The following is a 57,103-nucleotide window of genomic DNA, read 5'->3' on the forward strand; positions in this document are numbered from 1 at the left end:
CGCCTTGGCCTTGCCGGTGCGCGAATCGGCGATGGATTCGGAGCTCAGCGACTCGTCCATGGTCTGGCGCAGCCAGAACACCACCAACGCACCGATGCCGCCCAGGCCGAATGCCACGCGCCAGCCCCACTCGGACACCTGCGGCGCATCGAAGAAATGCAGCATTACCAGCAAGGTGGTCTGCGCCAGCACGTGCCCGCCGACCAGCGTGACGTAATGGAACGAAGACAGGAACCCGCGCCGGCCGGGAATCGCCGCCTCGGACATGTAGGTGGCGCTGGTGCCGTACTCGCCACCGGTGGCAAAGCCCTGCAGCAGGCGCGCCAGCAACAGGATGATCGGCGCGGCGATGCCGATCGTGGCCACCGTCGGCGTCACCGCGATGACGAACGAGCACAGCGCCATCATCGACACCGAGATGGTCAACGCCAGGCGGCGGCCGTAGCGGTCGGCGAAGCGGCCGAAGTACCACGCACCGATCGGGCGCATCAAAAAGGTCATCGCAAAGATCGCCCACACGAACATCGTGGCGTTCTTGTCTTCCTTGGAGAAGAACTGCGATTCGAAGTAGGTGGCAAACACCGAGTAGACGTAGACGTCGTACCACTCGACCAGATTGCCGGCCGATCCCTTGAGCGTGTTGGACACCGAACGGCGAAGGCTACCGGGGGCTGCGCCAGAACCGGCGGCGATCGGAGACGTTGGGGGTGCGCTCATGCAGTCAGAACCTTGTGGGTGGGACACCCCGGAAGTATAGGTGCGCGCTTGTGTGACGCATGTAAGCATTTCGGCGCATATACAGGCCCGGCAACGGCCGGCAGCGGCGCGCGCTTCAGCCCGCTTCCGACGGTCGTCGGTGTGGTGCTTGCGGCCGCGGGCAACAGCGCAACTGCTGGTTTCTGCCAGTGACGCCCGGCACTCGCTACGGCAGCACTTGCCTGAGCGTCTCGATGAATGCACGCAGCCCGGGGAATCTGTCGATGCCCCGGGTCATACAGCACCAGTCCCGGCACTGCCGGGCACCACGGCTCGCGCACGCGCGTTGGCCACCTGGATGGGTCAACATTGCCGGCATCACTGGCCGCAAGGACGCTTCGGGCGCCGCCGCATGAGCAAGCACCATACCGACATCAGCAAGTTCCTCAGTTTCGTGCTGCGCCACGAGCCGCAGGCGATCGGACTCACGCTCGACCCGGAGGGCTGGGCCGAGCTGGACGCGTTGATTGCCGGCGCCCGGGCCCACGGCACCGCGCTCGATCCGGAGCTGATCCAGGCGGTGGTCGCCGGTAGCGACAAGAAACGCTTTGCGCTGTCTGCCGATGGGCAGCGGATCCGCGCGGTGCAGGGGCATTCCACCCCAACCGTGGCCTTGCAGCTCGAAGCCAGGGTGCCGCCCGAGGTGCTGTATCACGGCACCGCCACGCGCTTTCTCGAAGCGATCATGGCCGAGGGCTTGCGCCCCGGCCAGCGCCACCATGTGCATCTGTCCGACAACCCGCAGACCGCCGCATCGGTGGGGCAGCGCTACGGCGAGCCGGTGGTGTTGCAGGTCGACGCCGGGCGCATGCATCGCGACGGCCTGCCGTTCTTCCAGGCCGACAACGGCGTCTGGCTCACCGCGCAGGTTCCGGCAGCGTTCCTGACCCGCCCGCGCTGAGCTAAGGCACTGCAGGCCTGCCACCGGCTGCCGGCCACCGGCATCGGTGCGCGGTGCCGGCCAGCACCTGGGCCGGCAGGGACACGCGCAGACGCCGGACGCATCCCCCTTCACGGCCCCCATGCCGCCCGCCTTGCCAGAATGCCGGCCGCTTGGGGCTGTCGATGGCAGGGGAACCGGAGTTGGATGCATGACATGGATCATCGTGGCCACGGTCGTCACCACGCTGGTGGTGGGGCTGCTGCTGCTCAACTTCGCCACGCCCGAGAAAAAGCTCGAGCACATCCCCAGCCATTGCTACGACGTCGCCGACCCGCAGTTCAAACGCGAGATGTCGGTGTTGCTGGGTCCGGCGATCCTGCCCGGCAACAAGATCCAGGTGCTGCACAACGGCAGCGAGATCTTCCCGGCGATGCTGGCCGCCATCCGCAGCGCGCAGCGCACCATCACCTTCGAAACCTATATCTACTGGTCGGGCGAGATCGGCCGCGAGTTCAGCCAGGCGCTGTCCGAGCGCGCGCGTGCCGGGGTCAAGGTGCGCGTCACCATCGACTGGGGCGGCAGCCTGAAGATGGATGCCTCGCTGGTGCAGGACATGACCGACGCCGGGGTGGAGGTGCATCGCTACCGCCCGCTGACCTGGTACAACCTGCACCGCGTCAATAACCGCACCCATCGCAAGCTGCTGGTGATCGATGGCCGCATCGGCTTCACCGGCGGCGTTGGCGTGGCCGACCAGTGGATGGGCGATGCGCAGGACCCGGAGCACTGGCGCGACTCGCATTACCGCATCGAAGGCCCGGTGGTGGCGCAGGTGCAGGCCGCCTTCAACGACAACTGGATCAAGAGCACCGGCCGCGTGCTCAACGGCGCCGAGTACTACCCCGAGCTGGCACCGGCCGGCGACAGCGACGCGCAGCTGTTCGTGGCTTCGCCCGCCGGCGGCAGCGAGAGCATGCACCTGATGTATCTCATCGCCATCGCCGCGGCGCGCAGCTCCATCGACCTGGCCGCCGCCTACTTCGTGCCGGATGCGCTGATCACCCGCTCGCTGCTGGAAGCGCGTGCGCGCGGCGTGCGCATCCGCGTGCTGCTGCCGGGCAAGCATATCGATGCGGTCTCGGTGCGGCTGGCCTCCAAGGCCAGCTGGGAACCGCTGCTGCAGGCCGGCATCGCCATCCACGAATTCCTGCCCACCATGCTGCACACCAAGCTGCTGATCATCGACGGCCTGCTGGTCTCGGTGGGCTCGACCAACTTCGACATCCGCTCGTTCCGCCTCAACGACGAGGCCAGCCTGAATGTCTACGACCGTGACCTGGCCGCGCAGATGACCGAGGTGTTCGAGCGCGACCTGCAACGGGCCGAGCTGTACACGCTGGAGCGCTGGCGCACGCGGCCGCTGCGGCAGAAGCTGGGCGAGAAGCTGGTGGTCCCGTTCCGCTCGCAGGTGTAGGCAACGGCCTTCCCCCACCTGGCAGTGAGCGCACCCGCGCTCAGCGCTGCACACTCGAGCAGGCGCTCACGCCTGCAGCCGCAGCTGGCGCAGCCGCCACCACAGCCCGCCAACGTGCACCAGCGAGTACAGCACCAGCGCCGCGGCAATGCCCAGCGTCAACGGGCTGGCCTGCGAGCCGGCCGCCGCCGCGCCCGCGCTGAAGGCGCCATCGGCCCAGCGCCAGGCCAGGCGCCCGAGCAGCACCAGCGTCAGGCCGCCGCCGATCCACGGATTGGGCGTATACCAGCCGCGCCCTTCCACCCATTCGGCATGCGTGTAGCGCAGCGACAGCGCGCCCAGCCCGATGCCGACCAGCGTTCCCACGGCGATCCCTGGCCGAACCTGCGGCAGGCCATACACCGCAAACGCCAGCGCTGCCGCCGCAATGAGCAGCACCACCGCACGCACTGCAGTGCCGACCGGCTTCCACGGCTGGCGGCCGAAGCTGCGCCGGATGCGCCGGTAGTAGAGCAAGGCGATGGCCGCCATCGACAGATACGGCGTCAGCGGTGCGATGGCAGCAGCGGGCATGGCGATTCCTTTGCGGGGTGAGGTGACCAACGCAGAATGAAACCGGCCCCCGTAACGAACAAGGTGCCAAGTGTCACTTTCTGCGCGCACAGGCGGCTTGCCCGGGTGGCCACCGCCGCGCGCGGCAATCGCGACAAACGACCGACCTTCGCGCAGGACCGGCCTGCCCGCTACTGCCGGTGAACGCCCCAGCCGCGCGCCAGCCATTGCCACACGCGAAGCGGAGCCGCACGGGTAGACTTGCCGGCAGAGTTCCCCCACCGCAGTGCCATGTCCGCCATCAAGCAAGAAGCCCGCACGCTGATCGACACGCTGCCCGAGACGGCAGGATGGGACGACGTGGTTCGCGTCGTGGACGCCGCCAGCTTCGAGGCGGCCGTGCTGGACGGCATGGCCGCAGCGGATCAGGGCGCCTTTGCCGCGCCGGCACAGGTGAGCGCACTGTTCGCCAGATGGGGCGTTGATGTTGCGGCGTGATTGGACCGTCCCGGCCGCCAGGCAACTCGCACACGCCCAGGATCACTACCACGCGCTCAACCCGACCGCCGCCGCCGCGATGGCGCGGCAGGTGCTGGAAGCCACCCGCACCCTGGCCGAGCAACCCGGCCGCGGCCGAGCCGGCCGGGTCGCCGGCACCCGCGAATGGGTGGTCAAGCAAACGCCCTATGTGCTGGTCTACCGCGTGCGCGACGACGCGCTGCAGCTGCTGCACGTCCGCCTGCAGACGCAGGACTGGCTGCCGCGCACCGAGCCGCTGATCGAACGCATCGAGCCCTGGATCGCCGCGCTGATCAGCGCCCTGCTGCACGTGCTGATGCTGCTGATCCTGCTGTTGGCCTCCACGCCCACCATGACCCCGCCGCAGGGCTCGGCCAGCGGCGGCCGCACCAAGGTGGATTTTGTCGGCGACACCTCCACGCCCGAACAACCCACGCCCTCGCCGACCCCGACTCCGCCGTCGCAAACGCCCGCGCCCGTGCAACCGCCGCCGGCCGCTTCGCCGGTGCAGTCCACCCTGGTCAAGACCGCCAAGAACCCGATCCCGCCGGCAGGCAACACCCGCCGCGGCGGCCTGGTCGAGCAGCGCCAGACGCGACCGGTGCAGCGCCCCACCCCGCCGCAACCGCCGGCAGAACCCTCGTCGCCGCCGCAGCGCCGCCCCGAAACCTGGACCGGCCGCCCACCCGGCATGCTCGAAGAACAAGCCGATGCCGCCGAAGACGGCATGTCCAACACGCCCACCATCAGCGAAGGCCGCCGCCGCGACCGTAACAACGCCCAACCCAGCATGGATGTGGGCGGCTACCAGGTCTATTACGAAGTGCGCAGCGAGACCCAGCTGCGCAACTGGCGCGACCAGGGCATGAAGGAAGTGGCCATCATCCTGCCCGGCACCCAGTACCGCATGGTCTGCCCGCTGGAAGTCGCGCTCAAGCGCGGCTCCAGCAAATGCCGCCTGCTGCCACCGGACTCGCCGGAGCTCAAAGACATCGGCGATGCCCGCGAGGTCATCAACATGATGGAGGTCTACAAGCAAGGCGAGCCGGTATGGCGCGGGCCCGGACCGTATCGGTGAGTGGTGGGGCCAGGTTGGCCCCTGGTTTCACTTACTGCTTGTGCGGGGATGACTGCTTCGATACCGGTGACGTTGTGTGAGTGCCTGCACTTTCCTGAAGTGCAAGCAACCTGATTCCTGCGCGAGGGCGACATGCCTTCTTTCACCGTCCGCAATATCCCCGACGACGTGCATCGCGCGATCCGCGCGAGGGCTGCACTGCACGGCCGCAGCACCGAGGCGAACGAGCCGAAGCTGCCTTCGGCGCGTTCGTCGATTACCCGGCGGTTGCAGACATCAGCGCCCCTGGTCTTTGCCCAACTTGGTACCCAGTGCTCCCTTGAACGGCGCCGGATTGCTGGTCACCAGGCAGTTGTAGGTCTTGTCGCTGTTGAGAACCAGCACGGACGACTGCGGCCCCTTGAAGTCCAGCCCGACCGAGAACAGCACATAGGTGTTGGGCAGCGCGCTCGGCCGAAACGCACCGAAGGCATACTCCCCGGACAAGCCCAACGGTGACAGCGGTATCGTCACCGTCATCGGCTGCGTGCCCCCCGGGGATGGCAGCGACGAGGACGCAGACATCATCTTGGACTGCACGTCGATGGAGTACTTGGTGGTGACCGCCGAGCCCAGGTACTTGGAACCCGGTGCGGAAACCTGCTTGCGACAGGCCGCGATGTCTTCGGGCTTCTGATCCTGCTGGCCCGTCTGCAGCGTGGCAAAGACATAGCTCAGCGTGACCGTATCCGCCCCGGTCACCGGTGCGGCAACGGCAGCGTCCATGCACAACGCGGCCACGACGAGTGAGAGGCCACAGGCCGCAAGCGCACCGCGATAGCTGGTTTTACGTTTCATTTCGATCGTTCCCTGGTGTGTGATGCAAGGTGTCGGCAGCGACTGCCGCTTGCGCCTTGAATGGACATTCGCAACGGCACCTGTGCATAACGCCAAGCGGCAGATGATCGATTGCGTACGATGACGACATGCGTGTGTGTGGCAGCACCACACCTACGCCACCCAGCTGGCCACGCCGCTGGTGGGTTCATCGTTGAAGACCAAGGCCTCGCAAACCCGGCAAATCGTCTCAACGACGTCGTTGCGTGATGCAGTTTGGAATTCGGGAGCAAACGCCGCGCTCCGTTGCTCGCAACAGACGTCCGTCAAGATGGAACGGTTACCTGGAATGATTCGGACATCTGATCCATGTTCTCAGCTGCATCAGGAGATCGCCTTGCCACACGTCACGCCAAGCCGTTGGGCTGCAACCTTCGCACTCATAGGGATCGCAGTGCTCTCACTTTCGTCCTGCACCAATGCAGAGACGGCACGCACCGCTTCGAAGCAGGATGACATCCTGAAATCAGAAGCCAAACCCATGCTCGACGAAATTTATGCGTCCCAAAAACCCCTTCGACTCCAACAGATCGACGTGAGCAGCATCGTCAGCAAATACATACCGCTGGCTACAGCAAAAGCAAGGGTGCTGGAGATGTTCGGCAGTTCTCCAACGTCAAATGTTGTTGAAGAAACCGCAGGCAAGCTGGTCGTCAGGGACAACAAGGAGCAGGCGATACTGAACCCCGATGCACGCTCCATCGTGATGACTTTTTCTCTGGATTCCAGCGGCAAAGTGACGCACGTCGATGCTGTCTACATCAAAAATCAGTAAGCGAACCAAGCACGGCATGGACAAGAGCTGACGTAAGACCCGATGGCGACCGTCTTCAACGCAACGCTTCGACCGCTTTCAACGCGTCCGTCAATGGACCAAACACAATAGATTGGATGTCTGTCAGACATTTGCCGAATTGAAACTGACGCTGGCTTTCGTTTTTGGTTACTTGGGGCTGGCCCAGCTTCACGCTACCGCTCGCGATGCCGGCCAGAGTTTGTGTCGCGTCCGGTTGATGATGTGAGCGCTGGAGCGGGCAGATCGGATACGGTGACCGGACCTCGCGTTGGTGGCGCACGGCCGGCCGGGAACTGGCTACAGTCTGCACAGGGCCGTGTGCGCCCGCTCCATCCACCTGCGTTCCCAAGGATCTGCATGTCTCTGCATCGTCTTGTCCCCCGCCTGGGTCTGGCCGTTGGCCTGTTATGCGCCTGCTGCGCGCACGCCGCCGCACCGGCAGCGGCCCATCGCCTGCTGCGCGTCACGCTGGACGGGGCGAGCGACCAGCCCGTATCCGGCCGCCTGCTGGTCTTCGCCACCCTGGCCAAGGATGCCCAGGCCGCGGCCAAGGATGGCAAGGACGGCAAAGCCGGCAAGGTGGAGGAGGTGAGCGTGAACCCGTTCCGCCCGACCGCGGTGGCGGTGGCGGCGCAGGAGGTGACCGCGCTCGCCCCCGGTGCCAGCGTCGAGATCGACCTGGACAACATCGCCTTCCCCAGCGGTTTTTCCGCACTGCCGGCCGGCGAGTACCTGTTCCAGGCCGTGCTGGATCCGGACCACAGTTACAGCTATGCCGGCCGCGATGGCGGCGACCTGTTGAGCGAGGTCACCGCGGTGACGCAGGGCAAGGGCAAGCCGTTGCCCACGCTGACGCTCAGCAAGCAGGTGCCGGCGTCGGACGACCCGTGGCAGGTGTCGCCGCGGGCGCCGCAGGCGATCCGCGACGCCATCCCGGAGGCCAGGCTGCATAGCGCGGACGCCTCGCTGGTCAGCCCGTCGCTGAGCGCGTTCTGGGGCCGGCCGGTGTCGCTGCGCGCCCGCGTGCTCACCCCGCCCGGCTACGACGCCAAGGCCCGCACCCGCTACCCCACCGTGTATGTCACCCACGGCTTCGGCGGCAACTACAACCGCTTTGCCGGCAGCATCGCCGCCACCTGGAGCGCGATGGCGGCCAAGCAGATGCCGCCGATGATCTGGGTGTTCCTGGACCAGTCCACGCCCACCGGCACCCACGAGTTCGCCGACTCGGTCAACAACGGCCCCTGGGGCACCGCACTGACCGAGGAGCTGATCCCCGCGCTCGAACGGCAGTACAAGATGGACGGCAACGCCAAGGGCCGGTTCCTCAACGGGCATTCGTCCGGCGGCTGGGCCACGCTGTGGCTGCAGACGCGCTACCCCAAGCTGTTCGGCGGTACCTGGTCCACCTCGCCCGATTCAAGCGACTTCCACGACTTCACCGGGCCGGATCTGTACGCGCCCAATGCCAACGTCTACCGGCGCCCGGACGGCAGCCAGTTCCCGCTGATCCGCGACCAGGGCAAGGTGGTGGCCGACCTGGAAACCTTCGCCAAGCTCGAACGCGTGTTAGGCCCGTATGGCGGGCAGATGACCTCGTTCGATTGGGTGTTCTCGCCGCGCGGGCCCGACGGCCGCCCGGTGCCGATGTTCGACCGCGACACCGGCAAGGTGGACCCGGCCGTGGTGGCCTACTGGCGCACGCACTACGACATCGCCGCGCGCGTGGCCGCGCAGTGGCCCACGCTCAAGCCGGATCTGGACGGCAAGATCCACCTGATCGTCGGCACCGCCGACACGTTCTACCTGGATGGGGCGGCGCGCAAGTTCCAGGCGGTGCTGGACGGCCTGGGCGCCAGGAGCGACTTCCGCTACCTGGAAGGCCGCACCCACTTCGACCTGTACAAGGAGGGCGAGGACAGCAACGCCTTGATGAAGAAGATTGCCTGGGAGATGTACGCCGTGGCGCGGCCCAAACAGTAAGCGCGCCGGCGCTGCCGATCGGCGTGCCGGCCACCGGCACGCCAGGGCGAGGCGTCACCGGCCCACTGCTCAGGCCGAGCGCTTGGGCAATTCCCACTCCAGCTGCTGCCTGAGCACCAGCAGCAACACCTTCAGGCTGCCGCTGCGGACCAGCGCGGCCGGCGTCTGCCCGTCCAGCGCGTTCATGGGCTTGCGGAACCAGCCAATCAGCGCCTCGTTGTTGCCGCCGTTCAAGGCCCAGGCGTGGCAGACGATCTCGCCCAGGTTCTCGATGCCGGTGCTGCCCAGCAGCTTGAGGTGCTCCGGCGTGAAGGCGAACAGCGACAGCACCAGCTCGGCGTCGGCGGCCTTGCCGTGGTCGACCGCCATCTGCTGGCTGTGCGCGGTGTTGTAGGCCGCCCCGTGCGCGCGGAAGTCTTCGGCACGCCGCATGCCGGTGAGCAGTGATGCAATGAGGTCGGCGCGTTCCATAAAGCAGTCCAACGGTGTGATAGCGCGCACGCTATCCGCGTCGCCGCCGCCGCTCAATCAGGAGTCTCCTGACAGCGGCGATGGGCGTCAGCGGCCGTTGCATTACGCGCCGGCCGGCCCGTGCGCGGTTGGCGGGCCGACGGCGGCTTCGGTGGCCGATTCCCGTTCGGTGGCCGATTCCCGCTTGCGCGCCCCGCCTGGAAGCAGCACCAACCATTGGCGGCGCTTAACGCGGGGCTTGCTAGCATCCGGGCGCGTCACTGGCAGCAGCCCGCCTGCAGGGCTGCCGTATTGGAGTGTCATCTCATGAGGAGTTGTCAGATGCCCTGGAAATCCGCTCTCGCCGTACTTGCCCTGTCCACCGCCGCGCTGCCGGCCTTGGCCCAGTCCGACCGCCAAGTGGTCGAGGACATGCTCACCCGCTCGGCCAATGTCTGCCCCGGCCACAGCACCGACCGCACCGCGCCCACCGTCAAGGCCGTGCCCGTGGGCGCACTACGGGTGATGCTGGAACGCGGCCTGGTCATGTGCCCGGACCGCCGCCTGGATGCCGCTGCACCGGCGGTGTTCTACGGCCGCCTGGGCGTGTTCGCCTGGAACCCGGAAGTGCCCGCCGGCAAGACGGTGATCATCAAGCAGATCGACACCATGACCCGCAACGAGGAATACCCCGCCGAGACGCTGGTGTGGGACGCCAAGGGCACCGCGCTCAAGCAGCAGACCGTGCCGATGTTCGAGCCCAAGCCGGGTGCGGCGGTGCTGTACAAGGTGCGTTGAGGCTGACGCGATTGCACGCGGCGCCCGGTCAGACCCTGGCGCCGCGCTGCCCGCTCGCTTCGGCCGCATCGTCCGGGCCATCGCCACCGAGCCGCTGCTCGTAAATCTCATCGACTACACCGCGTACCGCGCGGGCGGCATTGAAGATGCTCTCGCCCAGAACCGACAGACTGGTGACATCCAGCGGCTTGCCGCTGCACACCGCCACCATGTCGCTCTGCGCAGTGATCGTGCGCAGCAGCGTATGGAACTGGTCGATCTGCTGCAGGGTGACGCCGAAGGTGAAGGGCTCTTCGTGCGCTTCTATCTTGGCCGCTGGCCGCACGCGCTGCCGAGTATTGGTCGTAAGGGCTCTCGAAGTGCTCATGCCGTCTGTCCTCGACGTGAGCGGACGGGATGTCCGCACGGCCACCGTAGCGCGCTTTTTCGGATATCTGAAAACCAGATATTTCGCCTGATTTTTTTAGCGCAGCGCAGGTTTGCGTCTCAAGCCGATTTTGTCGGTTCGATCGTCGCGTTGAAGCGCCGAGGCTCACCAGTAATCGGGTCATCGAATGCCAACGTGTGCGCGAACAACTGCAGCGGCCGCTCCGGATCATCGGGCCGCTGGTCTTCCAGCTCGGGATAGAAACGGTCATGCAGGATCGGCGCGCCCAGCGCGGCCATATGCACGCGCAATTGGTGCTTGCGCCCGGTGACCGGCTCCAGGCGGTACGTCCACGTGTCTACGCTGCGTGCGACCACATCGATCACCGTCTCGCTGTTCGGCTCGCCCACGCTCTCGCGCATGCGGAAGAACGGCTCGCCCGGCTCCAGCCGGCTGCGATGCACATACGGAAACGTCAGCCCCGGCAGCGGCGGTGCGACTGCCAAGTAATGCTTGCGAATACGCCGCTCGCGGAACAGCGCCTGATAGATCCCGCGTGTTGCAGGATTCGCCGAGAACAACACCAGTCCGGCAGTGTCACGATCGATGCGGTGCAGTGGCACCAACGCGGGGTTATCGAAATGCCGCACCAGCCGCGTGAGCAACGTCTCGCGCACATACACGCCTGCGGGCACCACCGGCAGAAAGTGCGGCTTGCACGCCACCACCACGTGCGCGTCGGCATGCACCACTGCTTCAGCCGCCGCGATGACGGGCTCATCTGCCACTTCGCGGAAGTAATAGATCTCCGCACCCAGTCGATACGGCGCCGACACATCCAGCACCTGCGCATTCGCGTCCAGCACACGCCCACGCGCGAAGCGGTCACGCCACGTGGCTGCATCCACACTCGGGAAACATGCGCATAGCGCCTCCAATACCGTGGCCCAGCTTCCCATTGGTAGCTGGAACTGGCTGGCGGCCATGCCATCGAGGATCGGGCGTGTTGAAACCATGGCGACAGCGATGCGCGCTCAAACAGATGGGGTTGGATCGTACCGCGCCTACGTTTGGCTGTTGCGCACTCTGCGCAGCGACAGGCGCACCTGATCGGCGAAAAATGACTTTCGGGCGATACGCGCGCAGCCCCATTAGGTAATGCTGCGGCTCTTTGCCGAGAGATGGAACTCGATGCGTCGTCCTACGATCTACGCGGCCGTTGCCTGCCTTGCTGCATTCCTTGCACCGGTTGCCGCCGCGGCGCAGACGCCACCGCCATTATTCACCGCATGTGCCGACGCTGCGGCACACACACCATTGGTCGGTAGCGAATGCCTGATCACCGACGTGCCGCTGCGTCATGAGGCCGCGGATGCTGGCACGATCGAGCTATTCGTTCGCCGTTTTCCTACGCCGGACCAGAGCAAGCGACGCGGCGAAGTCTGGCTGATTGCGGGCGGGCCGGGCGAAGCCGGCGCATCGCTGTACCCGATGATCAGTACTTACCGGCGCGCCTTTCCCGGCTATGACCTGATCATTCCGGACCATCGCGGCACTGGGCGCTCGGCCCGCCTGTGCCCCGCGCAGGAAGCGCCGCAAAGCGCAGACGGCGTGGGCCTGGCCGGCGCCGAATGGGGCCCGTGCATCGGCGCGCTGTATGCAGATGCGCAAAGAACCAAGGCCTTCACCATCACCGAAGCGGCGCAAGATCTTGCACTGCTGATCCGCCAGCAACGACGCAAGGGCAAGCTGCTGCTGTACGGCGTGTCCTATGGCACGCAGTTGGCACTGCGCACCCTGCAAGTGGCGCCCATCCCGTTGGATGGGCTGGTGCTGGATGGCCTGGTGCCACCGGAGACTGCCGCGCAATGGGACTTGAGCCACCGCACCGCGGTGGTCGATGCGGTAGGCCGCGCGCTGTTGGACGACGCACACATCGCTACCTATCGCAGCGTGCTCGATCGCAGCGATAGCGCCGCATGGCGCACGCAGATCCCCGGCAAAGACCTCAAGCGCTTTCTCGGCATGCTGCTCAACTTCCCCACGCTGCGCGACCGGATCCCCGCGATCATCGACGGCCTGGCCCGTGACGACGCCACGTTGCTCACTGCCACTATCACCGACCTGCAGACATTACTTGCAGCCATGGGCCAAGGCGGCGACAACCAGCCCGCATTGCCGCTGGTCATGCTGATTGCCGCGTCCGAAAACAATGCGCGGCCAACCCTCACCCGCGAAACGGTCGCGGCCGAAGCCAAGGACGCCCTGTTCGTCAGCCCCATCCCCGGCCTGCTGGTGGACGCCGGCCTGCCCACCTACCCGCGCGACGCCTGGTTCGGCCGCAGCCCCGCCACCCTGCCACGCACGCTGGTCATCCACGGCACGCTAGATCCCAACACCCCGTACGCCGGCGCGCAGGCGCATGCCGCACTGCTGAAAACGGCAGGCCCGATGACCTTCAGCACCGTTGAGCGTGGCGCGCATCTGCTCGCGTTTGCAGCCCCTGCGTGTTTTGCGAGTGCGGTTGCTGAGTTTGTGGCGGACCGGAAAGTTGCTGAGCGCTGTCGTGAGCCTGGGGAATGATGATGGGCTATAGAACTGCCATCTTAATGCTCAGTATTTAAAGCGCTCCCCGTCTGCGGCCTACGAAGATGCGCTGATAGCGACACAAGCAAACTCAAGCATTTGCACAACGGCGAGCTCTACCGCAACGGAGCACTTAATGCAGCGCAGTTAATGGGAGATAGATCGCAACGCCGGTTGGTTTGCTGACAAACCTTGTTCCAGCGGTTATGTTCGAACCTGGAACGGGGGTTCTTGCATGGGACGCAGAAAGAAGCAGAGCGGGTTCGAAGCGTTGGCCGCATTGCCGTGGCCGGTTGGCTTCGTGATGGGAATCGCTGCATATCTGGTGGTGCGCTATGGCATCGCCTGGTGGTTCTCTCACCAGAGCGGAATGCTGTCGCAGGGCTTCGCCCAGCAATCGACTGGAATGTTCGCGCCATTGGCGTGGACGCTGCTCGGCGTCTGCTGGCTTGCTGCGCTGTTCTCCTATCTGCGCACACGCAGCCGGCGACGCTTTTTGGAAACACGCACAAGCCTGGAGAGCCTGGCCGCCGGCGGCTGGCGCCAGTTCGAACTATTGGTGGGCGAAGCATTTCGCCGCCAGGGCTACAGCGTCGAAGAAACCGGCCTGGGTGGCGCAGACGGCGGCATCGACCTGATCCTGCGCAAGGACGGCCGCCGTACGCTGGTGCAATGCAAACAGTGGAAGCGCCAGCAGGTCGGCGTCAGCGTCGTGCGAGAAATGTTCGGCCTGCTCGCCCATCACCAAGCCCACGCAGTAAAGATCGCCTGCATCGGCACCTACACGAAGGACGCTGAGCGCTTCGCCGAAGGCAAGCCGATTGAACTAATTGGGGGCGAGCAGCTGCTGGAAATGATTGGAGCGGTGCAACAACACGGGGCAACGCAACCGACGCAGGGACACGTAGAACCTATCCTTGCTTCCACTGTCACTGCCAATTCCTCCTATTTTACTGACATATCAAGCTGCCCGCGCTGCGGCAATGCCCTTGTACGGAGAACGAGCCGGCGCAAAGGCGAATACTTTCTGGGCTGCAGCCAGTTCCCGACGTGTAGAGGACCTTCGTAAGTGCAACTGATCTTATTAGGAACAGCTTATCGGTAAGGCGTGATGAAATTTCATCGCTAAACGGGTGGTTTCCAGGAGCATGTGATTTTCATGCTTAACTTCAAAATAATCTACAATTAATTTTAGTGGGCTCAATGAAAATAATAAAATTTGAAGTGTACGGGCTTTTAGGTCGAGAAGGATTAGTAGCTCTAAATTTCAATGAAGATATTAATATAATTACAGGAAGAAATGGATCGGGGAAAACCAGCGTCCTTAAACTCCTTTGGTACATAATGAGTGGAAATATCTTACTTGCCCTTAAAGAAGTCAACTTCAAGCGCGTTAGATTAGAAACCGATATTTATGATTGCACGATCCATCGACTATCGAAGAATACGTGCAAAATCGATTGGATCCAGGCTGGCAAGCTACGTGAATTCACAGACGAGGCTGATGATGATGGCGATATATTTGTTAATGCCGAGGACCAAGCAAATTCTCGTTTGAAAGAGCTAGGCTCGTCAGTTTTTCTACCCACATTTAGACGTATTGAAGGTGGGTTCACTTTATCTGATAGGGACCAAAACCCTTTCTCTCGCAATGTACGAGCTAGAGGAGAGATTGAAGAGTCGCTCTCTACTCTTTCTGCACGCCTCTCAAATGGGAAGCATGTGTTTGTCGCGTCACTGAGCACGGTCGATATTGTAGGCCTTCTATTTAAGCAATATACCGAATTATCAGAGCAATACAACGCGCTTCAGCAAAAAACGTCACAGGAAGTTATCAAGAGGATTCGGGATTTTAAATCTGATAAGGATGAGCAATCTGGGACCCATTTGCAGTTAGACGCGGCAAACCGAGTTCTAGATGAGGTTCGTCAGCAGGTAGAAAGCGTCGAGGGGTCTAGAGAAATAATCATGAGACCCATTGAAGCTGTCCGTGAGCTAGTGATGCGTCTTTTTAAGCACAGCGGAATTCAACTAGGCAAGATAAGTTTTGGGGAAGCAGCAGGAGCTGTGAATTCCGATTTTTTATCCGCAGGCGAAAAGCAAATGCTTAGCTTTATTGCCTACAACGCCTTCTATCAGGATTCAGTATTTATAATAGATGAACCCGAATTAAGTTTACATGTCGACTGGCAACGTCAGCTTTTCCCCACACTGGCTTCGCAAAAAGCAAGTAATCAATTTGTGATTGCCACACACTCCCCTTTCATTTATGGCAAGTATCCAGACAAGGAGCTTCAGATCGATGCGGATCGTGGAGACAGCGGAGCCATTGAATGAATCCGCTTGAAATGTCAGTAGATGAAATTATCTCGTCGCTAAAAAAATCGTCTCTTCCTACCATCATTGTTGAAGGAAACGATGACTTAATTGTTTATCGCAGATTTGAAGAAAAATTGATGGAGTTTGGTGTGTCAGTTCTTCCGGTAGGGGGCAGAACTAAGGTGCTTGACCTATTTGAGAGACGAATGGAAATAAGCACTGTAAAAATGGCGTTCCTGGCTGACAAAGACCATTTCGTTCACTCCGGCATACCGGATGACCTGAATCACGAAATAATGATATTTACAGAGGGTTACTCAATCGAGAACGATGCGTATCGGGATGGTGACCTATCCACGATCCTTTCAACTTCTGAATTAGTCAACTATAAGAACGACGTTAAAAAAATTTCAACCTGGTATTCGCTCGCTATGTTCCGGTTCTTGGCCGGCGATGAATCGAATCTATCTCTGCACCCAGACCATGTTTTTGACGCTTACGATGATTTGATCACTTTGAAAGAGGGGGAAGTTTATCCCGAGGAGTTCAGGGCGGAGATATTTACTAACTATGAAAGATTGATGAGAGGAAAAACTCTCTTAGCGCTTTTGGTCAAACATGCAAGTTATAAGGGACGGGAGGTGCGCCACCATACAAAAGCATTGTTAGAAATGGTTGCGGCTAGGCCAGGGCCTCTTATCTCCAAATTATTTGATCGTGTATCTGAGAGATTTGCGGCGTAGATTGAAATTCGACGTCTGTACAGCAAGTCAAGATTATTGACCTCCCATACATCCCCAACCCGCCATCCTCGGCCCCAGCCTCAACTGGAGAACACACGATGATGAAGTGGATGGGCACCGCGCTGGCCGCGGCACTGCTGGTGAGCGGTTGCGCCAAGGAGGAGGGCGAGAAGTTCGTCGGCCACTGGGTCAACGTGCAGACGCAGGAAGAGACGATGGACATCGAGCGCAATGGCGAGACCTTCATGGTCCGCAGCACCACGCCGAAGTTCTTCAGCCGCAAGCCCAAGACCGAGAGCTACCCGGCGGTCTACAAGGACGGGGCGCTGCAGGTCACCAACGATGGCGAAACCGTGAACTTCGCCATCGATGCGACCAACGGCCACCTCAACACCGGTGGCGAGCAGTACCAGCGCGTGCCGGCCAAGTAAGGCCGCCGCTGTCGCCAGCGCCCGCGTGCAGACCTTGCCGGCCGCACGCGGGCGTTTGCGTTTGTGGCCCAGCCGGCCACGCCGAAGGGCTACTGGTGCATGCTGCCTCGCGCGGGCGCCGGGCCGGACACACCGCCCGTCGCCCGGCCTTGCGCTGCCGCTGCCCTTCCCCCCCGCGCAAGCCGTACAGTGCGCAGGCACGCCAGGGTCATGGCGCTGCCCGACCGATCAATCCAGCAACTACGAGGGTGTCATGAGCAAGGGGATGGACCAGAAGAAGAGCCAGAAGAAAGAGCCGACCAAGACGCTGAAGGAAAAGCGCGCGGCCAAGCAGGAAAAGAAGGGCAAGTAAGCCGCCCGGCCTGCCAGACGGCAGACGAGGTCAGGCGCAGGCCTGGCCTCGCGTTTTTGAACGTAGCACTAGGCACTGAGCGTTGGCTTGCGAACTCGGCCTGTCGGTTTCTCCCACTCATCGCTGGCACGACCTGCGGTAGCACCCAACGCTGCTGTAGACCGATCAACGGCCCGGCCAAAGCTGCTGCACTAATGTGGGTTTGTGCGGATTTGGAGCTCGTCATGAGCCGTTTGACCATCGATCTGAACGATCAGCAGCACCAGAGCCTGAAGGCGCTGGCGGCTCTGCAGGGCAAGACCATCAAGCAATACGCGCTTGAACGCCTGTTCCCTGGCGACCTAAACGCCGATCAGGCATGGCAGGAGTTGAAGACCCTCCTTGGGGGACGTGTCGAGCAAGGCCTTGCCGGCAACGTGTCTACCAGGAGCATCAGCACCATCCTGTATGAAGAATTGGCCGAGGGCCGTCGCGGTTGATGCACGGCTAAGTCCTCACCGACGCAGCCGAAGCCGAAGCCGATCTGCGCGGGATCATCCGCTACACCTCGGCACGCTGGGGCCAGGCGCAGGTTCGCCGATACATCGCAGACCTATCGAGGCGTGATCTCGATGATGTTGGATGTAGCAGTCTTCAGCGACGTCATATCGGCTGAGGTGGTTTTACTCTTTGATTCCTGCTGCTCCCGATAACGTATAAGTGGGTGTACCCCGACCGAGTAATTGCGCCCAGGCATGATCTGGTAACTCAATGACAGATTGATCGTCCTGACGATTGACTGCCCCGGCTTCAGGACAAGAGATGGCGTGGAACCTCGGACGTTGTGCACATAGATGCCGCGATAGTCGACGGGGCTGCCGTCCTCTTGCAGGACCTTGAACAGATTGGTCTGCAACACCCCGCCTTTGTCTACGTCTGGAACATACGAGGCAGGTAGCTCGATGGGCTGGTCACCTGCGTTGGCCATCGTGACTGAGACGGATGCTCCAGCTGTCGCTGTATGCGCTGCCTGTCTGTTTTGGAGTCTGATCTCCAGCCTCCCAGCCGCAGTCGCGCTGGAGCAGGCTGACAGCGCGAGAATCCCAAGAACCCATATCGCCTTCATCATTCACCTCTTACGCGCAAGCGCTTCTTTGTCGTCAGTTCTCATGCCATCTCTCCGGCTTGGGGTACGAGCCCTGGACGGGCGGAACCACCGTGGCGGGCGACTCCTGGGCAGCCGCTAGTCGCGATTCATCCTCGGAGCGATCTTTCAATCCAACGTGCACTATCGCGCGCGGTTGGGGACCTGACGCTTTGGCGCTTCCCACATCACCGCCTAGCGCAAGTCCTCGTCGGCACCGTCCACCCGGTCTCCTGCATCAAGCTGCTGCAACACGCGATCGAAATCGCTCACGAACAGCTGGTCCTGCACGATGCGGTACTTTTCGAACTCGCTTTCCGCATGCGCTTTGGCGATCTCGGCGGTGACGCGCCCTGCGTCCTGCAACACCTGCCGGTCGGTTGCTTCGATGAAACGATTCAGACGTGTTTCCCAATCCTGCATGGTCATCGGAATCTGCCGCAGTGCCATGTCCTCGGCCAGGTCCAGATAGGCCGATACGAGGCGTTGCAACTGCGCCATCTCGCCGGTGGTCAGGTAGTTCTTGGCAACCGCCACGTCGAACTTCTGGATCTTCCCGCGCGGTGCATCGGCCCAGGTGGTCAGGCCCATGTGCTGCTTGCCGGCATCGGCTCGGTGGTAGACGACTTCTGCTGCGGTTTGCCCGTGGATGGCCCAGTGCAGCTTGTTCTGCACTGTGGCGAAGAACCGCTGGGTTGCCTGCGCGGTGGCATCGTAGTCCAGGGCGGTGGCGTAGATGTCGGTGATCTTCTGGTAGAACTTGCGCTCGGAGAGACGGATCTCGCGGATGCGCTGCAACTGCTCTTCGAAGTAGCGCTTGCCGAGCACCGTGCCGTCATTCTTCAGGCGCTCATCGTCCATCGCGAAGCCCTTGATCGTGAAGGACTCGATGATGGTGGTGGCCCACTTGCGGAACTGCACCGCGCGCTCGGAATTGACCTTGTAGCCCACGGCAATGATGGCCGCGAGGTTGTAGTGCTTGGTGTCGTAGCTCTTGCTGTCGGCGGCAGTTATTCGAAAATTTCGAATAACTGCATCTGGCTGTAACTCGTTGTCAGCGAACACCTTTTTCAGGTGGTAGTTGATGGTGTGGGTTTCGACATCGTAGAGCTGGGCCAGCATCTTCTGCGTCAGCCAGACGTTTTCGTCGGCATACGCCGCCTGCACGCCGCCCTCGCCTGCGGCGGCCACGAAGGTCAGGTATTCGGCCGCCGACGAGCGGACGAGCGAAATTTCATGCTTTTTCGCCATTGATGCCTCCCATGCTGGCGATACCGCACAACCAGTTTTTCTTCTTCCATGATGCTATCCGGGCATGCCCGGTGATGGTGATAGGCGAACGTGCCGTTCTGCCGTAAGTGATGTTGCCATTGCGCCGGCTCGCGTCCATCAGAACAACGAACCCTGCACGGGCAACGCAGTAGCTGGTTCTGTTGCTGGCTTGGCGGGTGCTGCCTGCTGCTGCGCACCCAACCGCCACGCTAGGCCAGAGATGCGTGCGGCGTGCCGGGCCAGTGCGCTGCGGATGACCGCTTCGCTGCCGGCCAGGTGCAGTGCGCGGCGGGCGCGGGTGATGCCGGTGTAGAGCAGTTCGCGGCTGAGCACGCGGGCGTCGCGGGTGGGCAGTTGCAGCCAGACGGTGTCGAATTCGCTGCCCTGGGCCTTGTGCACGGTCATGGCGAAGGCGCTTTCGTGTGCGGGCAGTGCGGCGGGGTGGAAGCCGCGCACCTGGCCGTCGCCGTCGCCTTCGAACCAGGCGACCAATGGGCCTTGGGCACGGCTGTCGGTGCCGCCGGGCTGGCCTGGCCCTGACGAGGGGCCTTCGTCGCTGCGCCCCGAAGAGGAACCCGCGTCGCTGCGCAAACAGATGCCGACGTCGCCGTTGAACAGGCCGTGGCGGTAGCTGTTTTCGGTGATCAGCAGCAGGCGGCCCTGGAACCAGGGCGAGGCGGCGCCGAGGCGGCGCGCGCCGGAGCCGGTTTCGGCCAGCAATTGTTCGATACGGGCGTTGAGGCCGCGTGCGCCCTGCGGGCCGGCGCGCACGGCGGTGAGCAGGCGCAGGCGCGCGGCATCGCGCAGGGCGGCGGCCGGGTCTTGTGCATCGGCCAGCGCACGCCAGTGCGCGAGCAGTGCGTCGCGGCCCAGGGTGAGCGGGTCTTCGCCGTCTTCGTGGAAGTGCACGCCGGCCAGCTCGCCGCTGCGCAGCAGGGCCAGGGCGGTGTCGGCGTCGCCGGCGCGCACGGCGTCGGCCAACGGGGCCAGTGCAAAGTCGTCCGCCTGCCGGTAGCCGCGCAGCAGGTGGACGCGGTGGCCGGCCAGGCCGTCGCCGTGGGTGGCGGCGGGCGTGGTGTCGCCGGGTGCGTTGCCGAGCAGCGCTTGCAGCGCCTGTGCGTCCTGCGGCTGCAGGGCATCGCCGGGGCCGGCGGCCTGCAGGATGGCGGCGAGCACGTCGCCGGCTTCCACCGAAGGCAGCTGGTCGGCGTCGCCGAGCAGGATCAGCTGGGTGCCATCGGCCACGGCTTCGACCAGCTTGCACATCAGCGGCAGGTCGACCATGGAGGCTTCGTCGACGACGATCAGGTCCAACGGCAGCGGGTTGTCGGCGTGATGGCGGAAGTGCGGGGAATCCGGGATGACGCCGAGCAGGCGATGCAGGGTGCTGGCGCCGCTGGGCAGGGTATCGGCCAGGGCCGGGTCAATGCCGCCAGCGATGGCGCGCGTGACCGCAAGGCGCAGGCTCTCGGCCATGCGCTCGGCGGCGCGGCCGGTGGGCGCAGCCAGGGCGATGCGCGGTACCGGGGTGTTGGAGGCGTGTGCCTGGGCGATGCGCAGCAGCAGCAGGCGGGCGATGGTGGTGGTCTTGCCGGTGCCGGGGCCGCCGGTGACCAGCAGCAGGGTGCGGCGCAGCGCCAGCGCGGCGGCCTGGGCTTGGCGGTCTGGGTGGTGGGATGGGGCCCGTGGGGCCGCACCTTCCTGGTCGACGGATGGCTCGGGCAGGCCCGTGCCCTCACCCGCCTTTCGGGCACCCTCTCCCGGGGGGAGAGGGGAAGCCTGGGGGAATAGCTGCGCGAACAGTGGGGCTAGCGTGGCGGCGTCGAAGGGGGGCGGCGACTGGGCGGCGATGCGTTGCAGGCCTAGCGCCAGGCGGCGCTCGTACTCGCGGTAGCGGCGCAGGTAGAGCAGACCGTGTTCCAGGACCAGCGGGCAGTCGGCGGCGGCGGGGTCTTGCGGATTCGGTTGGTCGACCCAGCGCGAGGCGGCCAGGGTGCGTTGCCAGTCAGTGGGGTCCGGGAGTGCGGGCGCTGGGCCCTCGCGCGTGTCCAGCAGCATGCCGGCGCGGCTGGGGTCCAGCCCTGCGTGGCCGCTGGTGACGGCCAGCGAGGCGAGTGCGGCGCCGGCCAACACCTGGGGGTCGGTGTCGGGGGCCAGGCGTTGCAGGCTCTGGGCGAAGGCCAGATCCAGCGGGCGCAGGGCGTCGGCCTTGATCAGGGCGTTGAAGAGGGTTGGGTGGTTCATGCGGTGGACGCCTCCCGGGCGCAGGCGCCCTCACCCCACCCCCCGCTGCGCGCCCCGGCCCGCGCGGCGTGGCGCAGACACTGCCAGGCACGCGCGCCAGTGTGCGCAAGCGGGTTCTGCCCGCCTCGAGGGGAGCGGGGCGTGCGCACAGCGCTGATCGGGCGTGCGGTCTGTTGGGTCATGGCTTGGATGCTTCGGCGGCGGACGTACCCTCACCCCAACCCCCACTCCGCGCCCCAACCCGCGCCAGCGGCGCGGGCGCTCCAAGGCACGCGCGCCAGTGGCGCGCAACCAGTGCCTTATCGCCCCGGGGAGAGCGGGGCTTTGGTGCGTCAGCGGTAATGGGCTGTGCGCTAGCGGGCATCGGGCGTGCCTGGGTTGCTGGATGTCGGCTCCGGGGCGCTGCCGGCGAACAGGGCGTCCAGGGCTTGGACCAGCGCCGGGTCGAAGCGCCAGGCGTGGATGCCGGGTGCGGGCGTGGCGCCGTTGACGGCGTCGGAGCGGGCGTCGGCGTCGAAACCCGAATCGGAACCGGGGATAGAACTAGAGTCGGATGCGGGGTTGCGGGTGGCGTCCAGGCCGCGGCAGAACAGGTAGCGCACGCCGCCGAAGTCGCGGGCGTAGTCGTAGCCATCGCCCAGGCGGAAACGCAGCCAGCGGTGCAAGGCGACGGTGTAGATCAGCGCCTGCAATTCGTACTCGCTGTGCGCCATGGCGCGGGCCAGGGCGTCGGCGTCGTAGCTGGGCAGGCGGTTGGACTTGTAGTCGAGCACGTACCAGCGCCCGTCCACGGTGTAGGTGAGGTCGATCAGGCCGGTCATCAGGCCTTCCAGCCGCTGGCGTGCGCCGAAGGCCTGGCGGTCGCTCACCACGCCAAACCGGTGCAGCAACGCTAGCAGCGCATCGACGCGGGTGGGCCGCATGGCGAAGTGGAATTCCATCTCGTTGCGGCGCTGCGGCGCGGGCACGGCGGCCAGGGTGGTGCCTTCGGGCAGGGCCACGGTGAGGGTGTGGCCGATCAGCGCGGTGAGCATGGCCAGGCCGTCGTCCCATTCCTTCTCGACGTAGCCGCCGCGCTGCAGCGCCTCGAGGATGGCGGCGGCCTGGCCTTCGGGTGCGGGCAGACCGGGGCGCCAGGCCTGCCAGGCGGCGAAGTCGCAGCGCTCGAACACGTCATGCATCACCACGCCGAAGCGGTTGCCGGCAAAGCGCGGGTCGAAGGCGTCGACCTCGGCGGCCACCGCAACGGCCTCGCTGCCGGACGGCTCGTCGCTGCCGCCACTGCCGACCACCGTGGCGCTGGCCATCGGGTCGGTGGCGGCGCCGGCATCGGCATTGGCCAGCTGGGTGAAGCTGTAGACCCACCAGTCCGGGGCGATATGCCGCTGCGGCGCGCGCGCAGGCGGCACCTGCGCCTCGACCGGCGGCGGCAGGCGCGGCAGGTTGGTGGGCGGCGTGGACATATCGACCACCACTGCGCCCTCGCCGGCCGCGCCCTGCAGTGCGTCCAGCGCGCGCAGCATGCCGGACAGTGCGGTGCGCTCGTGCTGGTGGAACGGGCCGCTGGCGATCCACAGCGCGTGCTCGGCACGGGTCAGGCCGACGTAGAGCAGGCGCGCGTCTTCGGCACGTTGTTCCTGCTTCCAGGCCGCTTCGGCGGCGCTCCAGGTTGGGTCGTCTTTATCAGTCTTCCAGTGCAGCTGGCGGCCGAGCTCCGGCGCATGCACCACGCAATGGCGGCCTGCGCCCTTGTCGCTGCGGCCGATGCCGATGTACGGCAGGAACACCAGCGGATACTCCAGGCCCTTGCTCTTGTGCAGGGTGACGATCTGCACGCGGCGCGCGTCCGATTCCAGCCGCAGCTGCTGGGCTTCGTCGTTGTCGTCGGCATTGGCGATGCGGCGCGACAGCCAGTCGACCAGGCCGTGCGGGCCGAGTGCGCGGGCGTCGGCTTCCTGCAACAGCTCGGCCAGCTGCAGGTAGTTGGTGAGGCGGCGCTCGCCATCGATCAGGGCGAGCAGGCGTTGCCCGTGCGCGGCGCCCAGGTCGCCGATCAGGGCAAGCGGGCCGCCGCGCTGCCAGCGCTCGCGCCAGTCCAGCGCCTGCTGCTGCCAGCGGCGGTGACGCTCGCCGTCGTGTGCGAGCGCGGCGATGGCGGCGGCATCCGCGCCAATCAGCACGGTGGCCAGCGCGGCGCGCAGGCGGCTGTCGTCGCCCGGGTCGAGCAAGGCCTGCAGCAGGGCCAGCAGCTCCAGCGCTTCGTCGGTGGCGAACAGGCTCTGCTTACCGGCCGCCACGGCGGGGATGCCCACCGCGCCCAGCGCCTGTTGCATGCGCGTGGCCTCGCCGTGGCTGCGCACCAGCACGGCGATATCGCCGGCCTGCACCGGGCGGCCATTGACGGTGGCGGTGCCGTCGCGGCCGCCGGCCAGCCAGCCGCGAATCGCCGCCACGCAGGCGGCGGTGGCCAGCTCGCGGGCGCGGTTGGCGCTCCAGGGTTTGGGCTTTCCTGCTTGCTTGGTTTTTGCCGCTGCCGCGGCAGGTGGCGGCGGCGGGTCCGGGGCGCGCCACAGCGTCAGCGCCGGGGCGGGGCCGCCATCGCGTTGCAGGTCGGCATCCACCCGCTTGGTGCCGGGCCGCACCGGGTGGAAGGCGATGCCATCGGTAAGGAAGGCATCGGTGTAGCCGGCCTGTGCGTACAGTGCGTCGATGGCCGCCAGCACGCCGGGGCGCGAGCGGAAGTTGTGGCTCAGCGGCGGGGCGAGTTCGGCAGTGACGGCGGCGGCCAGATAGGTGCGCACGTCGCCGCCGCGGAAGCCGTAGATGGCCTGCTTGGGGTCGCCGATCAGAAACAGCGCCGGCTCCAGGCCGGCCGCGCGTGCGAGCGGGCCTTCGCCGAACACGTTAGAGAAGATCGCCCACTGGCGGTCGTCGGTGTCCTGGAATTCGTCCACCAGCGCGATGGCGTATTGCGCGCGCAGCCGCGCGACCAGCGCCTGGGCCTGCGCGCCTTCCAGCGCGTGCGCGACGCCATCGACCAGGTCGTCGTAGGTCTGCACGCGGCGCTGGCGCTTGAGCAATGCCAGCCGCGCAATGGCGTCCTCGCGCAGGGCATGCAGCAGGCGGATTCGGCGACGGCTGCGCCATGCTTCGACACCGGCCAGCGCGGTGAGATAGCCGTCGATCTCGTGGCTCAGCGGCGAGACCGGGGTGCGCTCGACGAACTTCTTGTTGGTGCCGGCGGCCAGTTCCGCAGCGGTGAGTTTGATCAGCTTGGCGTGCGGCGTTGTGTGCATCGATGGCGCGGCGGCGAAGCTGTCGAACCAGTGCCACAGCGCTGCCAGCCATTCCGGCTTGTAGCTGACCTTGCTCAGGACGCCGCCGTCGATGGCGGCCATGATGGTGTCGAAAAACGCGGTGCCGTGGGCCTGGAATGCCGCGGCCAGTGCAGTACTGGCGTCCTGCACCGCTTGCAGCAGCGCAGCGGAATCGTCGTTTGTCATGGCCACCGCCGGCAACAGCGTTGGATGACGCACCAGCGCGCGCAGATCGCTGGCCAGTGCCTCCGGGCCGCCCGACCACAGCGCGATCAGGTCTTCGGCCATTGCCGCATCGGCGGCGCGCTGGCGCCATAGATCGGCGGCGACTTCGCCGAGCAGTTCGCGGTCGTTGGCGAGCAGTTCCGGTGCGGCGAAGGCCTGGCCGCTTTCCAGCGCATGCTCGCGCAGCACACGCGCGCAGAAGCCGTGGATGGTGAACACGGCGGCCAGGTCGATTTCCTCCACCGCCTGTTGCAGGCGGCGGCGCAGGGCCGCGGGTGTTTCGGTGCCGGTGGCCAGGTGCGTGGCGAGGACGGCGCGCGTGAGCAGCACATCGGGCGCGTCCTGTAGGAGTGGACCTGACCGCGACGAGTCGTCGGCGAGCTCGGTCGCGGCCCGGGCCGCTCCTACGGGGGCGGCGGGTGTTTCGGTGCCAGGGGCCAGGTGCGTGGCGACAAAGGCGTCGGGCGCTTCGTGTAGGAGCGGACCTGGCCGCGACGGGTGGTCGGCGAGGTCGGTCGCGGCCGGGGCCGCTCCTACGGGGGCGTCGGGGACCAGGGTTGCGGCCAGCACCAGGCGCTCGCGGATGCGGCGGCGCAGTTCCTGGGTGGCGGCCTCGGTGAAGGTGACGGCGAGGATCTGGCCGATGCGCAGGCCACGCTCGACCACCAGCCGGGTGAACAGCGTGGCCAGGGTGAAGGTCTTGCCAGTGCCGGCGCTGGCCTCGATCAGGCGTACGCCATGCAACGGCAATTCCAGGTACGGGTCGGTGACCGGGCTGGCGCTCATTCGGCCTCTTCCTGCGCGCCGTGCCAGTGGCGCCAGCTCTCGATCAATCGCTCCGGTTCCAGCGTGGCATCGGCGTTGCCGCGCTCGAGCAGGTCGTACACGCGGTGGCTGGTGATGGCGAAATCGGCAAAGCGCTGCGCGTCGGCGAACGGGTCACGGCCGCGGTTGACCAGGCGCAGTTCCGGACTGTGCGACTCGCTCCAACCGAAGCTGGATTGCCACTGCCCGGCAGCGTCCTTGATGGCCTTGTCCAGGTCGTCGCTGCGCGCGGCCTGGTGATACTTCCAGCTGCTGTAGGGCGCGAACGCCAGCGGCGTCTGCAAGCCCTGCCGGTACATCTGCAGCAGCGCAGCCAACGCGCCCTGCGCCTGCGTCTGCGACAGCGGCTCGGCATCGATGGGATGCGGGCCCAAACCGTCTTCGTCTTCGAAGAAGCGTACATACGGCGCGTGCTCGCCGGCGGCGCGCAGCAGCAGCCATTCCAGGCCGTGGCGGATCGCGCTGCGGCCGCTGAGCGCGCCGACCTGCACCCGCCCCACCCCGCTCGCATACCAGCCGGGCACACGGCCGTGCACCTCGGTCTGGCCGATCTGCACCTGCAACCGGCGCGACTGCGCAGGCTCCTCGCCGCGCCAGTGCCGGAATGCCTCGGCATACGGGCGCAGTTGCGCCACCCGCTCATCGAGCTGGCGTCGCCCCAGCGGCCCGGACGGCAGCAACGCGCGCGCGCGCAGACGCTCGTAGAGCCGCTCGGTGTCGCCGGCCAGCGCGGCGTCGAACACATGCTGCTGCAGGCCGTATTGCTCCAGCCCGCGCGTGGGCGCGAGCAGCGGCTCCAGATCGCTGTCTTCGCCTGCCGGATCCGGCAGGCGCATTCCCAGGCGGTGGCGCAGGAACTGCCCGGCCGGGTCGGCGAACAGGCGGCGCAGTTCGTCGATCGACACATTCGTCGGCACTGCGATGTCATCGGCCGGCAACGCACCGGCCACCCAGGGCGCCAGCGGCTGGCGCTGGCCGGTAAGGCTGTCCACCGCGGGGCGCCACTGCCGGCGATAGCTGAAACGGCGCGGGTCGGCGCCGTGATCACCCGGCGCACCGAAGGCGGCGGCGGCAAACGGCTGCAACGGGTGGTGCACCACCAGCGTGTCGATTGCCGCCGGGTCGGCGTGGTACTGCGCGGCGCTGCCCAGCAACTCACTGACCAGCACCGATGGTTCGCGCGCGCTGCCGTCGCGCGCATCGGCGCCGAGATAGCTCAGGTAGAACACTTCCTGCGCGGAGGCGAACAATTGCAGGAACAGGAACCTGTCGTCCTCGCGGGTCGAACGGTCGCCGTGCCGGCGACGCTCGGTGCCCAGTTCTGCGGTGAGACGATTGAGCCCGGCGGCCGGGTCGCGGCGCGGGAAGTCGCCATCGTTCATGCCGAGCAGGCAGATCACGCGGAACGGCAGCAAGCGCATCGGCACCATGCGGCCGAAACTGATGCCGCCGGTGAGCAGCGGCGCACGCGTGTCCGACTCGCCCAGCACCGCAGCAAAATGCGCGCGCACCACCTCGGCCGGCACGCTGCCTGCGTACTCGGCGCGCACTGCATCGCGGGCGAACTGGTCGATCAAGCTACGCAAGCGGTCCAGCGCGCGCTGCGCACGTGGTGCCGAGGGCGCTTTTGGCATCAATGCCTCCAGCAGGCCGAGCAGCCGCTCGCGCCACTCGACCGGCGTCATCGCCTCGGCCAACACGGACTGGTAGCGTTCGAGCACACGCAGCAGCTTCAACAAGATATCCAGTGCGGCCAGCGCGCTGCCTTCCAGCTGCGGCCAGGGCGCCACACCCTCGATATCGTCGTCGGTGCCGCTGGCATGGCCGAGCAGCAGCCGGTCCAGCGCGAAGCGCCAGGTGTAGGCGTCGTCGCCCGGCGCCTGATGCTGGCGCCGGTGCGCCGCATCCAGCCCCCAGCGCGCGCCGGCCGCATGCAGCCAGCCGCGCAGACGTTCCAGCCCGGCTTCGTCCAGGCCGGCGGCCTCGGCGATCGGCGCACTGGCGAGCAGGTCGAGGATCTCGTGCAGGCCGAAGCGTGCGATCGGCAAGCCGAGCAAGCTCAGGAACACTTCGGCCAGCGGCTCGCTGGCCAACGGGCTGGCATCGGCCAGCGCGTACGGCAAGGCATCGTCGTTGCCGTGGCTGCCGAACACCGCGTCCAGGTACGGCACGTACGGGTCGATATTTGGCGACAGCACCGCGATCTCGCGCGGCTGCAGCGGCGGGTCGAAGCGCGCATCGTCGAGCAAGGCGCGCAGCTGGTCGTGCAGCACCTGCAGCTCGCGCAGCCGTGTGTGGCAGGCGTGCACCTGCAGGCTGGGGTCGTGCAGATTCACCGCCGGCAACACGGCAGGCACGCTGGGCGCGCGGCGATGGAACAGGTCGCTCTGCATGCGCCGCAGCAGGCTGTCGCCCAGGCCGCCGTCGGCCAGTGCGCGGCGGCCGGACTCCAGCGGGTCAGCATAGGCGGCGATCTCGGCCAGCGGGTGCACCACCTCGTAGTCGCCGACCAATGCCATGAAGTCGCGCCCGGCCGCGCCCCAGGCCTGCAGCAGCGGGTTTTCCTGCACCTGCTCGGCAAACAGCTGCACCGCACCGTCTTCGCGACGGCGCTGCCACAGGGTCTGCAGGTCGCCCCAGTAACCTTGCGTGGGCGTGGGCAGGTAGAAATGCAGCGTGCCCACGCGCGCCTGCGTGGCCAGCACGCGCAGCACGTCGGGCGAAATATTCAAGATAGCGAAGGCGAACAGGCGCCTGGGCAAGCCCTGCGGCAGCGGGCCGTCCGGGCGTGCGTAGCGATCCAGATACTGGCCGATGCGGCGCGCGCGGTATTGCCGGCCGGTGGCAATGCTGCGCCACAGCCGCGCCTGCGGATCATCGGGGTCGGCGCCGCCTTCCCAGCGCAGCAACCAGTCGCGTCGCCAGGCCTGGTACTTCTCGAACACATTGCCCAGCTCGCCGGCCAGCGCCCAGGGCTTGAGCGCATCGCCATCGGACAGATAACCGGCCAGGGGCGCCAACGCCGCGTCGCTGCCCAGGTCGGCCTGCAAGGCGGCGTACAGGCGCCACTGCGTGGTCGCCATGTCCAGATCGTCGTCGGCCGGGCCAAGATTGCATTCCAGCGCGCGCGCGACGAACTCGCCGGGGGTGAGGAATTCCAGATTGGCCGCCACGCCGTGCTCGGCCGCCAGCGTGGACTGCAGCCAGCGCCGCATCGCCACCTGCGGGATCAGCACCACCTCCGGCTGCAGCAACGGCTGCTCCGGCACCGGCCGGCGCAGCTCCTGTGCGAGCAAGGCAGCCAGCGTATCCAGCGCATTTGAGGGATAGAGGCGGAAATCGGGCGCGGAAGTGGCGTGCATGCGTACGCGCATTGTGCCGGATGCGGCCGTGCTGCGCTGTTGGCCCAGGGCCGGCGCGCAGCGAGTGGCGCCACTGTTCGGGCCGTACTGGAGTGGGCAGGCGCGCGGCCAACCATGGCGATGACGGCCGACACGCTGGAGCTACTGCACCCGAACGCAGCAGGCACGAGCGGATTGCCGATTGCCTGCGATGCCGTGCGGCCGCGGCGCTCGGCGGTATCGCTGCAAGCCGCCGTCGACCAACGCGCCTCCAGGCGCCGGCACCGCCATGCAATACCCCTGCGGGGGCATCACAAAAAGCGATGGGCCGGGGTCTTCGCCCGGCCCATCGTGTTGGCTTGGTGCACGACGCGGGAGACGATCAGTATTTCTTTTCCAGGTTGATCATCCAGGTCTGATCGTTGTTGCTGTCGCCATCGGTGATGCCGCGGTATTCCAGCCGCGTCGACAGGCCCTGCTCGGTCAGCAACGCCGCGCCGATGCCCACCATCAGGCGGTTGCGATCGAACGCGCTCTGGCCCGCGCGGTAGAACGGCCCGCCGTTCAGATCGGCGTAGCTCAGCGTGGCATCGCCGCGGCCCTGGAAGTCGCGCTGATATTCCACGCGCAACTGCGGGGTCAGCCGGCCCCAGGCCACTTCGCGGCGCCATTCCAGGCGCAGGCCCAGGTTGCCGGTGGTGGTGGCCACGTCCATGTCGTCATAGCGCAGCGCGAACGGCGCCACGCCATCTTCGACATAGCCATCCAGCGTGGCGCGCGCCACATCCACACGCGCATACGGGGTAATCTGCAGCTCGCCGCGTTGCAGGTCCGCACCGGTGGACAGCGAGGCGATCCACTGCTTGCCGTCGCGGTTGCCTTCGGCCATCGAGGCGTCGTCGGTGACATAGCGGCGCAGGTCGTAGGACAGCAGCTGGTAGCCGACCAGGGTGTCGAAGAAGAACGCCTTGCCCGGATGGAAGCTGGCATACAACGCCATGGTGTAGGCGGTGGCCTTGGAGTGGCTGCCGTTCCTGCCCACATCGCTGTCGTCGCGGCCCCAACCCAGACCCGCACCGATCGCCAGCGACTGCGCCACCCGGTAATCGGCACCCACGCTCAGGCCGTCGGTCTGGAAATCCACGCCGTTGCTGTTGGACTGCTTGTCCAGGCTGCCCGAGCGGATCGCACCGCCCACCCACAGCCCCAGATCGCCCTGGCCCTGCGCGGTGCTGGTGCCGGTGCTGGCCACTGCCGGCGCATCGCGGAAGTCGTTGTCGGCCTCCTGCGTGTCCGGGCTGCACGGCTGCGCACTGATGCCGCGGTCGGCCTGGCGGCAATGCGAGGTCGGCTGGAAGCTCACCGCGTTGCTGAAGGTGCTGCCGCCGCGATGGGTGGCTTCCAGACGGCGCTGGAAGTTGTCGATCTGCGCCCGCGCAAAACGCCGCGTGGACTCGGACTGCGCATCGATCAGGCCGCGTACTTCCGCATCCATGCTGGGATCGCGGCGCGGCGCGATGGTGAACACCACGTTGGCCGGCACCGACGTGGCGAACGCGTTGGACAAGGTGAACTGCACCGTGGCCTGGCCGACGAAGGCCGGGTTCGGGGTGAAGGTCAGCATGAAGGTGGGCGTCTCGGCCATTGCAGCTGCCGCCGGCGACGGGCCCGATGCACGTGCCGCCGCCGCGGTGGCGAGACCACCAACCTGGGTGATGGTGGCGGTACCGGCCGACGCAGGCAGCACCGCAACCACGGCTGCCGCCACGAACGGCCCGCCGGTGGCATTGCGGGTCAGATCGACCTGCTGCGCCTCGCCCGGCACTGCCGCCGCAGTCACCGACACCGCAACCGGCCGCGCATTGACCGCAATGGTCACGGTGGCCGCCGCCGAGGTGCCGCCGCTGCCGGTGACCGTGTAGCTCACCACATCGGTGCCGACGAAACCGGCAGCCGGCGTGTAGACCAGTTCCAGCCCGTTGACCACGGCGGTGCCGTTGGTCGGCGCAGCGGCAATGGCGATCGCGGTGATGTTGCCGGTGTCGTTGGCGGTCACCGCCACCGTCACCGCAGCATCGGACATGGTGGCCGCCACATCCGCTACCGCCACCGGCGCCGCATCGCTCACCGTGAAGCTGTAGGCCTGGGTGGCGCTGGCATTGCCGGCATCGGCCACCGCGATGGTGAAGGACGAGGTGCCCTGCGTCGTCGGCGTGCCCGACAGCGTGCCGTCGTTGGCCAGCGTCAGGCCGGTCGGCAACGTGCCGCTGGCGATGCTGTAGCGATAGGGCGCAACGCCGCCGCTGGCCGTGAGCACCTGGTTGTACGCGCTGCCGCGCACCGCCGGTGGCAGGGTCGGTTGCGCCAGCACCAGCGTTGCCGCCGCGATGGTGACCGAATAGTTCTGGCTGGCCTGCACCGCCGGGCTGGGCGTGCTGTCGGTCGCGGTCAGGGTGAAGTTGAAGGTGCCGGACAAGGTCGGCGTACCACTGAGCGCGCCGGTCGCTGCATCGACAATCACGCCATTGGGCAATGCGCCCGCAGTCAGTGCATAGCGGTAAGGCGCAGTGCCGCCGGTGGCCGGCGTGATCGCCGCGGAGTACGCCTGCCCGGCCGTGCCTGCCGGCAAGGTGCTCGCCGGCAACGCCAGGTTCGGGCCGGCCACGGTCAATGCATAGGCCTGCGTGGCGGTGAAGGTGTTCGCGTCGGTCGCGGTCACGGTCACGTTGAAGCTGCCTTCCACCGTGGCGGTACCCGACAACGTGCCGTTGCTGGCCAGCGTGATGCCGGCAGGCAGGCTGCCCGCGCTGACTGCATAGGTGTACGGCGCGGTACCGCCGCTGGCGCTCAGGGTCTGGCTGTAGGCGGTGCCGCGGGTGGCGGCCGGCAGCGTGGTGGGCGCGATCACGACCACAGGTGCCGCGATGGTCAGCGTGTAGCTGCGGCTGGCCTGCGCCGCCGGGCTGGGCGTGCTGTCGGACACGGTCAGGGTGAAGTTGAACGTGCCTGCCACGGTCGGCGTGCCGCTGAGCGCGCCGGTGGCCGCGTCCACCACCACACCTGCCGGCAGGACACCGCCGGTCAATGCATAGCTGTAAGGCGCCGTGCCGCCGGTGGCCGGCGTGATCGCCGCGGAGTACGCCTGCCCGGCCGTGCCTGCCGGCAAGGTGCTGGCCGGCAACGCCAGGTTCGGGCCGGCCACGGTCAGTGCATAGGCCTGAGTGGCGGTGAAGGTGTTCGCGTCGGTCGCGGTCACGGTGACGTTGAAGCTGCCTTCCACCGTGGCGGTGCCCGACAACGTGCCGTTGCTGGCCAGCGTGATGCCGGCAGGCAGGCTGCCCGCGCTGACTGCATAGGTGTATGGCGCGGTGCCGCCGCTGGCGCTCAGGGTCTGGCTGTAGGCGGTACCGCGGGTGGCGGCCGGCAGCGTGGTGGGCGCGATCACGACCACAGGTGCCGCGATGGTCAGCGTGTAGCTGCGGCTGGCCTGCGCCGCCGGGCTGGGCGTGCTGTCGGACACGGTCAGGGTGAAGTTGAACGTGCCTGCCACGGTCGGCGTGCCGCTGAGCGTGCCGGTGGCCGCGTCCACCACCACACCCGCCGGCAGGACACCGCCGGTCAATGCATAGGTGTAAGGCGCCGTGCCGCCGGTGGCCGGGGTGATCGCCGCGGAGTACGCCTGCCCGGCCGTGCCTGCCGGCAAGGTGCTCGCCGGCAAGACCAGATTCGGGCCAGCCACGGTCAGGGTGTAGGCCTGGTTGCCGGTGAAGCTGCCCGCATCGGTCGCGGTCACGGTGAGGTTGAAGCTGCCTTCCACCGTGGCGGTACCCGACAGCGTGCCGTTGCTGGCCAGGGTGATGCCTGCCGGCAACGTGCCACTGGCGAGCGCGTAGGTATACGGCGCGGTGCCGCCGCTGGCGCTCAACGTCTGGCTGTAGGCGGTGCCGCGGGTGGCGGCCGGCAGCGCGGACGGCGCGACCACGATCGGCGGCGCAGCGATGGTCAAGGTGTAGCTACGTGTGGCCTGCGACGGCGTGCCTGTGGTGCTGTCGGTGGCGGTCACGCTGAAGCTGAAGCTGCCCACGCTGCCGGGGGTGCCGGTCAGGGCGCCGCTGCTGCCGTCGAGCGTGATGCCCGCCGGCAAGGCACCGGCGGTGACGGCGTAGGTGTACGGCGCAACGCCGCCGGTCGCCGGATTGAGCGCACTCGAATAGGCCTGGCCGGCGGTGCCGGCCGGCAGGCTGGTCGCCGGGAAGGTGGTCGTGGCCACGGCCACGGTCAGCGTGTAAGCACGGGCGCCGCTGGTGGGGCTGCCGCCGCTGTCGGTGGCGGTCGCGGTGAAGTTGAAGCCGCCGCTGGCGGTGGGCGTGCCGGACAGCACGCCGCCAGCGCTCAGGCTCAACCCGGCCGGCAACGCACCGGCCGTGATGGCAAAGGTGTACGGCGCGGTGCCGCCGCTGGCGCTCAGGGTCTGGCTATAGGCGCTGCCCGCGGTCGCCGCCGGCAGCGATGCCGGCCCGACCACCACCACCACATCGTCGTTGACGATGGTGCCGGTACCGGTGGCGCGGGCGATGCTCGCGTTGCTGGCGCCGGACAGGCCGACGCTGAAGGTCTCGTTGGGTTCGACCGCGGTGTCGCCATTGACGGTGATCGCCACGCCCTGCGCGGTAACGCCCGGCGCGAAGGTCAGCGTGCCGGAGCGGGCGGCGTAGTCGCTGCCGGCGGTGGCGGTGCCATCGGCGGTGATGTAATTGACCGACACGGTCTGGCCGCTGGCCGCACTCAGGCTCACCGTGAAGGTGGCCGTGGTGGTGCCGCTGTTGCCTTCATTGACGCTGACGTCGTCGATCGACAGTGCAGGCAGCGCATCGTCGTTGACGATGGTGCCCTGGCCCTGGCCATCGCCCACGCTCGCCCCGGTGACGTTGCTGACGTTGACGAAGAAGGTCTCGTTCGGCTCGCTGAGCGTGTCGCCGTTGACCAGCACGGTGAAGGTGGCGCTGCTGCTGCCGGCGGGGATGGTCTGCCCGGTCAGGCTGGAGGCAACGTAGTCCACGCCGGCAGTGGCGGTGCCGTCGGCGGTAGCGATATCGAAGCTGACGCCGCCGGTGCCCGCCGGCTGGCTGAGCGAGACGGTGAAGGTGGCATTGGTGGTGCCGGCATTGCCCTCGTTCACCGACACGTTGTTGATCGACAGCGTCGGCTGGTTAGGAGTGATGGTGATGTTGACGGTGATGGTGTCGCCCCGGCCATCTTCCAGCGGGAACGTATCGCTGGTGGCGCTGTCACCGTTGTGGGTGTAGGTGACGATCTGCGTGCCCTGCGCACCACTCGGATTGGGCACCACGAGCGTGCCGTGCGGGGGTTGCACGCCGTTCCAGCCGATGCCGATATCGTCTGCTCCCGTGCCATCGCAGGTCGTCACGTCGATCTGTACCGAACCGCCCTGCACCACGGTGGCGTTCAGCGTCGGGCAGTAGGTCGAGGCTTGCGCCATCGCCCAGCCTGGCGCCAAGAGCATCATCGCGAACAGGACAAACATCACGGCCAAACGTGCGCGGCCGCCGGTGGCGTCCGCTGGAAACCTACGTTGCTTGTTCACTGTCCACACCCCTGGAGCGCGCCATCCCCGGCGCCGGCAACGATCCTCGTGCCTGAAGACAACGTCGCCCTAGTGGGATTGCTCCCTTCGACATTGCGAGGGTATTTGAACAGGAACTGACTAACGAATAAAGAACAAAAACTTAATACTTCATTCCAATTCTGAATAGTTGAGACTTGCTCTATTCAAACATGACATGTATCTGTGCAAATTATTCCGACACGCAGTCGGCGTTGCACTTACGGGAAGGAAGTCCGCATGAGTGAGTTCTTCTTGGGTCAGATCATGATGACCGGCTTTGTGTTTGCGCCCAAGTATTTCGCGCAGTGCAATGGCCAACTGCTGCCGGTCAATCAAAACCAGGCACTCTTCAGCTTGCTTGGTACGCGTTTCGGTGGCGACGGCCGCACTACCTTTGGCTTGCCGGACATGCGCGGGCGCACGCCCATCGGCTTCGCACCGTCAACGGATCCGAGCTGGCAACCGCCGGTGCCGCCACTGGGCCAGATGGCTGGCAGCGAGAACGTGACGCTGCTGCCAAGCAATTTGCCCGCACATACCCACCTGCTGGAATCCACCAGCACTACGGGCAATAACCGCAGTCCTTCTGGCCGCAACTTCGGCAACAATGCCAGCACCACCGGTCCGGCCACTGCGCTCTATGCGGCACCGGGGACGCTGGTGTCCTTGGACCCGAAGTCGGTAGGCCCTGCCGGCGGCAGCCAACCGCATCCAAACATGCAGCCTTACACCACGATCAATTTCTGCATTGCGCTGTCCGGCATCTTTCCCTCGCGTAGCTAGTTCGCCGGCACTTCTACACGCTGCGTGCCGATGACGGCGCGGCATCACAGACCAGGAAGGACACCATGGCCACTCCATTCATCGGCGAGATCCGCATGTTCGGCTTCGGCCGCACCCCGCAGGGCTGGCAGGCCTGCGACGGCAGCCTGCTGTCGATCTCCGAGTACGAGACCCTGTTCGTGCTGATAGGCACGCTCTATGGCGGTGACGGGCAGAACACCTTTGCGGTACCGGACCTGCGCGGACGCGTGCCGCTGCACCAGGGCCAGGGCCCTGGTCTGAGCAACTACGTCATTGCCCACACCTCTGGCACCGAAACGGTGACGCTCGACAGCCTGCAGATGCCGGCGCACACGCACACGCTGGTCGCCACACCCACTGCCGCCACCGCGACCGCGCCTGCGGGATTGCTGCCCGGCACAGTGACCGGCGACGTGTTCTACGCGACCGATACGACCGGTGCCACGGCAGCGCCGATGGCGACGCAATCGACGACGATCGCCGGCGGCGGACAGGCGCACGACAACACTATGCCGACCTTGACGGTGCAGTACTGCATCTCCACCGCCGGCATTTTTCCACAGCAGAGCTGATCGATTCGGCGCACCGCGCTCATCGCGACGCCCACCCGTTCCATCGGAGGAATGCGTTCATGACCGAACCTTATACCGGCGAAATCCAGCTGTTTGGCTTCGATTTCAATCCCGTCGGCTGGGCGCTGTGCAATGGCGCCACATTGCCGATCGTTCAGAACACTGCGCTGTACTCGCTGCTGGGTGTCGCCTACGGCGGCAACGGATCCAGTACGTTCCAGTTGCCCAACTTCTGCGCGCGCGCCGGCTGCCAGCAAGGCCAGGGCGGCGGACTGAGCAACCGGCAGCGTGGTGACACGTTCGGCACAGCCGGGGTGAGCCTGCTGAGCAATCAGATTCCGCCGCACCAACACGGCATCAACGCATTTTCACAAGCGGACTCGACCAAAAAGACCGGCACACCCGCCAATGGTGCGGCACTGTCGACGATGAGCAGCAGCACCGCACGTCCATTCGTGACGGTGACGCAGCCTGATACGCAGTTCTCGCCGACCGCGCTGCTGCCCACCGGCAATGGCGTAGCGCACGAGAACCAGCAGCCCTATCTGGCCGTGAACTTCTGCATTGCGTTGTACGGCGACTACCCAGACTTCGGTTGACGTCATGGCACGCCTGCTTTCCAGCAAGGTGATGACAGCATCGTTGGGCGCAGGCCAGGCCGCTGTACCGGATGCGCATGCCATCGCATTGCGGGCCGAGCAGGATGCCGATCTACCCTGGCTGCAGGGTCTCTACGCGAGCACGCGCAGCGAAGAGCTGGCGCAGGTGCCCTGGCCGGACACAACCAAGCGCGCGTTTCTGGATCAGCAGTTCGCCCTGCAGCGCGCGCATTATCTGCGCCATTTTCCCGATGCGGACTTCATGGTCGTGCAGTGGCAGCACGAACGCATCGGCCGGCTGTATCTGCAGCGCGCACCGTCGCAACACGCAGTGATCGATATCAGCCTGATGCCGGCATGGCGTGGTAAAGGCATCGGCACTGCGTTGATTGTGCAGGCGCAAACCCGCGCATGTGCAGCGGGATGCGGCTTATCGCTGCACGTTCTGCATGCCAATCCAGCTGCCCAACGTCTCTATGCGCGTCTGGGGTTTGTCGCCGGCGATTCCGGCGATACGCATCTGGCAATGCATTGGCGCGGCACCGAAGCAGACGCGGTCACGCAGCTCAGTTGAAGATCGCCTGATACAGAAACCCGTCGCGCTCGCGCGCTACCGGCACCAGGAAGATGCCGATCTCGCCCAGCCGCGTGTGACGTAACCGATAGGTCTGCTGCGGAAACAGAAATGCCGAGCTGTTGCGGAACAGCAGCGAGAATGGCGCGCGATGGACTGCGTGCTTGGTGGGCAACGGCCGTGCCTCCACCAGCACGAATGGAACCTCGCCTTCGTTCAATGCGGCAGAGAACGTGTCGTTGACGCTGCCTGCAAAGTGCTCCAGGGTCAGTAAGTCCATTTTGTGCTCATGGTCGGCTGGGAATCCGATCATCCACGTAGGGCATACCTGCCACAACACCTGCGCGTTCGAAGATTGCATTGCGTCATGCATGAGACGGCCTGTTGCATAAGCGCCGGCGGTGACGCGTCTGCTGCAGTACAGGCGTCATGCGACAATACTGCACGCGCCGGTTCGGTTATGTTCAGCCGGATGACGGCTACTCTATCGCGTTGGAATTCTGTTAAAGGCTTCGATGACGGCGTCCGCATCCCCTGTCGTGCAGTTGTCCGGTGTCCGCATCGATCGCGGCGGTCGCACGATCCTGCGCGACGTCTCGCTCGACGTGCCGCGCGGTAGCATCACGGCCGTGCTCGGTCCTTCCGGTAGCGGCAAGTCCACCTTGCTGGCCGCACTGACCGGTGAGCTGCGTCCGGTTGCCGGCACGGTCACCCTGTTCGGCAGCGCAATCCCGCACGGCAACCGTGCACTGCTGGAGATGCGTCGCAATGTCGGCGTGCTGCTGCAGGGCAATGGCCTGCTGACCGACCTGAGCGTGGCCGACAACGTCGCGCTGCCGCTGCGCACCCACACTCGCCTGCCGGCGCCGGTGCTGCAGCGCCTGGTGCAGATGAAGCTGCATGCGGTGGGCCTGCTGGCCGCCGCCGATGCCTGGCCGCGCGAACTGTCCGGCGGCATGGCGCGGCGTGTGGCGTTGGCGCGGGCGCTGGCACTGGACCCGCCGCTGATGATCTACGACGAACCGCTGACCGGGCTGGACCCAATCGCGTCTGGCGTGATCATGAGCCTGATCCAGCGCCTCAACGACAGCCTTGGCCTGACCAGCATCATCGTCAGTCACCACGTGCACGAAACCCTGCCGATCAGCGACCAGGCCGTGGTCATCGCCAATGGCGGCATTGTGTTCGCCGGCACGCCCGAGCAATTGCAGGACAGCACCGACCCGCTGGTGCAGCAGTTCCTGCATGGCCAGCCGGATGGCCCGATCGCCTTCGATGCGGCGCCGCGGCGCGACCGGAGTGCTGCCTGATGGCCATGGTCGACTCGATCCGCGCCTTCGGCCGCGCCGGGCTGTTCTCGCTGACCGTGCTGCGCGGCTCGGTGCCCACGCGCGACTTCATCGCCGAACTGGTGCGCGAGATCTACAAGGTCGGTGCGCGCTCGCTGCCGATCATCGCCGTCGGCGGCGCCTTCGTCGGCCTGGTGCTGACCCTGCAGGGCTACCGCACGCTGACCACCTATGGTGCGTCGGATGCGCTGTCCACCTTGCTGGGGCTGTCGCTGTACCGCGAACTGGCACCGGTGCTGACTGCGCTGTTGTTCATTGGCCGGGCCGGCAGTTCGATCGCGGCCGAACTTGGCCTAATGCGCGCCACTGACCAGATCAAGGCGCTGGAGCTGATGGCCATCGATCCGGTGGCCAAGGCGGTGGCACCGCGCTTCTGGGCGGCGGTGCTGACGGTGCCGTTGCTCACCGGCGTGTTCTGCTCGCTGGCCATCACCGGCGGCTACTTCGAGGCCGTACACGTGTTGGGCATCGACAACGGCACATTCTGGTCGGGGTTGAGCAACAGCGTGGACTTCTGGGACGACTTCGGCGTGGCGATGCTCAAGTCGGCGATCTTCGGCGGCACGGCCGCATTGGTCGCCGCCTACGTGGGCTTCCACGCCGAGCCGACCATCGAAGGCACCTCGATCGCCACCACCCGTGCGGTGGTGAACGCCTCGCTGCTGGTGCTGATGTTCAACTTCGTCCTTTCTGCAATGTTGTTTAGGTGAGTGGAATAACTATGGCCATGCGTGGACCACGACTCGAATTCGCCGTCGGCGCCTTTCTGCTGCTGACCCTGGCCTCGCTGCTGGTGCTGGCGGTGGCCTCGACCAACCAGCGCTGGGGCTTCGGCTCCAGCCAGTACACGCTGACCGCGCGCTTCAGCCAGATTGGCCAGCTGCGGGCGCAGGCGCCGGTGAAGATCGGCGGCGTGACCATCGGCAAGGTGTCCGATATCAGCCTGGACCCGACCAAGTTCGACTCGGTGGTCACCCTGTCGCTGGACAACAAATACAAAGATCTGCCCGCCGACACCTCGGCCGGCATCTTCACCAGCGGTTTGCTGGGCGAGAGCTATATCGGGCTGCAGCCGGGCGGCGACCCGGAGACGCTCAAGCCGGGCGAAGAAATCGGCTTCACCCAGCCGGCGGTGGATCTGCTGCAGCTGGTCGGCAAGTACATGTTCAGTGGTGGCGGTGGTGGCAGCAATGCCCCGGCCGCCACCGATGGTCAGGCCCCGGCGCCTGCCCAGACCGCTTCTCCCTCTACGGAACCACACCAATGAAGACCACCCTGCTTTCCGCCATCCTGGCCTCGACCCTGCTGGTGTGCGCACCGGCCACCGTGCTGGCGCAGCCGGCTGCCGCCAGCGCGCCTGCGCAGGGCGCGGCGACCAAGACCGTCATCGACAGCAGCACCCGCATCCTGAGCACGCTGGATCAGCGCCGCGCCGAGTTCCGCAGCAACCCGGCCGCCCTGCGCCAGTACATCAATGGCGAATTGAACAAGGCCTTCGACCGCGATTACTCGGCCCGCCTGGTGCTGGGCGTCAACGGCCGTGGCGCCTCCGATGCGGACGTCAAGCTGTTCGCCGATGCGCTGGCCGACAACCTGATGCAGCGTTACGGCACCGCGCTGCTGAACTTCGAAGGCAAGCCGACCTTCCGCGCCAAGTCCGAGAGCGCGCTGCCGGGCAACCGCGGCGTCAAGGTGTCTACCGACCTGCTGCGCGCCGGCAACGACCCGACCCCGGTCGACTACATGATGCGTAACGTCGGTGGCCAGTGGAAGATCTTCGATGTGATGATCGAAGGCATCTCCTACGTGCAGACCTTCAAGACCCAGTTCGACGGCCCGCTGCGCGAGAAGGGCATCGCCAAGGTCGCCGCAGAGCTGCGTAGTGGCAATCTGCAGGTCGGTCCGGCACCGGCCAATGGCAAGTAACAGCTCCGTGCAACGCAATGGCGACACGCTGGTACTCACCGGCGTGCTCGACCGCGACGCGGTCACTGCGGCCTGGCCGCAGGCGATCGCGCAGCTGGACGGCATTCGCACGCTGGACCTGTCGGGTGTACAACGCCTGGACAGTGCCGGCGTGGCGATGCTGGCCGAACTGGCTGCACGTGTGCGCAGCAGCGGTGCCGGTCCTGTCACGGTGGTGGGTGAAGCGTCCGGTCTGGACGAATTGCGTGCCGCCTACCGTTTGTCCCCTACTTTCGATTTCCAGGCCTGAGCGCCACCCCATGACCCAGCTTCGCCCCCTTTCCCTGTTGGCCTGCCTGCTGCTTGGCGCCTGTGCCAGCCATGCTCCAAAGCCCGCACCGCCTGCGGCCGCTGCCGCGCCCGCCCCGGATGCGACGCCCGCGCCGGCACGCGACGATGCCGGTGTGACCGCGCAGCCGGCCGCCGCCGGCTTTGCCGCCCCCGACGCCCTGCCGGCCACCGCGGCGGCGCCTGCCGAGCAGACCAGCGCCGATGCCGGCACGGCCGGTGCCCCTACCTCGGCCGAGGACGACTTCGCTGCGCTCTACGGCCCCACCACCCCGCAGGCCGGCGCCAACGGTGCACCGGCACAACCCGGTGACGCGCCGTCCTACGATCCGTGGGAGCGCTACAACCGCGGCATGCACCGCTTCAACCTGGCGGTGGACCGCGGCGTGGCGCGTCCGTTGGCCACCGGCTATACCAAGGTGGTGCCGCGTCCGGCCCGCCTGGGCGTGACCAACTTCTTCGACAATCTCGGCACGCCGCTGACCATGGTCAATCAGCTGCTGCAGGGCCACCCGGTGTATGCGGTGCAGTCGCTGGGCCGCTTCGTGATGAATTCCACACTGGGCGTGGCCGGTCTGTTCGACCCGGCCTCCGCGGCGGGCATCCCGCGCCGCAGCGAGGACTTCGGCCAGACCCTGGGCGTGTGGGGCTGGCGCAATTCGCGCTACTTCGAGTTGCCGCTGTTCGGCCCGCGCACCGTGCGCGATACCTTCGGCCTGGGCGGCGACATTCCGCTGTCGCCGTTGCGCCAGGTCGACGACAGCGGTGCGCGCTTCGCCCTGCAGGGTTTGCAGCTGGTGGATACGCGCTCGCAACTGATGTCGCTGGATTCGCTGCGCGACCAGGCACCGGACGAATATGCACTGACCCGCGATGCGTGGATGCAGCGCCGCAACTACCAGATCGTGCGCGATCTGCGCAGCCATCGCGAGAAGGACAACGAGTTGCCCGACTACCTGCGCGAGGACAAGGACAGCACCGTGCCGGTGGATGCGATGCCGATCCCGCAGTGGATCCGTTGATCTGTTGAGCTTGCGGTTTGGATGAATACAAAGCCCGGGAGCGATCCCGGGCTTTTTTGTGCGCTGGTCTTTTACGGCCTTCCGGCTGACGGTGGCGGCTGGGGTAGCTGGAGCACCATCCGGGCCGCGATCGCGCGTGGAGGGAACTCCGCCGGCAAGGCCTTCCCCTTAGATGGCGCAGATCACCGGCAATATAAACAGCGATCGCAGCGACGCGGATCAAATCAGTTCGCCACCGCGCCAGGTGCTACGCCGCCAGCGCCGCATCCACCGCTGCACGCAGGCGCGCATCGTCTGCCGGCACGTCGGGGGCGAAGCGGTCGATGACCTGGCCGTCGCGGCCGATCAGGAATTTCTCGAAGTTCCACAATACGCCCGGTGCCGGGTTGGGTGCGATGCCGTAGCCGGCCAGCTTCTCGCGCATCGGGCCATCGCCGGTGGCTTGCGGGCGGGCGTTGGTCAATGCCTGATACAGCGGATGGGTTTCGGCGCCGGTGACGGCGATCTTGGAGAACATCGGAAAGCTCACGTCGTAGGTGAGCTGGCAGAACTGCGCAATCTCCGCCTCGCTGCCCGGCTCCTGTCCCTTGAAGTCGTTGGCCGGAAAGCCCAGCACTTCCAGCCCCTGTGCCTGCTTGTCGCGATACAGCGCTTGCAGGCCTTCGTACTGCGGGGTCAGTCCGCACTTGGAGGCGACGTTGACCACCAGCAACACCTTGCCGCGATAGTCGGCCAGCGTGGCGGGCTCACCGTCGATGCGGGCCACAGGGATGTCGTACAGCGTCTGGCTCATCGGTGCGTCCTGGACAGGTAGAGCCGAGAGCATAAACCGCCAGGGTGGAGCGAGCGATGCCGCTGGCTCATGGCGCTTGCAGTTATCTGTCGCGACGCGCACGGCCCGATCGGCTGATCGGCCCGTGCGCGCGCTTGACCCTGTTCGCAGCCATCAATCGATGCACAACGCGGCCTGGCCCATGCCGCCGACCACTTCCTGGCGGCAACCGAAGCGGTCGCTGTCGCGCTGGCAGGTGCCGGAGGTCGCGGTGCCGGTCGGCACGATGCTGGTGGCCAGGCAATCGCCGCGGCAGTCGGAGTTGTCACTGCAGGTCTTGCCGGCGTCGGCATACGGCACCACGCAACGCACCGTCTGCATGCGGCCGACCGGACGCAGCTGCCCGCCCTTTGCCGTGCAGTCGGCCGCGTCGGCAGAAACGGCGCGCGGAGGCTGCGGGGCGTCCGCCGCAGCGCCCGACCTGGTCGCCGGGGTATTGCTGCATGCGGTCAACAGCAGCGCGCAGAGCACTGCGTGGATCCATCGGCTTGCCATGTTGAAACTCTCGTCTTGAACCAGGTGGGTACCAGCATCGCGGTGGCGATGTCTGCGCGGCGTGCTCGCTATCGGCGCAGGAGGACTCGCCGGAGGCCTGCGTTGGTAGGAGCGCACCCGGGCGCGATGAGGCGTTATCGGTAATGCCTGGTCGCGCCCGGGTGCGCTCCTACGTCATGGCGTGTGGCATCGCCTTACGCAATGGATCACTCCTGCTCGTCGTTGCCGTCGTCTTCGCTGCTGCTTCCGGTGTCGTCGCTGCCGGGATCGTCCAGCAACGCCTGGGACTGTTCGCTGGCCAGGGTTTCCACGCCGCGCAGGCGGCGTTCGATGGTGCGGGTCTTGCGGCTGGCTTCGCCCAGGCTCTTGCCGACCGTGCTGATCTGGCGCTCGGCCTTTTCGAGAATGCCGGCGAACTTGCCGAACTCGCTCTTCACCGCGCCAAGCACCTGCCAGACCTCGCTGGAGCGCTTCTCGATCGCCAGCGTGCGGAAGCCCATCTGCAGGCTGTTGAGCAGGGCGGTGAACGTGGTCGGGCCGGCCAGCACCACGCGATGTTCGCGCTGCAGCAGGTCGACCAGGCCGGCGCGGCGGATCACTTCGGCGTACAGGCCTTCGGTAGGCAGGAACATCACTGCGAAGTCAGTGGTCTGCGGCGGGCAGACGTACTTGTCGCTGATCGACTTGGCCTGGATGCGGATGGCGCGCTCCAGCTGCGCGGTCGAATTCTTGATCGCGTCCAGGTCGCCCTTTTCCTGCGCATCGATCAGGCGTTCGTAGTCCTCGCGCGGGAACTTGGCATCGACCGGCAGCCATACCACGGTGTCGTCGCCACGCCCCGGCAGGCGGATCGCAAAATCCACCGCTTCGGCGCTGTCGGGCCTGACCCGCACGCTGCGCGCGTACTGCTCCATCGTCAGCGTCTGCTCGAGGATGTTCTCCAGCTGCACCTCGCCCCAGCCGCCGCGGTCCTTGACGTTGGTCAGCACGCGCTTGAGATCGCCCACGCCGGTGGCCAGCTGCTGCATTTCGCCCAGGCCGCGCTGTACCTGCTCCAGGCGTTCGGAGACGAGCTTGAAGGAGGCATCCAGGCGCGTATTGAGCGTGGTCTGCAGTTTTTCGTCGACGGTGGCGCGCATCAGTTCGAGCTTGCTGGCGTTGTCGTTCTGCAGGTTGGCCAGCTGTTGTTCCAGCGTGGCGCGCATTTCGCCGATGCGCAGTTCGTTGCGCTGGGTGAGTTCGGTCAGACGTTGGCCCAAGGCCTCGGTGAAGCGCTGCTGCGACTCGCCGGCCTCTTGCCGGCCCTTGCGGGAGTCTTCGGCCAGCGCATCGCGCAAGGCGGCCATGTGGGTATCGGTGCGTGCGATCAGCTCGGTCAGTTGCTGGCCGAACACCTGGATGCGGGTTTCCTGCTGCTGGCCGAAACCGTCGAGCTGGGTGCGCAATTCGGTCAGCCGCAGCGTCAGTAGTTCGCCGGTGCGTTGTTGCGCCAGGGCGCTTTCTTCGCGGGCCTTGCGGGCATCTTCGCCGAGCGCGTCACGCAACAGGTCAAGGCGCTGGTCGGTGCGCGTGGACAGTTCGGTGAGATTGCGCGCGAAGGTTTCCAGGCGGCTGTCCTGCTGCCGCGCCAGGCCTTCGAGTTGCTCGCGCAATTCGCCGCGGCCGTCGCGTTGCTCGGCGCGCAGCGCCAGCTCCAGGCCGCTGGTGGAAGGACGTCGCAGCAGCGCGATCAGCTGCAACACCAGGACTGCGACGAGCAGTCCGAGAAGGATCAGGGATTCGGATGACATGTGCGCAGTGTAGCCGGGCCGGTCGCAGGGGCTGCGTCAGCGGCTTGCCGGCCGGCGGCGGCTGCCGGGCGCAGTTGGGTGACGCGCACTGCGCCAACGCAGCACGTCGGGGGCCACTTCGCGCAGATGCCTGCAACCGCTGCGCAAAGCGGGCCAGACACCGCCGCGGTGATGGAGTTGCAGGCTGCTCGCAGCGCATTGACCTCAACGTGACCTGCGCATGGCTAGGGTGGGGCTTCGTTCCTGCCAGGCCAGCTGATGACCACTGCCACCAACCAAACCCGTCTGTTCGCGCTGGGCCTGTTCGCGTTTCTCGGCAGCTTTGCGGCAATCGTGTGGTACCTGATGCGGCCGTACGGCACGGCGTATTTCTTCCCGGTGCACTTCTTGATCGGTGCGGCGTTGCCGTTCGGGTTCTACGCGATCGGCGGCACGCGGCTGTGGTTCTGGATCGGGATCGGGGTTACCGCATTGGTGCTGCTGTGGTTCAACTTCTGGGGGCATGATGCCAACGGGGCGGCGCCACGCCTGCTCGACTGGACCCACTTTGCCGCCGGTGCGGTGGGCCTGGTGGGCGCGTGGGCGGTGCAGTTGGTCTATCGCAATGTGCGTCCACCGCATCGCCCGTCGGTTGAGTGAGCGGGGATTGTGCGGGGCGGTCGCGTTTGACCAGGGAACGGCGAGGTGTGGCGCGGGCTCACAGCAGGCGGTGGGCGTGCCTGCGCTGCCATGCCCGCACCGACGCATGACCTCGGACCGATAGCTTTGCTGCAGCGCGTTGGGCGACACTCGGGAATTCTTTGATTCCCGCGAGGTCCGCATGTCGTCTTGGCTCAGGCGCAAATCCATCGATCAGGTCACCGTGCACGAGGCCGGTCGGCAACTGGTCCGCAGCCTGAGTTGGCCGCATCTGATCGCGCTGGGTATCGGCGCGATCGTCGGCACCGGCATCTACACGTTGATCGGGGTGGGCGCGGACAAGGCTGGCCCGGCGGTGCTGCTGTCGTTTGTGGCCGCCGGCATCGTGTGCGCCTGCGCGGCGCTGGCGTATGCGGAGATGGCCACGATGATGCCGGCCGCCGGCAGCGCCTACACCTACAGCTACACCGCGCTCGGCGAGAGCATCGCCTGGGTGGTGGGCTGGAGCCTGGTGCTGGAGTACTCGCTGGTGGTGAGCACGGTGGCGGTGGGCTGGTCGGGCTATTTCGTCGGCTTCCTGCAGTGGTTGGGGGTCAACCTGCCGCATGCCCTGGTGGCCGGGCCGCACGCCGGCGGCATCGTCAACCTGCCGGCGGTCGTGATCACCTTCCTGGTGGCCGGCATGCTGATGGCCGGCACCAAGGAAAGCGCCACGCTCAATGCGGTGCTGGTGGTGCTGAAGATCGTGGCGCTGGGTGTGTTCGTGGCGATCGCGTTGCCGGCCTTCGACAGTGCCAACCTGCAGCCGTTCATGCCGTATGGCTTCCCCAAGACCGCAGGCCCGGATGGCGTGGAGCGCGGGGTGATGGCGGCGGCGGCGATCATCTTCTTCGCGTTCTATGGCTTCGATGCGATCTCCACCGCGGCTGAGGAGACCAAGAACCCGGGCCGCGATCTGTCGATCGGCATCGTCGGTTCGATGATCGGCTGCACGCTGATCTATGTGCTGGTGGCGTTGTCGGCGGTGGGCGCGATGAGCTTCACCGTGTTCGGCAAGAGCCCCGAGCCCTTGGCGCTGATCATGCGCGAACTCGGCCACGGCAAGGCGGCGTTGGTGATCGGCGCGGTGGCGATCATCGCGCTGCCGACGGTGTTGCTGGCGTTTCTGTACGGGCAGAGCCGCATCTTCTTCGTGATGTCGCGCGATGGCCTGTTGCCGCGCGGCCTGTCCAAGGTCAACGCGCGCACCGGTACGCCGGTGGCGATCACCCTGTTCACGGCGGTGCTGGTGGCCGCGTTGGCCGGTGTGGCACGCCTGGATGAAATTGCCGCATTGGCCAACGCCGGCACCCTGGCCGCGTTCACCGCAGTGGCAGCGTGCCTGCTGGTGCTGCGCGTGCGCGAGCCGACGCGTGTGCGGGCCTTCCGTACACCGCTGGCATGGGTGGTGGGACCGGTGGCGATCCTGGGCTGCCTGTACCTGTTCTGGAGCCTGCCCAGCACCACGCAGGGCTGGTTCCTGGTCTGGAACGTATTGGGCGTGGTGGTGTATGTGGCCTATGGGCGGCGGAATAGCCGCTTGGCGAAGGTTGGGTAGTTCCATCTCCCATCGGGAGAAGGTAGCCAGAAGGGCCGGATGAGGGGCGCCCCAGATATCTTTCAGTGCCATGCATGACGAACGCGTCGCCACGCGCCTTCAAGCTTGAATCGTCGATGGGAAAGTCCTGGCGGTAGCCGTCCCGTGCCGCACGACTGCTTGCGGATGCACGCTGACCACTCCCTTCTCCCATCGGGAGAAGGTGGCCCGAAGGGCCGGATGAGGGGACGGGCGACGCCTGGTGTTATCCAACCTGGTCAGGGGCTTCGCTCCCTACCCTCGCCCCCCCGCTCCGCGCCCCGGCCCACGCATGAGGCGCGGGCGCTCCCAGGCACGCGCGCCAGTAGCGCGCAAGCTGTGCCTTATCGCCCCGCAGGAGAGGGGCTTTAGCACATGCTCCGGCAACATCAGGGCTTTCCCTCGCACTCCCCACAACCCGGGGAGGAGCGTTGGCTCAAGGCGCGGCTGCAGGGGTGGCGCAGAACGAGGTTGGGAGTGCATCCGCCTGCGTGCCCCAGCCCTGGGTCGGGGGCTGTTTGGTCAGCGCGAACGACAGCGTGCCGCCCTGCTGCAGCTGGGCCCAGTCCAGGAACACCTGCCGCTGCGGTGTGCCGTTGAAACGCACGCTGTCCACGTATTGCAGCGCGCGGCCGTCGGCGCCGGGGGCGTCGATGCGCAGGCGCTTGCCGTTGCCCAGGTCCAGCGTGGCCCGCTTGAAGCGTGGGGCATGCAGCAGGAACTGCCCGCTGCCCGGCACCGCCGGATACAGGCCCAGGGCACTGAACAGGTACCAGGCCGACATCGTGCCGAGGTCGTCGTTGCCGGTGACGCCGTTGGGCGCATTGGTGAACAGCTGTTGGGCGGCGCGCACCACGGTGGCGGTCTTCCACGGCTGGCCGATCAACGTGTACATCCACGGTGCGTGCAGGTCCGGTTCGTTGTTGGGGTTGTAGCGGTACTGGTTGTAGTAGCTGTATGGGCCGACTACCCAGTGCGTGCGCGCGGCGTTGAGCGGGTCCTTCAGCAGGTCGTCGTAGGCGAAGAAGGCATCCAGGCGTTGGCCGGCCTGCTCGCTGCCGTGCATGGCCTGCAGCATGCCGGGGATGTCCTGCTGCACCAGCCACTGGTATTGCCAGGCGGTGCCTTCGTGGAAGCCATGCTGCGAGCGCGGGCTGTAGCGATCGTCCGAGGGGGCGTACCAGCTGCCGTCTTCCAGCCGCGGCCGTGGGAAGCCGCTGAAGCCGGTGTCGGCATCGCGCACGCTGGCGTCCCAGACGTTGTGCCAGTTGCCGCCGCGTTTGCGCAGCAGCGCGCTGTCGTTGGGGTGGCCGAGTGCCTGCGCCATCTGTGCCAGCGCGCAGTCGGCCAGCGCGTATTCCAGCGTGGCCGAACCGCCGTGGTGCGGGTCCACGTCCATGCCCTTGGACGGAAACGCGCGGTCGTACTGCACGAAGCCGTTGGCCAGGTAGCTGGCGTTGCCGGAACGGCCGGCGTGGCGCGAGTTGATTGGCGGTTGTTCGAAGGCGTTCTGGCGCAGCGCTGCGTACGCCTGCGCCTGGTTGTCCTGCAGCGCGCCGAAGCGCCACAGGTCAACCAGGAACGGGGTCACCGGGTCGCCGGTCATGATGTTGGTATCGAAGTTGGCATAGCCCCAGCGCGGCAGCCAGCCGCCTTGCTGATGGATCGCCAGCAGCGAGCGGCCGATGTCGCGCGCGCGCGCCGGCTGCAGCAAGGCGAGCAGCTGGTTCTGCGAGCGATAGGTGTCCCACAGCGAGAAATACTCGTAGTAGGTCCAGCCATCGGCGCGGTGGATCGCATCGTCGAAGCCACGATAGCGGCCATCGGCATCGCTGCCGGTCAGCGGCTGCAGCAGGGCGTGATACAGCGCGGTGTAGGCCACGCTGCGATCGTCGTTGCTGGCGCCATCCAGCTGCAGGCTGGCCAGCTGCTTGCGCCAGGCCTGTTGCGCGCGCTGGCGCATCTGCTCCAGGCCCAGCAGCTTGCCGCCGAGCATGCCGTCGGCGCGCAGGTTGTTGCGTGCACCTTCGGCATCCACGTGCGAGATGGCGCTGACCACGGTCACTGCGCGCGCGTTCTTGTTGTTGCCCAGCGGGAAACTGAGCCAGGCACCATTGGGCTTGAGTTCGCCGCCCATGCCGTGGCGCGCGTCGGGCACGCCGCCGTCTTCGCCCCAGACGCCGTGCGCGGTGAACGGGCGGTCGAATTCCAGCCGGAACCAGGTGGTGTATTCGTGGCCGCCGCAGAAACTTTGCGTGGTCAGTTTGCCTTCGACCACGCGGTCGCCGACCACCTGCAGCTGGCTGCCGATCACCACGTGGCGGTCGTTGGCCTGGCCCAGGTTGACCAGCACATGGCCAGTGTCGGCGCCGGGGGCGAATGTGTAGCGCTCGGCGGCGGCGCGGGTGAGCGCAGTGGCTTCGGCGTCGATGCCGCCGTAGTCGGTCAGCCGCACCTTGTAGTAGCCGGCCTGGCCGACTTCGCCGTCATGGGTGTAGCGGGCGGCGTAGCGCTTCTGGTCGAAGGCCTTGGCGTCGCCGGTGTCGAAATCGCCGCCCGGGCCGATGCGGCCGGTGACCGGCAGCACCGAGACCTGCCCGCCCTGCTCCCAGCAGCCGGCCCCGGATAGGAACGAGTGGCCGAAGCCGCGGATGCTGGGGTCGTCGTAGCGCCAGCCGGCGTAGTGCGCGCCGATCGGGCTGACCTGGACCAGGCCGAACGGCGCCGAGGCACCGGGGAAGGTGTTGCCGTCGTCCTTGCTGCCGATGAAGGTGTTGACCTGCGCCGGGTCCTGCGCGGCCAGCGGCGCGCACACCGCCATGCCGAGCAGGCACAGGCCGGCGGCGGCGCGGCGCCACCGCGGCGTTGATGGGAAATGCGACGAAGAGCGATCGGATGCAACGGCGAAGGGCATGCAGGACACCTCGGGGGAGAGAGCGGGCGAGGCCGCAGGTGGATGACGCGTGCCGACGGCCCGGACGCGGCGACCGGTCGATATCCGCCTGACGGCGGCTTGCGACGGATTGGCAGCGGCTCAGAAATCGAACACGTATTCTGCCGCGATTTCGCGCCCGACCGGGCTGAACAGGCGGCTGCGGATCTCCTCGGAGCCGATGATCTGCACCGGCGCCGGCCCTTCGGCCGGGACGCGCTTGATGCGCGAACCGGTCACGGTGACGGCATCGAGTTGTTGCGGGGCGCTGGCCTGCTGGGCCAGGGCGGACAGGGGCGACAGCAATGCGAGCAGCACGGCACGGGATAGCTGCTGCGGGCGACAACGGCGGTAATCGGTCATTCAAGCGTCTCGTCAAGGGCGGGTACGACGAAAAGACATCGTCTTTTCAAACACTTGCGGGGGAACGGCATACTTGGATCGATCTAAATCCGGTACCGCTTTGTGCCACTGGTTGGCAAAGGTTAAGCATTCTCGACCCGCGGCTGCACACCGCGGCGCAGCAAAGTGTGCGGGCCCTGGCAGTTTTTCGGTGTTTTAGGCGTTTTGAATCAGGCTGTTGCGCTTGGCCGGGTGCAGCAGTTTTGAAGCGTGTCAGTTGTGCTGACGGATGAGCTGGCTTAGGGGTGATTTGGCTACGTTGTGCGCGGTTGGTTGAGAGGGGTGCGCCTGGGCGTGTCGCGTATCGAGGGGCCGGACCCTCACCCCAAATCCCCGCTCTGCGCCCAGGCACGCGCGCCAGTGGCGCGCACGCTGTGCCTTATCGCCCCGGGGGAGAGGGGCTTGGTTCCCGGGGCTTGGTTGGCCCATAAAAAAGCCCGGTCAGTGACCGGGCTTGGCGACGCTGGCGTGGCGGCGGGAGGGGCCGACGCGCCGGTGACGCAGTTGCTCAGATCCAGCGCATGCCTTCGAACGGGTTCCAGCTGGTGCTGCCCTTCACCTTGTCCAGGTAATAGGCGTAGTTGGCGATCATGCCGGTCAACAACGACAGCGGCAGCCACAGCACATTCTGAAACGCGGCCGGCAGGAACGAGGCCACGATGCTCACCACGACGCTGATGCCGATCAGGCTCAACGCCTTGCGCCACAGGCCGATGATGAAAAAGTAGATGACGCCGAAGAAGAAGGCATAGAAGTTCATGCCGACCTTGACCTTCTCACCAAAGCTCAAGGTCTTCAGTGCGTTCTTGTAACTGGGGTCCTTGGGGCCACCGTGCCGGTCGAAGAAATCGAAACGGAACTGCCACTTGGGGCTGAGCTGGGTGCGATCGAAGGTGTCCATTCCAAACCATGTAGTTGAAAACGGTTACATGATAGGCGATCGCGTATTCACCGGACACGTTTGCGGGCGCCGGACGGAAGACGGGGTCAGCCGCCGATCAGTTTCGGCAGTGGCCGCTTGCAGCGGTGCAGCGCGCGTTATTCACGCTGGTCGCTGAGGCCGGTGCCGCGGCGCGCCCGGCGCAGCGCATACAGCGAGTGGTCGGCGCGGTCGACCACCGCCGCCAGCGCCTCGCCGTCGTTGCGCAGGGCGGTGCCCAGGGTGAACCGGATTGGCGCCTCGTCAATGGCGGCCATGTAGTCGCGCACCAGGGCCGCCAGCTGCGGCTGGGTGGGTTGATGCAGCAGCACCAGGAACTCGTCGCCGCCCAGGCGGACCAGACGGTCCTGGGTGCGCAGCGGCTGGTTGAGGAACCAGGCCATCTGCACCAGCACCTCGTCGCCGCGCTGGTGGCCATGGGTATCGTTGACCAGCTTGAACTTGTCCAGATCCACCACGATGCAGCCCCAGCGCACGCTGGGATCGCGCTTGTCGAGCTCGTCCAGGAAGCGGCGGTTGTAGCAGTTGGTGAGCGGGTCGGTGAACGACCATTCCAGCAGCTGCTTCTCCTGATGGTACTGGTTGGTGATGTCCTGGGCGTGCGCCAGCACGATGGTGGCGTCGGCCTCCACGTCCAGCACGTTGCGGTACTGCCAGTGGCGCAGGCTGCCATCGCTGGCGACCAGCTCGATCACGCCGGCGTCCTGGCCGTCGAGCACCATCCGCGACAGATAGCCGTGCAGGGCGGCATGCAGCTCGGGGCGGACGAATTCCAGCAACGAGCGGCCTTCCATGCCCTCCACGCTGCGGCCCAGCGAGCGCGCGGCGGCCGGATTGACGCTGATCAGGCGGCCATCCATGTCGTGAGTGCAGATCAGGCCCAGGCTGTACTGGAACATGTTGCGGAACTTGCGCTCGCTGGCGGCCAGCGCATCCACCGCGCGATGGCGGTCGGTGACGTCCTGGATCGCGCCGATCAGACGGGTGCGTCCGTCCACATGCTCCATCGAGCCGGTGCTGTGCACCCACAGCTGCCGGCCGGTGGCGCTGACCAGCGGCAGTTCCAGATCCCAGGGCGTGCCATCGCGCACGCAGGCCTCGACCGCCTCGGTGATCACCGCGCGCGCATCGAGCGGGTAGAAGCCGATCCCTTCGGCCAGGGTCGGCCGGTAGCCGGCCGGCAGATCGTGCAGGCGGCAGGTCTGGTCCGACCAGGTCAGGGTGCCGCTGGCCACGTCCACTTCCCAGCCGCCGACGCCGGCAACCCGGCCGGTGCGCTCCAGGAACGCCTCGCTCTCGCGCAGGCGTTGCTGCAGCTGTTCATTGGCGGCCTGGCGTTCCAGCATCAGCCGGCGCTGCTCCAGGCCTTCGGCGGCAACCCGGGCCAGCTGCTGCAAGGCGGCCAGTTGCGCCGGCTCCAGCGCGCGCGGGCGCTGGTCGATCACGCACACCGTGCCCATGCGCAAGCCGTCGGACAACACGATCGGCGCACCGGCGTAGTAACGGATCCCCGGCGCATCGGTGACCAGCGTATTGTCGCGAAAGCGCGGATCGGCCGGCGCATCGCGTACTTCCATCACCGCATCGTCCTGGATGGTGTATGCGCAGAACGCGAGTTCGCGTGGGGTTTCGCTGGCATCGGGCAGGCCGATATTGGCCTTCCACCATTGGCGATGTTCGTCCACCAGCGACACCAGCGCGATCGGCGTGCCGGCGATCGCCTGCGCGGCGGCGGCCAGCGCGTCGAAGAACGGCTCGGCATCGGTGTCGACGACCTGCAACAGCGCCAGACGCGACAGCCGCTCGGCCTCGCGGGAGGTGGATGACACGACGGCGTCGCAGTGGCTCAATGAAATGCTCGCTTGGTCCCCCGGGCAATCCGCTCAGTCTAGCGGACCGAACATACCTGCTAACGCAGCGTTGCGTGCGCCATCGCACAGAAGATGCCTTGTGCGCAGCCCACACGCTCCGTCACTGGATGGGCTCGGTCCCGCTTGCCGCAGTGGCGTCGCGCATCTGCAGGGCCAGATACAGGCGCACGCAGTCGTCGGTATTGCGCAGGTCCACGCCGCAGAGTTCTGCAATGCGCTGCATGCGGTAATCCAGCGTATTGCGGTGGATAGCCAGTGCCTTGGCGGTGGGCGCCATGCGCATGCCGGCGCCGAACCACACCGACAGCGTCTGCGCCAGGTCGCCGCGTCGGTCCTGGGCCAGCAGCGCCTGCAGCGGCTTGCGCAGTTCCTCGGCCTGCCAGGCCTGGCGCAGGTCGTCCACCAGCACCGGCAGGCGATGGTCGTCGTAGAAGAACGCATCGGCCTGCGGCGCGCGCGCCTTGCCGATGCGCATGGTGGTGCGCGCGATCTGGTGCGACAGCGCCAGCCCGCCGGGCTGCGGGAAATACTGCCCCAACGCGAGGCGGATACGCAGCGGGCTGCTGGCGCGCATGCGCTCGAGCAAGGTGTGGGCGCGGCGGCGTTGTTCGTCCACATCCCAGTGGCCGCGGCGGTCCAGTGCGGGCTTGAGCACCACCAGTTCGTTGAGCGCGGTGGCGGCGATCAGGTTGCCGCGCTCGGGCGTGGACAGCAGCGTGTGCAGGCGCTGCAGTTCCACCAGCATCGCGTCCAGGTCGAGGGTGTCGCTTTCCACTTCGATCACCGCTGCCACGCGCGGCAGGTCGAGCGCGATGCCGAGCCGTTCGGCCCAGCCGGCCAGTGCCGGGGTCGGCCCGTCGGCGCGGATCAGGCCGAGCGTGACTTCCTCGCGCAGGCGCGCATCGCGGGCCAGCAGGCGCAGCAGGCCGGCCTGTTCCAGCATCGCTTCGGCGGCCATGCGCACCAGTTCGGCCTGTTGCCCGATCCGCTGCGGGTCGCCGGTCAACCCGACGCAGCCGACGATGCGGCCATCGGCGATCAGCGGCAGGTTGACGCCCGGGCGAACCGCATCCAGCTGCTGCGCCAGCGCCGCATCGATCTCCACCCGGCCCTGCCTGGACAGCACCAGCAGCGCGCCCTCGTGCAGCTGACCGATGCGCGCCGGCTCGCCGCTGGCGATGATGACGCCGGTGTGGTCCATCACATTGACGTTGCCGTCGATGATGGTCATCGCGCGGTCGACGATGGACTGCGCCAGGGTGCGGTCGAGCGTGAGCATGGGCGTGGGGTCTGTTGACGCGATCGGGGAGGACACGGTGGCATGTTCGGTGCTGCATGGCGGTGCCCCGTCCTGCGCGCGCATGCATCAGGCAGGCAGCGCCAGTGGATAACGTGGCGACCGCATGGCACAGCCTGCGCACGGCATCCCGCGCGCTGCCGTCAGCGCGTGGCTGCACGCGCAGGCAACTGCGCCAAGGCCTGACCCAGCTGCAGCGCCGCGGCCACATTGTGGGCGGCGATGCGCACGTTGCTGGCGGCTTCGGCCAGCGCCTGCTCCACCGTGCAGGCGCGGTGCACCACCGCAAACATCGCGTCGATGCCGTGCCCATGCAGCAGCGCGGCGCCGTTGCCCAGGCAACCGGCGATGGCGATCACCGGCTTGCCGTGGCGCTGCGCCAGCCGCGCCACGCCCACCGGGGTCTTGCCGTGCAGGCTCTGGCTGTCCAGGCGGCCTTCGCCGGTGATGACCAGATCGGCCTGGGCGACCAGGGCATCCAGCCCGAGCGCCTGCGCGACGATCTCCACCCCGGGCCGCAACTGCGCACCCAGGTAGGCCACCAGCGCCGCGCCCAGGCCGCCGGCCGCACCGCCGCCGGGCAGGTCGTGCAGGCGCAGTCCCAGGTCGCGTTGCAGCACATCGGCGTAGCGCTGCAGGTTGCTGTCGAGCTGGCGCACCATGCTGGGGGTGGCACCCTTCTGCGGGCCGAATACCGCCGAGGCGCCGGTCGGGCCGATCAGCGGGTTGTCCACATCGCAGGCCACTTCGAACTGGCAGTCCTGCAGCCGCCGGTCCAGGTCCTGGGTATCGATCCGCGCCAGCGTCGCCAGCGCGCCGCCACCGGGGCCGATCGCCTCGCCCTGCGCATCCAGCAGCCGCACGCCCAACGCCTGCGCCAGGCCGGCGCCGCCGTCGTTGGTGGCGCTGCCGCCGATGCCGATGATGAAGCGCCGCGCGCCGGCATCCAGCGCGGCCAGGATCAACTCGCCCACGCCCGCGGTACTGGTGCGCAGCGGCGCGCGCTCGGCCGGCGGCACCAGTGCCAGGCCGCTGGCGGCGGCCATTTCGATCACCGCGGTGCGGCCGTCGCCGGTCAGGCCGAAGAACGCCTGCACCGGGGTGCCGAGCGGGCCGCTGACCGTGCAGTCGATCACCCGCCCGCCGGTGGCGGCCACCAGCGCATCGACCGTGCCTTCGCCGCCATCGGCCACCGGCACCTTGCGGTACTGCCAGTCGGGGAACACCTCGCGGAAGCCGGCCTCGATCTGGGTGGCCACCTCCAGCGCGGACAGGCTTTCCTTGTAGGAATCGGGGGCGATGACGATCTTCATGGGCACACTCGCTGGGACGGACGCATCACTGGTTCACCGCGCGTGCCGGCACCCGCAGCACCAGCGCGGCGCCCAGCAGCATGGCCCCGGCCAGCACATACAGCGCCAGCTCGGTGCTGTGGGTGGCGTCCTTGATCCAGCCCACCAGGTACGGGCTGACGAAGCCGGCGACCTGGCCGGTGGAGTTGATCAGCGCCAGCCCACCGGCAGCGGCGGCGGCGGTGAGAAAGCCGTTGGTCAGCGGCCAGAACAGCGGCAAGCCACTGACCGCGCCCATCGTAGCCAGGGTCATGCCGAACAGGGCCAGACCCAGGTTGTCGGTGACGCTGGCGGCGATGCACAGCCCGGCCGCCCCCATCAGCAACGGGATCACCAGGTGCCAGCGGCGCTCGCGGCGGCGGTCGGCCGAGCGCCCCATCAGCAGCATGAACACCGCCGCGGCCAGGTACGGAATGGCGCTCATCAGGCCGATCCGGGTCGGGTCGGTGACGCCGCTGCCCTGGATGATCGAAGGCAGCCAGAAGTTGATCGCATACACCCCGCTCTGGATGCAGAAGTACACCGTGCCCAGCATCCATACCGCCGGGCTGCGCAGCACCGCGCCCAGCGAGCTGGAGGCGCCGGCCGGCTTGCCGGCTTCGTCGGCGGCCAGCGCGCGGGTCAGTGCCTGCTTCTCCTGCGGGTCCAGCCAGGTGGCCTGCTGCACGCCATCGCTGAGCAGGAACCACACCCCGATGCCCAGCAGCACGGTCGGCAGGCCCTGCAGCAGGAACATCCACTGCCAGCCGGCCAGGCCACCCTGCCCGGCCGAGAAATGGCCGAGGATCCAGCCCGACAACGGCCCGCCCAGCACGCCGGAGATCGGGAT

47 protein-coding genes and 4 pseudogenes (2 of these 51 cut by a window edge) are annotated in these 57,103 nt (G+C 66.6%); 27 read left to right on the forward strand and 24 right to left on the reverse strand.

The window, feature by feature from the left end; all coding sequences use genetic code 11:
- Together DGN21_RS19805 and DGN21_RS19810 are read right to left on the reverse strand one after the other, a co-directional pair.
- A protein-coding gene (locus DGN21_RS19805) for an MFS transporter (RefSeq protein WP_024939637.1) crosses the window boundary here: on the reverse strand, window positions 1-717 show its 5' portion. Its footprint begins 645 nt before the window's first position; the window shows 717 of its 1,362 coding nt (coding positions 1-717); the start codon lies at window positions 715-717; its stop codon lies beyond the left edge, outside the window.
- A gap of 205 nt (window positions 718-922) precedes the next feature.
- A pseudogene (locus tag DGN21_RS19810) lies at window positions 923-1,037 on the reverse strand (LysR family transcriptional regulator); the annotation flags it as partial.
- Between the two features lie 71 nt (window positions 1,038-1,108).
- Between DGN21_RS19810 and DGN21_RS19815 the strand changes: the two are divergent.
- Together DGN21_RS19815 and DGN21_RS19820 are read left to right on the forward strand one after the other, a co-directional pair.
- A complete protein-coding gene (locus DGN21_RS19815) occupies window positions 1,109-1,657 on the forward strand; it encodes an RNA 2'-phosphotransferase (protein ID WP_184579022.1) in 549 nt (182 codons plus the stop codon).
- A gap of 190 nt (window positions 1,658-1,847) precedes the next feature.
- Entirely contained in the window at window positions 1,848-3,113 is a 1,266-nt protein-coding gene (locus DGN21_RS19820; RefSeq protein ID WP_054591711.1) for a phospholipase D-like domain-containing protein, read from the forward strand.
- 66 nt (window positions 3,114-3,179) lie between these two features.
- On the opposite strand, the gene DGN21_RS19825 is transcribed toward DGN21_RS19820, so the two are convergent.
- Window positions 3,180-3,686 carry a hypothetical protein gene (locus DGN21_RS19825; protein WP_126966928.1) on the reverse strand — a complete coding sequence of 169 codons (507 nt, stop codon included), beginning with the start codon at window positions 3,684-3,686 and terminating at the stop codon, window positions 3,180-3,182.
- A gap of 270 nt (window positions 3,687-3,956) precedes the next feature.
- Here DGN21_RS19825 and DGN21_RS19830 point away from each other — a divergent pair, with 270 nt between their 5' ends.
- The 3 genes and pseudogenes from DGN21_RS19830 to DGN21_RS20325 all read left to right on the forward strand — a co-directional run.
- Window positions 3,957-4,163 (forward strand): hypothetical protein, encoded by a 207-nt coding sequence (locus DGN21_RS19830; protein ID WP_016902163.1) that lies wholly within the window; start codon window positions 3,957-3,959, stop codon window positions 4,161-4,163.
- Window positions 4,150-5,262, forward strand: coding sequence for a type II toxin-antitoxin system RelE/ParE family toxin (locus DGN21_RS19835; protein WP_126966927.1), 1,113 nt, complete (start codon window positions 4,150-4,152; stop codon window positions 5,260-5,262). The genes DGN21_RS19830 and DGN21_RS19835 overlap by 14 nt, the downstream gene beginning before the upstream one ends.
- Before the next feature lie 132 nt (window positions 5,263-5,394).
- Window positions 5,395-5,484 (forward strand): annotated as a pseudogene (locus DGN21_RS20325) (plasmid stabilization protein); the annotation flags it as partial.
- A 54-nt stretch (window positions 5,485-5,538) separates the two neighbouring features.
- Here the strand turns inward: DGN21_RS20325 and DGN21_RS19840 are convergent.
- Window positions 5,539-6,099: a hypothetical protein gene (locus DGN21_RS19840; protein WP_080715755.1), complete on the reverse strand. Its 561-nt coding sequence runs from the start codon at window positions 6,097-6,099 to the stop codon at window positions 5,539-5,541.
- Window positions 6,100-6,235: 136 nt separating this feature from the next.
- On the opposite strand from DGN21_RS19840, the gene DGN21_RS20255 reads away from it, so the two are divergent.
- Together DGN21_RS20255 and DGN21_RS19850 are read left to right on the forward strand one after the other, a co-directional pair.
- A complete protein-coding gene (locus DGN21_RS20255) occupies window positions 6,236-6,913 on the forward strand; it encodes a DUF6393 family protein (protein WP_241235277.1) in 678 nt (225 codons plus the stop codon).
- Window positions 6,914-7,291: 378 nt separating this feature from the next.
- A complete protein-coding gene (locus DGN21_RS19850; protein WP_215825046.1) occupies window positions 7,292-8,917 on the forward strand; it encodes an alpha/beta hydrolase-fold protein in 1,626 nt (541 codons plus the stop codon).
- A gap of 69 nt (window positions 8,918-8,986) precedes the next feature.
- Here the strand turns inward: DGN21_RS19850 and DGN21_RS19855 are convergent, their stop codons facing one another.
- Window positions 8,987-9,388: an antitoxin Xre/MbcA/ParS toxin-binding domain-containing protein gene (locus tag DGN21_RS19855; RefSeq protein WP_065033331.1), complete on the reverse strand. Its 402-nt coding sequence runs from the start codon at window positions 9,386-9,388 to the stop codon at window positions 8,987-8,989.
- Window positions 9,389-9,709: 321 nt separating this feature from the next.
- Here DGN21_RS19855 and DGN21_RS19860 point away from each other — a divergent pair, with 321 nt between their 5' ends.
- Window positions 9,710-10,165 carry a hypothetical protein gene (locus DGN21_RS19860; protein ID WP_184614985.1) on the forward strand — a complete coding sequence of 152 codons (456 nt, stop codon included), beginning with the start codon at window positions 9,710-9,712 and terminating at the stop codon, window positions 10,163-10,165.
- A 28-nt stretch (window positions 10,166-10,193) separates the two neighbouring features.
- On the opposite strand, the gene DGN21_RS19865 is transcribed toward DGN21_RS19860, so the two are convergent.
- Both DGN21_RS19865 and DGN21_RS19870 read right to left on the reverse strand, forming a co-directional pair.
- Window positions 10,194-10,532 carry a hypothetical protein gene (locus tag DGN21_RS19865; RefSeq protein ID WP_215825047.1) on the reverse strand — a complete coding sequence of 113 codons (339 nt, stop codon included), beginning with the start codon at window positions 10,530-10,532 and terminating at the stop codon, window positions 10,194-10,196.
- 119 nt (window positions 10,533-10,651) lie between these two features.
- Entirely contained in the window at window positions 10,652-11,548 is an 897-nt protein-coding gene (locus DGN21_RS19870; protein WP_215825048.1) for a pseudouridine synthase, read from the reverse strand.
- Between the two features lie 175 nt (window positions 11,549-11,723).
- On the opposite strand from DGN21_RS19870, the gene DGN21_RS19875 reads away from it, so the two are divergent.
- The 7 genes and pseudogenes from DGN21_RS19875 to DGN21_RS20265 form a co-directional block, all read left to right on the forward strand.
- Window positions 11,724-13,115, forward strand: a complete 1,392-nt coding sequence (locus DGN21_RS19875; protein WP_104569419.1) for an alpha/beta fold hydrolase — start codon at window positions 11,724-11,726, stop codon at window positions 13,113-13,115.
- A gap of 238 nt (window positions 13,116-13,353) precedes the next feature.
- Window positions 13,354-14,187: a restriction endonuclease gene (locus DGN21_RS19880; protein WP_215825049.1), complete on the forward strand. Its 834-nt coding sequence runs from the start codon at window positions 13,354-13,356 to the stop codon at window positions 14,185-14,187.
- 134 nt (window positions 14,188-14,321) lie between these two features.
- Window positions 14,322-15,455, forward strand: a complete 1,134-nt coding sequence (locus DGN21_RS19885; RefSeq protein ID WP_146091155.1) for an ATP-binding protein — start codon at window positions 14,322-14,324, stop codon at window positions 15,453-15,455.
- Complete coding sequence (locus tag DGN21_RS19890; RefSeq protein ID WP_146091154.1) at window positions 15,452-16,180, forward strand: DUF4435 domain-containing protein; 729 nt, start codon at window positions 15,452-15,454, stop codon at window positions 16,178-16,180. Before DGN21_RS19885 ends, DGN21_RS19890 begins: the two co-directional genes overlap by 4 nt.
- A 98-nt stretch (window positions 16,181-16,278) precedes the next feature.
- Window positions 16,279-16,611, forward strand: coding sequence for a hypothetical protein (locus tag DGN21_RS19895; RefSeq protein ID WP_102252942.1), 333 nt, complete (start codon window positions 16,279-16,281; stop codon window positions 16,609-16,611).
- A 576-nt stretch (window positions 16,612-17,187) separates the two neighbouring features.
- Window positions 17,188-17,442: an antitoxin gene (locus tag DGN21_RS19900; protein WP_215825050.1), complete on the forward strand. Its 255-nt coding sequence runs from the start codon at window positions 17,188-17,190 to the stop codon at window positions 17,440-17,442.
- Window positions 17,442-17,564: pseudogene (locus tag DGN21_RS20265) on the forward strand (type II toxin-antitoxin system RelE/ParE family toxin); the annotation flags it as partial. The gene DGN21_RS19900 and the pseudogene DGN21_RS20265, both read left to right, overlap by 1 nt.
- Here the strand turns inward: DGN21_RS20265 and DGN21_RS19905 are convergent.
- The 6 genes and pseudogenes from DGN21_RS19905 to DGN21_RS19930 form a co-directional block, all read right to left on the reverse strand.
- Window positions 17,556-17,930, reverse strand: a complete 375-nt coding sequence (locus DGN21_RS19905; RefSeq protein WP_225874229.1) for a hypothetical protein — start codon at window positions 17,928-17,930, stop codon at window positions 17,556-17,558. The pseudogene DGN21_RS20265 and the gene DGN21_RS19905 overlap by 9 nt on opposite strands.
- Window positions 17,931-18,281: 351 nt before the next feature.
- Window positions 18,282-19,337, reverse strand: a complete 1,056-nt coding sequence (locus tag DGN21_RS19910; protein WP_047126549.1) for a virulence RhuM family protein — start codon at window positions 19,335-19,337, stop codon at window positions 18,282-18,284.
- Window positions 19,338-19,475: 138 nt separating this feature from the next.
- Window positions 19,476-21,602 carry an exodeoxyribonuclease V subunit alpha gene (gene recD / locus DGN21_RS19915; RefSeq protein ID WP_215825051.1) on the reverse strand — a complete coding sequence of 709 codons (2,127 nt, stop codon included), beginning with the start codon at window positions 21,600-21,602 and terminating at the stop codon, window positions 19,476-19,478.
- Window positions 21,603-21,955: 353 nt separating this feature from the next.
- Window positions 21,956-25,930 carry an exodeoxyribonuclease V subunit beta gene (locus DGN21_RS19920; RefSeq protein WP_215825052.1) on the reverse strand — a complete coding sequence of 1,325 codons (3,975 nt, stop codon included), beginning with the start codon at window positions 25,928-25,930 and terminating at the stop codon, window positions 21,956-21,958.
- Window positions 25,927-29,331, reverse strand: coding sequence for an exodeoxyribonuclease V subunit gamma (gene recC / locus DGN21_RS19925; RefSeq protein ID WP_126966917.1), 3,405 nt, complete (start codon window positions 29,329-29,331; stop codon window positions 25,927-25,929). Before recC ends, DGN21_RS19920 begins: the two co-directional genes overlap by 4 nt.
- A 361-nt stretch (window positions 29,332-29,692) precedes the next feature.
- Window positions 29,693-34,510: pseudogene (locus tag DGN21_RS19930) on the reverse strand (putative Ig domain-containing protein); the annotation flags it as partial.
- Window positions 34,511-35,173: 663 nt separating this feature from the next.
- On the opposite strand from DGN21_RS19930, the gene DGN21_RS19935 reads away from it, so the two are divergent.
- The 4 genes from DGN21_RS19935 (at window position 35,174) to DGN21_RS19950 (ending at window position 37,485) form a co-directional block, all read left to right on the forward strand.
- Window positions 35,174-35,719, forward strand: coding sequence for a tail fiber protein (locus DGN21_RS19935; protein ID WP_102585303.1), 546 nt, complete (start codon window positions 35,174-35,176; stop codon window positions 35,717-35,719).
- Between the two features lie 65 nt (window positions 35,720-35,784).
- The gene (locus DGN21_RS19940) at window positions 35,785-36,312 is read left to right on the forward strand and encodes a tail fiber protein (protein WP_104544315.1); all 528 of its coding nucleotides are present in this window, start codon (window positions 35,785-35,787) and stop codon (window positions 36,310-36,312) included.
- Window positions 36,313-36,371: 59 nt separating this feature from the next.
- A complete protein-coding gene (locus tag DGN21_RS19945; protein WP_024940541.1) occupies window positions 36,372-36,911 on the forward strand; it encodes a tail fiber protein in 540 nt (179 codons plus the stop codon).
- Between the two features lie 4 nt (window positions 36,912-36,915).
- The gene (locus tag DGN21_RS19950) at window positions 36,916-37,485 is read left to right on the forward strand and encodes a GNAT family N-acetyltransferase (RefSeq protein WP_126966915.1); all 570 of its coding nucleotides are present in this window, start codon (window positions 36,916-36,918) and stop codon (window positions 37,483-37,485) included.
- On the opposite strand, the gene DGN21_RS19955 is transcribed toward DGN21_RS19950, so the two are convergent.
- Entirely contained in the window at window positions 37,478-37,765 is a 288-nt protein-coding gene (locus tag DGN21_RS19955) for a hypothetical protein (RefSeq protein WP_102255219.1), read from the reverse strand. The genes DGN21_RS19950 and DGN21_RS19955 overlap by 8 nt on opposite strands.
- 235 nt (window positions 37,766-38,000) lie before the next feature.
- Between DGN21_RS19955 and DGN21_RS19960 the strand changes: the two genes are divergently transcribed.
- The 6 genes from DGN21_RS19960 to DGN21_RS19985 are packed head-to-tail and all read left to right on the forward strand — an operon-like array spanning window position 38,001 to window position 42,109.
- Complete coding sequence (locus DGN21_RS19960) at window positions 38,001-38,795, forward strand: ATP-binding cassette domain-containing protein (RefSeq protein WP_054592475.1); 795 nt, start codon at window positions 38,001-38,003, stop codon at window positions 38,793-38,795.
- Complete coding sequence (locus DGN21_RS19965; protein WP_016902129.1) at window positions 38,795-39,544, forward strand: MlaE family lipid ABC transporter permease subunit; 750 nt, start codon at window positions 38,795-38,797, stop codon at window positions 39,542-39,544. Before DGN21_RS19960 ends, DGN21_RS19965 begins: the two co-directional genes overlap by 1 nt.
- 11 nt (window positions 39,545-39,555) lie before the next feature.
- A complete protein-coding gene (gene mlaD / locus DGN21_RS19970; RefSeq protein WP_016902127.1) occupies window positions 39,556-40,101 on the forward strand; it encodes an outer membrane lipid asymmetry maintenance protein MlaD in 546 nt (181 codons plus the stop codon).
- Complete coding sequence (locus DGN21_RS19975; protein WP_024940545.1) at window positions 40,098-40,760, forward strand: ABC transporter substrate-binding protein; 663 nt, start codon at window positions 40,098-40,100, stop codon at window positions 40,758-40,760. The genes mlaD and DGN21_RS19975 overlap by 4 nt, the downstream gene beginning before the upstream one ends.
- Window positions 40,750-41,049, forward strand: coding sequence for an STAS domain-containing protein (locus tag DGN21_RS19980; protein ID WP_016902122.1), 300 nt, complete (start codon window positions 40,750-40,752; stop codon window positions 41,047-41,049). The genes DGN21_RS19975 and DGN21_RS19980 overlap by 11 nt, the downstream gene beginning before the upstream one ends.
- A gap of 10 nt (window positions 41,050-41,059) precedes the next feature.
- Window positions 41,060-42,109 carry a VacJ family lipoprotein gene (locus DGN21_RS19985; RefSeq protein ID WP_047129784.1) on the forward strand — a complete coding sequence of 350 codons (1,050 nt, stop codon included), beginning with the start codon at window positions 41,060-41,062 and terminating at the stop codon, window positions 42,107-42,109.
- A gap of 247 nt (window positions 42,110-42,356) precedes the next feature.
- Here DGN21_RS19985 and DGN21_RS19990 read toward each other — a convergent pair whose 3' ends face one another.
- From DGN21_RS19990 to rmuC, 3 genes are all read right to left on the reverse strand, one after another.
- Window positions 42,357-42,902, reverse strand: a complete 546-nt coding sequence (locus tag DGN21_RS19990; protein WP_126966914.1) for a glutathione peroxidase — start codon at window positions 42,900-42,902, stop codon at window positions 42,357-42,359.
- 153 nt (window positions 42,903-43,055) lie between these two features.
- Complete coding sequence (locus DGN21_RS19995) at window positions 43,056-43,460, reverse strand: hypothetical protein (protein WP_184428997.1); 405 nt, start codon at window positions 43,458-43,460, stop codon at window positions 43,056-43,058.
- Window positions 43,461-43,642: 182 nt separating this feature from the next.
- Window positions 43,643-45,178 carry a DNA recombination protein RmuC gene (gene rmuC / locus DGN21_RS20000; protein ID WP_024939176.1) on the reverse strand — a complete coding sequence of 512 codons (1,536 nt, stop codon included), beginning with the start codon at window positions 45,176-45,178 and terminating at the stop codon, window positions 43,643-43,645.
- Between the two features lie 306 nt (window positions 45,179-45,484).
- On the opposite strand from rmuC, the gene DGN21_RS20005 reads away from it, so the two are divergent.
- A complete protein-coding gene (locus tag DGN21_RS20005; protein WP_016902107.1) occupies window positions 45,485-45,865 on the forward strand; it encodes a hypothetical protein in 381 nt (126 codons plus the stop codon).
- 181 nt (window positions 45,866-46,046) lie between these two features.
- Window positions 46,047-47,462 (forward strand): amino acid permease, encoded by a 1,416-nt coding sequence (locus tag DGN21_RS20010; protein WP_065046939.1) that lies wholly within the window; start codon window positions 46,047-46,049, stop codon window positions 47,460-47,462.
- Between the two features lie 454 nt (window positions 47,463-47,916).
- On the opposite strand, the gene DGN21_RS20015 is transcribed toward DGN21_RS20010, so the two are convergent.
- The 7 genes from DGN21_RS20015 to DGN21_RS20045 form a co-directional block, all read right to left on the reverse strand.
- Window positions 47,917-50,394, reverse strand: coding sequence for a GH92 family glycosyl hydrolase (locus DGN21_RS20015; RefSeq protein WP_126966913.1), 2,478 nt, complete (start codon window positions 50,392-50,394; stop codon window positions 47,917-47,919).
- 120 nt (window positions 50,395-50,514) lie between these two features.
- Complete coding sequence (locus DGN21_RS20020) at window positions 50,515-50,775, reverse strand: hypothetical protein (RefSeq protein ID WP_215825053.1); 261 nt, start codon at window positions 50,773-50,775, stop codon at window positions 50,515-50,517.
- Window positions 50,776-51,322: 547 nt separating this feature from the next.
- Window positions 51,323-51,715 (reverse strand): DUF2628 domain-containing protein, encoded by a 393-nt coding sequence (locus DGN21_RS20025; protein WP_016902101.1) that lies wholly within the window; start codon window positions 51,713-51,715, stop codon window positions 51,323-51,325.
- Window positions 51,716-51,852: 137 nt separating this feature from the next.
- Window positions 51,853-53,604 (reverse strand): diguanylate cyclase, encoded by a 1,752-nt coding sequence (locus DGN21_RS20030; protein ID WP_104569407.1) that lies wholly within the window; start codon window positions 53,602-53,604, stop codon window positions 51,853-51,855.
- A 121-nt stretch (window positions 53,605-53,725) separates the two neighbouring features.
- Window positions 53,726-54,904 carry a sugar diacid recognition domain-containing protein gene (locus DGN21_RS20035; RefSeq protein ID WP_126966912.1) on the reverse strand — a complete coding sequence of 393 codons (1,179 nt, stop codon included), beginning with the start codon at window positions 54,902-54,904 and terminating at the stop codon, window positions 53,726-53,728.
- Window positions 54,905-55,065: 161 nt separating this feature from the next.
- A complete protein-coding gene (locus DGN21_RS20040) occupies window positions 55,066-56,235 on the reverse strand; it encodes a glycerate kinase (RefSeq protein WP_126966911.1) in 1,170 nt (389 codons plus the stop codon).
- A 25-nt stretch (window positions 56,236-56,260) separates the two neighbouring features.
- On the reverse strand, window positions 56,261-57,103 hold the 3' portion of the coding sequence (locus DGN21_RS20045) for an MFS transporter (protein ID WP_126966910.1). Its footprint extends 468 nt past the window's final position; the window shows 843 of its 1,311 coding nt (coding positions 469-1,311); the start codon falls outside the window, past its right edge — the gene reads right to left on this strand; its stop codon occupies window positions 56,261-56,263.

The organism is Xanthomonas sp. MLO165, from assembly GCF_018831305.1.
Lineage (GTDB): Bacteria > Pseudomonadota > Gammaproteobacteria > Xanthomonadales > Xanthomonadaceae > Xanthomonas > Xanthomonas arboricola.

Excerpts from the sequence above, each read along its gene's own strand:
- DGN21_RS19815 (WP_184579022.1), top strand. The coding sequence starts at position 1,109 with ATGAGCAAGCACCATACCGACATCAGCAAGTTCCTCAGTTTCGTGCTG.
- DGN21_RS19820 (WP_054591711.1), top strand. The coding sequence starts at position 1,848 with ATGACATGGATCATCGTGGCCACGGTCGTCACCACGCTGGTGGTGGGG.
- DGN21_RS19825 (WP_126966928.1), bottom strand. The coding sequence starts at position 3,686 with ATGCCCGCTGCTGCCATCGCACCGCTGACGCCGTATCTGTCGATGGCG.
- DGN21_RS19830 (WP_016902163.1), top strand. The coding sequence starts at position 3,957 with ATGTCCGCCATCAAGCAAGAAGCCCGCACGCTGATCGACACGCTGCCC.
- DGN21_RS19835 (WP_126966927.1), top strand. The coding sequence starts at position 4,150 with ATGTTGCGGCGTGATTGGACCGTCCCGGCCGCCAGGCAACTCGCACAC.
- DGN21_RS19840 (WP_080715755.1), bottom strand. The coding sequence starts at position 6,099 with ATGAAACGTAAAACCAGCTATCGCGGTGCGCTTGCGGCCTGTGGCCTC.
- DGN21_RS19850 (WP_215825046.1), top strand. The coding sequence starts at position 7,292 with ATGTCTCTGCATCGTCTTGTCCCCCGCCTGGGTCTGGCCGTTGGCCTG.
- DGN21_RS19855 (WP_065033331.1), bottom strand. The coding sequence starts at position 9,388 with ATGGAACGCGCCGACCTCATTGCATCACTGCTCACCGGCATGCGGCGT.
- DGN21_RS19860 (WP_184614985.1), top strand. The coding sequence starts at position 9,710 with ATGCCCTGGAAATCCGCTCTCGCCGTACTTGCCCTGTCCACCGCCGCG.
- DGN21_RS19865 (WP_215825047.1), bottom strand. The coding sequence starts at position 10,532 with ATGAGCACTTCGAGAGCCCTTACGACCAATACTCGGCAGCGCGTGCGG.
- DGN21_RS19870 (WP_215825048.1), bottom strand. The coding sequence starts at position 11,548 with ATGGTTTCAACACGCCCGATCCTCGATGGCATGGCCGCCAGCCAGTTC.
- DGN21_RS19875 (WP_104569419.1), top strand. The coding sequence starts at position 11,724 with ATGCGTCGTCCTACGATCTACGCGGCCGTTGCCTGCCTTGCTGCATTC.
- DGN21_RS19880 (WP_215825049.1), top strand. The coding sequence starts at position 13,354 with ATGGGACGCAGAAAGAAGCAGAGCGGGTTCGAAGCGTTGGCCGCATTG.
- DGN21_RS19885 (WP_146091155.1), top strand. The coding sequence starts at position 14,322 with ATGAAAATAATAAAATTTGAAGTGTACGGGCTTTTAGGTCGAGAAGGA.
- DGN21_RS19890 (WP_146091154.1), top strand. The coding sequence starts at position 15,452 with ATGAATCCGCTTGAAATGTCAGTAGATGAAATTATCTCGTCGCTAAAA.
- DGN21_RS19895 (WP_102252942.1), top strand. The coding sequence starts at position 16,279 with ATGATGAAGTGGATGGGCACCGCGCTGGCCGCGGCACTGCTGGTGAGC.
- DGN21_RS19900 (WP_215825050.1), top strand. The coding sequence starts at position 17,188 with ATGAGCCGTTTGACCATCGATCTGAACGATCAGCAGCACCAGAGCCTG.
- DGN21_RS19905 (WP_225874229.1), bottom strand. The coding sequence starts at position 17,930 with ATGGCCAACGCAGGTGACCAGCCCATCGAGCTACCTGCCTCGTATGTT.
- DGN21_RS19910 (WP_047126549.1), bottom strand. The coding sequence starts at position 19,337 with ATGGCGAAAAAGCATGAAATTTCGCTCGTCCGCTCGTCGGCGGCCGAA.
- recD (WP_215825051.1), bottom strand. The coding sequence starts at position 21,602 with ATGAACCACCCAACCCTCTTCAACGCCCTGATCAAGGCCGACGCCCTG.
- DGN21_RS19920 (WP_215825052.1), bottom strand. The coding sequence starts at position 25,930 with ATGAGCGCCAGCCCGGTCACCGACCCGTACCTGGAATTGCCGTTGCAT.
- recC (WP_126966917.1), bottom strand. The coding sequence starts at position 29,331 with ATGCACGCCACTTCCGCGCCCGATTTCCGCCTCTATCCCTCAAATGCG.
- DGN21_RS19935 (WP_102585303.1), top strand. The coding sequence starts at position 35,174 with ATGAGTGAGTTCTTCTTGGGTCAGATCATGATGACCGGCTTTGTGTTT.
- DGN21_RS19940 (WP_104544315.1), top strand. The coding sequence starts at position 35,785 with ATGGCCACTCCATTCATCGGCGAGATCCGCATGTTCGGCTTCGGCCGC.
- DGN21_RS19945 (WP_024940541.1), top strand. The coding sequence starts at position 36,372 with ATGACCGAACCTTATACCGGCGAAATCCAGCTGTTTGGCTTCGATTTC.
- DGN21_RS19950 (WP_126966915.1), top strand. The coding sequence starts at position 36,916 with ATGGCACGCCTGCTTTCCAGCAAGGTGATGACAGCATCGTTGGGCGCA.
- DGN21_RS19955 (WP_102255219.1), bottom strand. The coding sequence starts at position 37,765 with ATGGACTTACTGACCCTGGAGCACTTTGCAGGCAGCGTCAACGACACG.
- DGN21_RS19960 (WP_054592475.1), top strand. The coding sequence starts at position 38,001 with ATGACGGCGTCCGCATCCCCTGTCGTGCAGTTGTCCGGTGTCCGCATC.
- DGN21_RS19965 (WP_016902129.1), top strand. The coding sequence starts at position 38,795 with ATGGCCATGGTCGACTCGATCCGCGCCTTCGGCCGCGCCGGGCTGTTC.
- mlaD (WP_016902127.1), top strand. The coding sequence starts at position 39,556 with ATGGCCATGCGTGGACCACGACTCGAATTCGCCGTCGGCGCCTTTCTG.
- DGN21_RS19975 (WP_024940545.1), top strand. The coding sequence starts at position 40,098 with ATGAAGACCACCCTGCTTTCCGCCATCCTGGCCTCGACCCTGCTGGTG.
- DGN21_RS19980 (WP_016902122.1), top strand. The coding sequence starts at position 40,750 with ATGGCAAGTAACAGCTCCGTGCAACGCAATGGCGACACGCTGGTACTC.
- DGN21_RS19985 (WP_047129784.1), top strand. The coding sequence starts at position 41,060 with ATGACCCAGCTTCGCCCCCTTTCCCTGTTGGCCTGCCTGCTGCTTGGC.
- DGN21_RS19990 (WP_126966914.1), bottom strand. The coding sequence starts at position 42,902 with ATGAGCCAGACGCTGTACGACATCCCTGTGGCCCGCATCGACGGTGAG.
- DGN21_RS20005 (WP_016902107.1), top strand. The coding sequence starts at position 45,485 with ATGACCACTGCCACCAACCAAACCCGTCTGTTCGCGCTGGGCCTGTTC.
- DGN21_RS20010 (WP_065046939.1), top strand. The coding sequence starts at position 46,047 with ATGTCGTCTTGGCTCAGGCGCAAATCCATCGATCAGGTCACCGTGCAC.
- DGN21_RS20015 (WP_126966913.1), bottom strand. The coding sequence starts at position 50,394 with ATGCCCTTCGCCGTTGCATCCGATCGCTCTTCGTCGCATTTCCCATCA.
- DGN21_RS20020 (WP_215825053.1), bottom strand. The coding sequence starts at position 50,775 with ATGACCGATTACCGCCGTTGTCGCCCGCAGCAGCTATCCCGTGCCGTG.
- DGN21_RS20025 (WP_016902101.1), bottom strand. The coding sequence starts at position 51,715 with ATGGACACCTTCGATCGCACCCAGCTCAGCCCCAAGTGGCAGTTCCGT.
- DGN21_RS20035 (WP_126966912.1), bottom strand. The coding sequence starts at position 54,904 with ATGCTCACGCTCGACCGCACCCTGGCGCAGTCCATCGTCGACCGCGCG.
- DGN21_RS20040 (WP_126966911.1), bottom strand. The coding sequence starts at position 56,235 with ATGAAGATCGTCATCGCCCCCGATTCCTACAAGGAAAGCCTGTCCGCG.